Origin of the sequence: Streptomyces sp. NPDC088147 (assembly GCF_044741565.1) — a bacterium.
Classification (GTDB): domain Bacteria; phylum Actinomycetota; class Actinomycetes; order Streptomycetales; family Streptomycetaceae; genus Streptomyces.
In genome coordinates, this window is sequence record NZ_JBIUSY010000014.1 from 1 (window position 1) to 57,671 (window position 57,671).

Genomic DNA, 57,671 nt, shown 5'->3' on the forward strand with positions numbered 1-57,671 from the left:
AACCACCCCACCCAACAGAACACACACACCACCACACCCCAACCACACCACCACAACCCGACCCACACCCAGACACACACCCCAGACACCCCACCCCCCCCCCCCCCCCCCCCCCCCCCCCCCCCCCCCCCCCCCCCCCCACCACCGGCTTATCCGCTTACGGTCGTCCCGCTGCGAGTCGCCGGATCAACGGCGGCCGCTCACAGGGGAGATCGGGGGTGTGCTCGTGCGGCTCGTACCGCTTACGTACGGTGGCTGTTCGTGCGCGACAGGTGAGTCCGGGCGCTGGTGCGACCGGCGCCGGTTCGCGGCGCGCTTCACGGAACCGGCCTCGGCGGACCGCCGGCTGTCCCGCACGCGGAAGCCGCCTGCCGTACCCCCGGCGCACGCCGGAGTGTGCGCACCGTGGCCGTGCCTGATCCCGGCCGTGCCGCGTCCGGGGGCCCGGACCTGCTGCCCGGACTGTTGGCCAAACGCTTCTTCGGCGGATCGCCGCTGGTCGCGGCGGACGGCGCACGACGGCGCGCGCCCTGCCCCACGAACCCGGGCGCGCCGCGGGCGCACGGACCAGGGGGCGCGCACGATGCGCCGGTACGCGCCCCGCCCGGGGCCTTCCCCGGCCGGCCGGCCGCCCCGCTCTTCCCGGACGAGCCGGTCGGCGTCCACGCCATCGGTGACCACCCCGTCTCCGTGGGGGCGTACGCCGGAGCGGGGGAGCGTCATGTCCGAGCGAGGCGGCCCACGGGCGATAGGCATGGCGGTGGCCCCCGCACTCGACGGCCCGCCCTGCGCGTGCCCGCGCCGGGGACCGCTGCGCGCGCCGCTCGCCGCACCGGCCTTCGCCGTACGTACCGCCGCCCGGTGCGCCCACCTCCTCTCCGTACCGGCCCGGCGCGGAGAAGCCCGCAGATCCCCCGGGGCCGCCGTCGGCGGAGCCGCCACCGGGCGCACCACCGCCCGCGCCCCGGAGGCCCTGTCCCGCACGTCCGTACCGGCGGGCCGCCTGCCCGGCCGTGACGCCCTCGCCGTCCCCGCCCTCGCCGTCCCCGCCCTCGTCTCCGCTCGCGGAGACGCCGCGCCCGGACCCCTCGCCCCTGCCACCGTCGCCCCCTCGCGGGTGCCGGCGCACCCCTTGAGCCCTCAGCACCACCTCGTGAAGGAGAAGCCAGAGATGACTCCGCAATCCGCACCACGGGCCGCAGCGGCGGCCCCCGCACCGGCCCGCCGGCACAGAGGAGCCGCGCGATGAGGGTCCTGCTGCTCGGTGCCAACGGTTTCCTCGGCCGCTTCGTGGCCGACCGGCTGCTCGCCGACCCCGCCGTCCACCTCACCGCGCTCGGCCGGGGCGACGACGCCGACGTACGGTTCGATCTCGCGGGCGGCAGCCCGGGAGCGCTCACCCGCTTCCTGGACGCCGTCCACCCCGGGGTCATCATCAACTGCGCCGGAGCCACCCGGGGCGGCGCGCGCGAGCTGACCCGGCACAACACGGTCGCCGTCGCCACCGTCTGCGAGGCCCTGCGCCGCAGCCGCTGCGGTGCCCGGCTCGTCCAGCTCGGCTGCGCCTCCGAGTACGGCCCGTCCCAGCACGGTTCGTCCACCGCCGAGGACGCCGTACCGCGCCCCGGCGGCCCGTACGGCGTGAGCAAGCTCGCCGCGTCCGAGCTGGTGCTCGGGTCCGGGCTCGACGCGATCGTGCTCCGGGTCTTCTCGCCCGTGGGCCCCGGCACCCCCGCGGGCTCGCCGCTCGGCCGGCTCGCCGAGGCGATGCGCCGCGCCATGCAGTCGGGCGACGGTGAGCTGAAGCTCGGCGGCCTGGGGGTGCAGCGCGACTTCGTCGACGTACGCGACGTGGCGCGCGCCGTGCACGCCGCCTCGCTCTCCGCCGCCCAGGGCGTCGTCAACATCGGCACCGGACGCGCGGTCAGGCTGCGGGACGCCGCCGCCGTACTGGCGAGGGTCGCGGGGTACGCGGGCGCCCTGCACGAACTGGACCTGCCCCCCGGGCCGATGCGGGCCGGCCACGCCACCGTCGGCGCCCCCCGGGGCGAGACCGCGCCGGAACAGCTGGGCGCGGGCCCGTTCCCGTACCCCGACGGCTGCGGCAGCTGGCAGCAGGCCGACGTACGGACCGCACGTGACCGGCTCGGCTGGCGGCCCCGGATCAATCTGGAGGAGTCACTCGCCGATATCTGGATGGAGGCGGCGTGCCGTATCTGACCAGACCCGGCGGCCGGCTCTCCGCCACCGAGGAGGGCCGGCTCGGCATCGGCGTTCCCGGGTACGCGCACCCGCTGCTCGCGCCGGTCGAGTGGGCCGAACTGACCCGCCCGGGAACCCCGCTGCACTGGGCCGTCCTCAATGTCGCGGACGGCCCCGGCGACCGGCCCGACCCGCACTGTCTGGCGGCGGCGGGCCGGCTCACCAACGCGGGGTCCAGGGTGCTCGGCCATCTCGACCTGGCGTACGGCACCCGCCCCGCCGGGGAACTGGTCTCCGACGCCCGGCGGTTTCTCGACTGGTACCGCGTGGACGGCTTCTTTCTCGACCGGTGCCCGGCGGGCCGCGCCGACCTGCCGGCGCTACGCCGGACGACGGCGGACCTCGGGGCGGTGCTCGACGGCGGGTTCGTCGTGCTGGGCCAGGGGGTCCATCCGTACCCCGGATACGCGGAGGTCGCCGACCAGTTGGTGACCTTCCGCGGCCGGTGGGCGGATTACCGCTGGTCGCAGGCGGCGGCGTGGACGGCCGACCACCCGCCGGAGCGCTTCGCCCATCTCGTCCACGGGGTGCCGCGCGGTCATCTGGAGGAGGCGATACGGATCGCGCGCTGGCAGGGCGCCGGCACGATCTTCTTCACCGACCGCACGGACCTTACGGACGGCACCGACCGCACCGACCGCACCGACCGCGTCGACACGGGTGATGGCGTCGGCCCGAGCCCGCGCAACGGGGCACGCGGTGGATCACGTAACGGGTCATTCGAGACACTGCCCGGCTTCTGGGACGAAATCGTCTCGCGAGTCGGACCAGGTGTCTCGGAATGAGAAGGGCCGTGGCAGTGTTACAGGCAGAACAACCGTACTGATTGACCGACCAACCCCCTTGTTGAGGTCCCTGTGTCGCTGCCACCCCTGGTCGAGCCCGCTGCCGAGCTCACCGTCGACGAGGTCCGCAGGTACTCCCGTCACCTGATCATCCCGGACGTCGGGATGGACGGGCAGAAGCGGCTGAAGAACGCGAAGGTGCTGTGTGTGGGGGCCGGTGGCCTCGGCTCCCCGGCTCTGATGTACCTGGCCGCGGCCGGTGTCGGCACGCTCGGCATCGTGGAGTTCGACGAGGTCGACGAGTCGAACCTGCAGCGTCAGATCATCCACAGCCAGGCCGACATCGGCCGGTCCAAGGCCGCGTCCGCGCGTGACTCCGTCCTCGGAATCAACCCCTATGTGAATGTGATCCTTCACGAAGAGCGGCTCGAGGCCGAGAACGTGATGGACATCTTCTCGCAGTACGACCTGATCGTGGACGGCACGGACAACTTCGCCACCCGCTATCTGGTCAACGACGCCTGCGTGCTGCTGAACAAGCCGTACGTCTGGGGTTCGATCTACCGCTTCGACGGCCAGGCCAGCGTGTTCTGGTCCGAGCACGGCCCCTGCTACCGCTGCCTCTACCCGGAGCCGCCGCCCCCCGGCATGGTTCCCTCCTGCGCCGAGGGCGGCGTGCTGGGCGTTCTCTGCGCGTCCATCGGCTCCATCCAGGTCACCGAAGCGATCAAGGTGCTCACGGGCATCGGCGAGCCGCTGGTCGGCCGGCTGATGATCTATGACGCCCTGGAGATGCAGTACCGCCAGGTCAAGGTCCGCAAGGACCCCGACTGCGCGGTCTGCGGCGAGAACCCCACCGTCACCGAGCTGATCGACTACGAGGCCTTCTGCGGCGTCGTGTCCGAGGAGGCCCAGGAGGCGGCGGCCGGCTCGACGATCACTCCGAAGCAGCTCAAGGAGTGGATCGACGAGAAGGAGAACATCGAGATCATCGACGTGCGCGAGCCGAACGAGTACGAGATCGTCTCGATCCCCGGCGCCAAGCTGATCCCGAAGAACGAGTTCCTGATGGGCAGCGCCCTGGAGACCCTGCCGCAGGACAAGAAGATCGTCCTGCACTGCAAGACGGGTGTCCGCAGTGCGGAAGTCCTCGCGGTGCTGAAGTCCGCGGGCTTCTCGGACGCGGTGCACGTCGGCGGCGGAGTCATCGGCTGGGTCAACCAGATCGAGCCGGAGAAGCCGGTCTACTGAGACCCGGCGCACCGACCGGAACACCGATACGGGTGAAGGGGCCGACGTTCCTACGTCGGCCCCTTCGTCGTACGCGGCCGGGTCCCGAATCGAGCGGCCGGCCCCGGATCCCGCGACGGGCGGCCGGTCCCGGGTCCCGCCACGCGCGGCCGGTCCCGCCACGCGCGGCCGGTCCCGCCACGCGCGGCCGGTCCCGCCACGCGCGGCCGGTCCCGCCACGCGCGGCCGGTCCGGGTCTCGCTGCGCGTGGCCGGTCCCGCGACGAGCAGCGGGTCCTGCTTTACGAGCAGCTCTTCCCGGTGGCCGGGACCGTGCCGTGCAGGAAGTACTCGTCCACCGCGCCGGTGATACAGCGATTGCCCGTGATGTACGCGCCATGGCCCTCGCCCTCGAAGGTGAGCAGGACCCCGACCCCCTTGCCCAGCTCCTCCACCATCCGCCGCGCACCCTCGTACGGCGTCGCCGGATCGCCCTTGCCGCCGACCACCAGGATCGGCGCCGCGCCCGGCGCCGACACCTCCGGAGTCTCGTGCTCCCCGGCCACCGGCCAGTCGGCACACCAGCCGGCCAGATCCCAGGCCAGATACGGGCCGAACACCGGCGACACCCTCCGGAAGTCCGACAGCAGCCGGGACGTGACCTCCGCCGCGGTGACGCGTCCCTTGACGTCCGCGCAGGAGATGGCGCGCTGCGCGTGCTGGGCCGTGCCGTAGCGGCCCTGTGCGTCGCGGTCGTTGTACGCGTCGGCCAGCCGCAGCAGCCCGCTTCCGTCACCGCCCTCGGCCGCGTCCAGCGCGTCGGTCAGAGACGGCCAGCTGCTCTCGCTGTACAGCGGGCTGATGATGCCGGTGAGCGCGAGGCTCTCGGTGAGCCTGCGTCCCGTACCGGTCCGCAGGGGCTCGCGGTCGAGCCGGTCAAGCAGCCGCACCACCCGCGCGGTGCCCACCTGCGCGCTGACACCCCGACTCTTGTAGTAGTTCTCCAGGGCGCGCTGGAAGCCGACCGCCTGGTTGCGGGAGTGCCCCACATAGTCGGCCGTCGGATCGACGACCGCGTCCAGGGTGAACCGTCCGACCTTCGCCGGGAACAAGTGGGCGTAGACACCGCCCAGTTCGGTGCCGTACGAGAAGCCCAGATAGTTGAGCGTGTCGTCGCCGAGCACCTGGCGCATCAGATCCATGTCACGGGCCGCGCTGGTGGTGCCGACATGGGGCAGCAGCGGTCCGGAGCGGCGCGCGCAGTCCGCGCCGAACGCCGCGGAGTCCGCGAGGAAGGACCTCTCCTCGGCCGGGGTGTCGGGGGTCGCGTCGATACGGAGGGACTTCTCCGTCTGCCGGTCGTTCCGGCACACCACACCGGCGCTCTCCGCCACCCCGCGCGGGTCGAAGCCGACCAGGTCGTACCGGGTCCCGAGCGTGGTGAACGAGTCGGCGGCGGTGGGGAGCGCGGCCACGCCCGAGCCGCCGGGGCCGCCGAAGTTGAAGAGGAGCGAGCCGATCCGGCTGGCCTTGTCCTCGGCCTCGGAGCGGATCAGGGCGATCCCGATCGTGTCGCCGGAGGGCGCGGTGTAGTCGAGCGGCGCCCGCATCGTGGCGCACTTCCAGCCGGAACCGGGCGCCTTCGCCGCGCTGCCGCGCGCGGCGCGCGGTGCCTCGCAGCGCTTCCAGTCCAGCCGTTGTCCGGTGAGGGAGGCGGGCAGCGCGGGCACGGGGGCGGAATCCGGCGCGAAGCCGGCGGCCGGGGCGGACGCCGGGGCCGAGGAAGCAGCGGTCGCCTTGGCGTCGGGCGGGGGGTCCTCCGTACCGCTCCCGCACCCGGTGACGGTCAGCAGGAGTGACACCGTGAGCAGGGCGGATATCCGAGTACGGCGAGACATGGCGCAATTCAATCCGGTCCGGCGTGCGAGGACAACCGAGGGCGGCTCGCGCCCGGACGGGGCGGGAATGGCCGTTGTGGGGAGAGCCGTTGGGGCGTGGCCGCCGGCCGGCGTGTCAGCGGCAGACCGTACCCGCGGCCGGCACCTTTCCGTCCAGCAGATAGCCGTTCACCGCCCCCTGGACGCAGGGGTTTCCGCTGTCGTACGAGCCGTGCCCCTGCCCGTGGTACGTGATCTCCGTGCCGACGCCCTTGCCCAGCGCGTCGGCCATCGCCCGCGCACCCGCGTACGGGGTCGCCGGGTCACCGGTGTTGCCGACGATCAGGATCGGCGCCGAGCCCTTCGCGCTGACGTCGGGCGTGGACCACTGCCCCGGCACCGGCCACTTGGTGCAGCTCATCATCCCCCAGCCCAGGAACTCCCCGAAGACCGGCGACGCCTTGCGGAACTCCGGCAGTTTCGCCTCGGTCTGCGCCACCGTGTAACGCTCCTTGGAGTCGGCGCAGTTGATGGCCACGTTGGCGGCCTGGAGGTTGCTGTATCTGCCGTACTGGTCACGGCCGTTCATCGAGTCGGAGAGTGCGAGCAGCAGGGCGCCGCTGCCGCCGTCGGCCTCGTCGAGACCCTGCTCCAGATACGGCCAGAAGTCCTTCGAGTAGAGCGCCTGGGCGATGCCGTTGGTGGCCTGGGTCTGTGTCAGCTTGCGGTCGCCGATACCGGCGATCGGCCGCTTGTCCAGCCGCGCGAGCAGCTTGGTGATGAACCCCTCGATCTCCTTCGGCGTGGAGCCGGGCAGTACGCAGGCGTCGCCCCGCGCGATGCAGTCCTTCGCGAAGTTGTCCAGGGCGAGCTGGAAGCCCTTCGCCTGGCCGAGCGAGCCCTGTTCGGAGTTCTGGGTGGGGTCGACGACGGCGTCGAAGACGGCCCGGCCGACGGACTTCGGATAGAGATGGGCGTAGACACCGCCCAGTTCGGTGCCGTAGGAGATGCCGAAGTAGTACAGCTTGCTGTCGCCGAGGACCTTGCGCATCAGCTCCATGTCGCGGGCCGCGTTGGTCGTACCGACATACGGAAGCGAGCTGCCGGAGTGCTTCTCGCAGGCGGCGGCGAAGGTGGCGAGCCCGTTGGTGAAGGTCTTCACCTCGGCCGGGGTGTCGGGGGTGGAGTCCTGGGCGAAGTACGCGTCGAGCTGTCTGTCGTTCTCGCACTTCACGCCGTCGCTGTCACCGACCCCGCGCGGGTCGAAGCTGACCAGGTCGTAACGGGCGCGGAGCTTCTCGTAGTCCTGCGCGAAGGACGGCAGTCCGGTGATGCCGGACCCCCCGGGGCCGCCGAAGTTGAAGATCAGCGAGCCGATGCGCTGCTTCGTGTCGCGGGCCTTGGCCCGGATCAGTGCCAGATCGATCGTGTCGCCGTCCGGCTTGGCGTAGTCGAGCGGCGCCTTCATGAAGGAGCACTCCCACCGGGCGCCGCCGGGCAGCGGGGAGGGGGCCGTACCGCCGCCCTCCGCGACCGACGGGGCCTTGCACGCCTTCCACTCCAGCCGCTGCGTCGCCAGGTCCTTGGGTCTGTCCGTACTCCGGGTGTTCCCGCCGTGCGAGCTGCCCGGCGCGGAGGTCCCGCCGGTGCCCGAGCATCCCGTGGCGGCCAGCAGGGCGGCGGCGGTGACGGCGGCCAGGGCCGGGGCGCGCCGCGTGGAGAAAGCGGACAGGGCGGACGGGAGGGAGGCGGCGGGGGCGGGGGAGTGTGACATGGACCCATCGTGCGCCCCGGCGGCATGGGCCGCTCGGGGCCGCGGTCCATGCGGGTGGCGCGGCGGGCCGGGTGGGCGGCCGGGCGGCCGACGGCGTCCCCGCGGTGACGGACCGCCCGCTCCGCTCTGGCCAGCCAGCCAGCCAGCCAGCCGGCCCGCTCGCCCGCTCGTCTGTCTAGAGCGCTCCCTTGCGCGTGAGGTGACTGAAGCTCAGCCAGCCGGGCAGCACCGGCAGCCACAGTGTCAGCAGCCGGTAGAGCAGCACGGCGGGCGCGGCGACCTCCTTCGGCAGTCCGACCGCCAGCAGACCCAGCGTCAGCGCGCCCTCGACCGCGCCCACACCGCCCGGCGTCGGCGCCGCCGAGCCCAGCGCGTTGCCCGCCAGGAAGACCACCGCGATGCTCGCGTAGCTGAGCTGCTGGTTGCCGTTGTCGAACGCCCGGATCGAGGCGTCCAGGCACATCACGAACACACCCGTCAGCAGCAGCATCCCGCCGATGCCGGTGAGCAGCTTCATCGGCCGCTGGAGTACGTCGAGCATGCGGGGCACCACCCCGGCGAACAGCGAGCGCAGCCGCGTGACGAGGAACTTCCGCAGGAACGGGATCGCCGTCACGACCAGCACCAGCACGGCGACCGTCAGCAGACCCGCGATCACCGTCCTGGACGGGGTGAGCGACGCCGACTTCTCCGTACCGGTGAGATAGCCGAAGGACAGCAGCAGCAGGATGTGCGCCCCGAGCCCGAAGAGCTGCGACGCGCCGACACTGGCGACGGCGAGCCCCGGGCGCACCCCCGCGCGCTGGAGGAAGCGCGTGTTCAGCGCCACACCGCCGACCGCGGCGGGCGTGACGATCTTGACGAAGGAACCGGCGACCTGCGCGACGACCGTACGCCGGAAGGGCACCCGTTCCGGTACGAAGCCCAGCAGGCTCATCGCCGCCGCGACGTAGCTGAGCGCCGAGAACGCCACGGCCGCGGCCACCCAGCCCCAGTGCGCCTGGCTGATCACCGAGCCGAAGTCCACCTGCGTGATGGTGGTGAGCAGGAAGTACGCGGCGACGGCCCCGGCGATGAAACTGAGCAGCGTACGGGGCTTGATCCGCTCCAGCCGGACCGGCTCGACCGGCGCCTGCGGCCTGATCCGCAGCACCTGCTTGCGCATCTGGGAGAGCAGATCCTCCTCGCGCGCCTCGTCGAGAGCCTCGTCTATGGCCCGCTTCTCCGCCTGCTTCTCCGCGCGCAGGGATCTTCGTACGGCCTTGCGGTCACCGTCCACGGCGGCGGCCTCCGCCACCTTGGCGCGCTTGTTCGCCTCGGACGCCTCCAGCACCGCCTCGCGCTCGCGCTGCGACCGCTCGCGGGCGAGCCGGCGCAGCGTCGCGCGCGTGGAGCGGCTGAGCGCGATCGGCTGGAGCAGCGGCAGACAGTCGGCGATGGCGTCGGGGCCGAGGACCTCGACCGCCGCGGCCACCGAGCGCTCCGCGCCCACCCGCAGACCCATCGTGGTGAGCAGCTGGGCGGTGTCCATCCGCAGCACCAGATCGCCCGCGGCGATCTCGCCGCCGCGCAGCTCGGTGAGGATCACCTTGCCGGAGCGGTCCACCAGCAGCGCGTCGCCGGTGAGCCTGCGGTGCGCGATCCGGCGCGACTGGAGCGCCTTGACCTGCCGCCAGGCGCCCCGTACCAGCTCGTCGGTGATCTCCTCGTCCGGCAGCGAGTCCAGGGACCGGCCGCCCAGGTGCTCGTACACGAGCATGACCGCGTCGGGGCCCAGCTCCGAGGTGGCGATCAGCTTGGGGGCGTTGGCCCCGGCGGCGATGGCCGCGTAGGCGAGCAGCGCTTCCTGTTCGAGCGCCTGGCGCAGGGAGGGGATGGATCTGCGGGTGGTGATGGAGCGCAGCGTCAGCTGGCGCCAGACCCGGTAGAAGAAGCCCTGGGCCTGCTGTTCGCGGTCGACGACGGTGACATCGAGCGGCGGGCCGTCCTCCAGGGAGACCAGATAGCGACGGCCCCGGTCGCCCTGCTCGGCGGAGTCGGCGGCGTCCTCGGCGCGCATCGCGCTGACCGGACGGAAGCCGACATGGCGCAGACCCGCCATCAGGGTCTGCCCGGTGGGGCGTACGTTGGGCGAGCCGACCGTGTAGAGCGTGCCGTACGCCACGCTCCAGCCGATCAGTACGGTCAGGATGATCGAGAACGGTGTGGTGTAGCCCGCGACCAGCATCGCGAAGGCGTCGAGCAGCAGCACCACCCACAGCACGACCCGCCACCGGGGTCTGCGTGCCATCCCGACGGCCGTCATATACGCGATGACGGGCGCCAGATAGCCGTGGACGGGGTCGGTGAGCCCGGTGCCCGCCTGGGGACGGGTCAGCGCGTCCTGGATCGACTCCGGGGCGGCTCTGGCGACCCACAGGTCGATGGCGAGGGTGACGCCGTGTGCCAGGACGGCGGCGAGCACCCCGTCGGCGATCCGCAGTCCGTCGCGTTTGATCAGCCGTTCGATCGCGAAGGCGACCGGGACGAGCAGCACGGCGATGCTCGACACCAGACCGGCCACCTTGACCATCAGGTCGGGGGCCTGGCCCGTGCCCTTGCTGATGTCCTGTTCCAGACCGGAGGTCGTGCCGTGGGCGAAGGCGGAGAGCCCGAGGACGAGCGCGATGGCGAGGACGCCGATGAGCAGACGCAGCAGGTCGGAGGGGCGGTGGACACGGGCCGAGAGCAGCGGCTCGTCGCCTGAGACACGGTCGGCGCGGACGGCGCCCGTGCCGCCGTCATGGGGCTCGCCGGCGGGGCCGGTGCCCGGGGTGGAGCCGGTGTGGTCCACGTCCGGGCGCGACTCGGCGCCAGAGGTGGGCGTCGCCGCCGGAGGCCGCACGTCCCGCTCCTCTGCCGAATCCGTCTCTTCTTGATCTCGTATCACCAGTCACCGCCGGGATGATGGTGGCACGAGCCGCCGACAGACGGGGGCATCAGGGTGCATTGCGGGGACCTCGGGCGCGCGAGATGCGTCTCTTTGTGTGCGTACGTACATACGGTGACCGCGCGTACACGCTCCGATGAGCGGTCGCGGCCGGACCGCCGGGGCGGGTGGGGCTGTCGGTGGGGTGCGGCAGGATGGACGGGATGAGGAGCGAAGGCGAGGCGGCGGGTGGGACGGCCGACGAGATGGCGCGGCTGCCCGATTACGCCGAGCGCGTGCTGGACGTGGCCGAGCTGATCCCGCCCGGCCGGGTCATGACCTACGGCGATGTCGCGGAGTGGCTCGGCGAGGGCGGACCGCGCCAGGTCGGCCGGGCGATGGCGCTCTACGGCAGCGCCGTGCCGTGGTGGCGTGTGGTCAGGTCCGACGGAGTGCTGCTGCCGGGACACGAGCTGAGGGCGCTGGACCACTACCGCGAGGAGGGCACGCCCCTGCGCGAGGCCGCGCGGAGCGCGGAAGGGCATATGCCGCGCCTGGATATGAAGCGGGCGCGGTGGGACGGCGCGGACGGCGCGGACGAGGGCGAGGGGACTCACATATGACAGCTTCCGCCATTCGGGCGGGCGACGGGTGGTGCGCCGCCCCCGCGGCTGCCCGTGAGGGCGACGGAGCGGAGCGCGTCGCAGGACCGGCCGCCGCGGGCGGAACGGAGCGCATGCGTCCCGGTCGCCCGGCGGCGTAGCGTCACCGGCACGCGCCACCCGCGCCCCGGCCGGGGCACGGGTCACCGTCAGCGCCTCCGGCACCGTCACCACCAGCACCTTCTCCAGGACCGGCGAACCACGTGAGCTCCTCCTCTTCCACCGGACGTACCCCGCACCGTCGGGTACGGCAGCGGACCCCGGGCGCGTACCGGCTGGTGCGTACCCCGCCGGTCCCGGTGGATCCTCCTTGGCTGGACGCAGCGCAGCGCGGGGTGGTTGACCACGAGACCGGACCGTTGCTTGTGCTGGCCGGCCCCGGTACGGGCAAGACCACCACGCTCGTGGAGTCGGTCGCCGCACGGGTCGGCCGGGGCGCCGATCCCGAACGGATCCTGGTGCTGACCTTCAGCCGCAAAGCCGCCGTGGAACTGCGCGACCGGATGGCGGTCCGGCTCGGCGGCAGGCGAGGCCCGCAGGCGACCACCTTCCACTCCTTCTGTTACGCCCTGATCCGCGCCCACCAGGAGGCCGAACTCTTCACCGAACCTCTACGGCTGCTCTCCGGTCCCGAGCAGGACGTCGCCGTACGCGATCTCCTCGCGGGCCAGCTCGATCTGGAGCGGGCGGGGCGCGGGCGCGTCCGGTGGCCGGACGAGCTGCGGGCGTGCCTCACCACGCGCGGCTTCGCCGACGAGGTACGGGCCGTGCTCGCCCGCAGCCGGGAACTGGGCCTCGGCCCCGACGCGCTGGCCGCGTTCGCGCGGCGCACGGGCCGTCCCGACTGGTCGGCGGCGGCGGCCTTCCTCGCCGAGTATCTGGACAACCTGGACATGCAGGGGGTGCTCGACTACGCGGAGCTGGTCCACCGCGCGGTGCTGCTCGCGGGCCGCCCGGACGTCGGGGCGCGGTTGACGGAGCGGTACGACGCGGTGTTCGTCGACGAGTACCAGGACACCGACCCGGCGCAGGTCCGGCTGTTGCGCGCGCTCGCGGGCCGGGGGCGCACGCTGGTCGCGTTCGGCGATCCGGACCAGTCGATCTACGCCTTCCGGGGCGCCGATGTGAACGGCATCCTCGACTTCCCGTACGCCTTCCCCCGGCGGGACGGACGGCCGGCGCCGGTGGAGGTCCTCACCACCTCCCGGCGCTCCGGTGATCACCTGCTGACGGCGACCCGGTTGCTGACCCGCCGTATGCCGCTACCCCGGCTGCCCGCAGAGAAGGTACGGACGCACCGCGAGCCGGCGGCGGTGCGTACGGGCGGTTCCGTCGAGGCGTACACGTTCCCCACGCCGTCGACGGAGCTGGACAACATCGCGGACATCCTGCGCCGCGCGCATCTGGAGGACGGCGTTCCGTGGCGTGACATGGCGGTGCTGGTACGTGCGGGCGGCCGTACGATCCCGTCGATCAGGCGCGCTCTGACCTCGGCGGGCGTGCCTCTGGAGATCGACGGCGACGACCTTCCCCTGCGCCATGAACCGGCGGTGGCGCCGCTGCTGACGGCGCTGCGGGCGGTGGCGGAGGCGGCGATCCGCCGACCGTCGCGGGACGAGGAGGGCGAGGAGGTACGCGGGGAGGACGTACGCGGCGCGGAGATACGGGGGGAGGAGGTACGCGGCGCGGAGGTACGCGGCGAGGACGTACAGGGCGAGGAGGTACAGGGGGAGGGCGCGGCGGAGGAGGAGGCCGCGCCCGAGCCACGAGGCGACACCGGGGCGGATTCCGCCTCTGCCGGGCCCGTCTCCGGCGAGTCCGGCGCTGACTCCGCCGGTGATTCCGCCGATGCCGATCCCGCGTCTGCCGATCCCGCTTCTGCCGAGTCCGCGTCTGCCGAGCCCGCGTCTGCCGAGCCCGCCGCTCCCGTCACCTCCTGGCTCGACGTCGAGACCGCTCTCGTGCTCCTCACCTCTCCCCTCGGCGGCATGGACGCCGCCGATCTGCGCCGGCTCGGGCGGGCGCTGCGCGACGAGGAGCGGGCCGGCGGCAACCGGCTCCCCGCCGCGTCGGACGCGCTGCTCGCGCGGGCGCTCGCCGAGCCCGAGCGGCTGGTGGCGCACGACCCCGCGTACGCCCGGGGCGCACAGCGGCTCGGCGCGCTGCTGCGCAAGGCGCGCGAGCTGCTCGAAGGCGGCGGCACCGCCGAGGAAGCCCTCTGGGAGCTGTGGGACGGCACCCCTTGGCCGGGCAGGCTCGAACGCTCCGCGTTGCGCGGCGGCGCGGGCGGCCGTAACGCCGACCGCGATCTCGACGCCGTATGCGCCCTCTTCGACACCGCCGCGCGCGCGGAGGAGCGCACCGGCGGCAGGGGCGCGCTGAACTTCCTGGAGGAGCTCGACGCCCAGGACATCGCCGCCGACACCCTCAGCCGCCGGGCCGTGCGCCCCGACGCCGTACGGCTGATGACGGCGCACCGCTCGAAGGGGCTCGAATGGCGCCTCGTTGTCGTCGCCGGCGTGCAGGAGGGGCTCTGGCCCGACCTGCGGCGGCGCGGTTCCCTCCTGGAGGCGGACAGGATCGGCCGCGACGGACTGGCCGAGCCGCTGTCCCCCGGCGCGCTTCTCACGGAGGAGCGCAGGCTGTTCTACGTGGCCGCGACCCGCGCCCGCGACCGGCTGGTCGTGACCGCCGTCAAGGCCCCGGCCGACGACGGCGACCAGCCCTCGCGCTTCCTCACCGAACTCGGCGTGGAGCCCAGGGACATCACCGGCCGCCCCCGCCGCCCGCTCGCCGTCGCCCCGCTCGTCGCCGAACTGCGCGCCACCACCGTCGACCCGGAGGCGTCCCCGGCGCTCCGTGACGCCGCCGCCCGCCGGCTCGCCAGGCTCGCGGCGCTCAGCGACGAGGACGGCCAGGCGCTCGTGCCGGCCGCGCATCCGCACCGCTGGTGGGGCCTGTACGAGCCGACCCACAGCACGGTCCCGCTCCGCGACCGCGACCAGCCCGTCGCGCTCTCCGGCAGCGCCCTCGACCAACTGGCGAACACCTGCGCACTCCAGTGGTTCCTGGGGCGCGAGGTGAAGGCCGACGCGCCCGCCACGGCCGCCCAGGGGTTCGGCAACGTCGTCCATGTCCTGGCCGACGAGGTGGCCTCCGGCCGTACCCCCGCCGATCTCGACGTCCTGATGGAGCGGCTGGACTCCGTATGGGACGCGCTCGCCTTCGACGCCCCCTGGAAGTCCCAGCAGGAGAAGACACAGGCGCGGGTCGCGCTCGAACGCTTCCTGCGCTGGCACGTCATGGACCGCGGCCGTACGCCCGCCGCCACGGAGCACGGATTCGACGTCACCCTGGAAGCGGGCGCGTACGAGGTACGTATCCGGGGCTCCATGGACCGCGTCGAGAAGGACGCGGAAGGCCGCGCCTATGTCGTCGACTTCAAGACCGGCAAGCAGGCCCCGACCAAGGACGAGGTCGCCCACCACCCCCAGCTCGCCGTCTACCAGCTGGCGGTACGCGAAGGCGCGCTGGACGAGGTCTTCGACGGCCGCCGCCCGGAGCCGGGCGGCGCGGAACTCGTCCAGCTGCGCCAGGCCGCGCCCAAGAAGGAGGGCGGCGAGGATCTCCCCAAGGTCCAGGCCCAGGAGCCGCTGGGAGGGGAGTGGGTCGGTGAGCTCCTGACCACGGCGGCGGGCCGCGTACTCGACGAACGCTTCACCCCCACGACCGGCCAGCACTGCGCCCACTGCGCGTTCCGCGCGTCGTGCAGCGCGCAGCCGGAGGGGCAGCAGGTCGTGGAATGAGGATCGACCCGTGTCCTGAAGGGGCCCGGCAGTTGGACTCCGGACTCCTCGGGCCGCCGGTGACTGCCGGCCGGTGCCCGGCGCGTGCTCGACGAGTACGAGGTGGACGGCGAGACCATCGGCGTCGTCGTCATCAAGGCCGGCCGCGTCGCCTGGGGCCCTGCCCGCGACGTCGCGTCACCTGAGGCCGTGCCCGCGACGTCGCGTCGCCTGAGGCCCGTGCCCGCGAGGCCGCGTCGCCTGAGGCCCGTGCCCGCGAGGCCGCGTCGCCTGAGGCCCGTGCCTGCGAGGCCGCGTCGCGCTGAGGCCCGTGCCTGCGAGGCCGCGTCGCGCTGAGGCCCGTGCCCGCGACGTCGCGTCGCCTGAGGCCCGTGCCCGCGAGGCCGCGTCGCGCTGAGGCCCGTGCCTGCGAGGCCGCGTCGCGCTGAGGCCCGTGCCCGCGACGTCGCGTCGCCTGAGGCCCGTGCCCGCGAGGCCGCGTCACCTGAGGCCCGTGCCCGCGAGGCCACCCCATCCCGCTGTCAGTGGTGCCGGATAGCCTCCCTGAGGTGTCCGTACATCTCACCGATCCCGAGCAGCTCAAGGAGCTTCTCGGGATTCCCTTCACCCCGGAGCAGACGGCCTGCATCACGGCGCCGCCCGCTCCGCAGGTCATCGTGGCCGGAGCCGGTTCCGGCAAGACGACGGTGATGGCCGCCCGGGTGGTGTGGCTGGTGGGCAGCGGACAGGTCGCCCCCGAACAGGTCCTCGGGCTGACGTTCACGAACAAGGCGGCGGGCGAGCTGGCCGAGCGGGTGCGCACGGCGCTCGTACGGGCCGGAGTCACCGACCCCGACGCCATCGACCCCGAGAACCCTCCCGGCGAGCCCAGCATCTCCACGTACCACGCCTTCGCGGGGCGGCTGCTCACCGACCACGGCCTGCGCATCGGTCTGGAGCCGACCGCCCGGCTGCTCGCGGACGCCACCCGCTTCCAGCTCGCCGCACGGGTGCTGCGGGACGCGCCGGGACCGTATCCGGCGCTGACCAAGACACTTCCCGCGCTGGTCAGCGATCTGCTCGCGCTCGACGCCGAGCTGGCCGAACACCTGGTCGGGCCCGCGCGGCTCGGCGCGTACGACACCGACCTGCTGCGCACCCTGGAGGGCGCGCGCCTCAGCAACGCCGAGCTGCGCAAGGTCCCGGAGACCGCCGTCGCCCGTGGCGAACTCCTCGAACTGGTCGGGCGCTACCGCGCCGCCAAGAGCACCCGCGATCTCCTCGACTTCGGCGACCAGATCGCCCTCTCCGCCCAGCTCGCCACCACCAGACCCGAGGTCGGGGCCCTGCTCCGGGACGAGTTCCGGGTCGTCCTGCTCGACGAGTACCAGGACACGTCGGTCGCGCAGCGGCTCCTGCTCTCCGGGCTCTTCGGCGGCGGCACGGGACACGCGGTCACCGCCGTCGGCGACCCCTGCCAGGCGATCTACGGCTGGCGCGGCGCCTCCGTCGCCAACCTGGACGACTTCCCGGCCCACTTCCCGTACGCCGACGGCCGCCCGGCCGCCCGCTTCTCCCTCAGTGAGAACCGCCGCAGCGGCGGCCGTCTGCTGGACCTCGCCAACGGCCTCGCACGGCCGCTGCGCGCGATGCACGAGGGCGTGGAGGCGCTGCGCCCCGCGCCCGGCGCCGAGCGCGACGGCGGGGTGCGCTGCGCGCTGCTCCGTACGCACGCGGAGGAGATCGACTGGCTCGCGGACTCGATCGCCCATCTGGTGCGCACGGGCAAGGAACCCGCCGAGATCGCCGTGCTGTGCCGAACGGCCGGAGACTTCCCGGAGATCCAGGGCGCCCTGGTGGCCCGGGATGTGCCCGTCGAGGTCGTCGGCCTCTCGGGGCTGCTCCATCTCCCCGAGGTGGCCGACCTCGTGGCGATGTGCGAGGTCCTCCAGGATCCCGGCGCCAACGCCTCCCTCGTACGGCTGCTCACCGGCCCGCGCTGGCGCATCGGCCCGCGCGATCTGGCGCTGCTCGGCCGCCGGGCCCGGCTGCTGGTCCACCGGGGTACGGGCGCCGACGGGGACGACGACCCCGACGCGCGGCTCGCCGCGGCGGTCGAGGGCACCGACCCCGCGGAGGTGATCTCGCTCGCCGACGCCCTGGACACCTTCCTGGAGCAGGCGGGCGCGCCGGAGGACGGACTGCCCTTCTCCGCCGCCGCCCGGGTCCGGTTCGCCCGGCTCGCCACAGAACTGCGCGAGCTGCGCCGGTCGCTCGCGGACCCCCTGATGGACGTCCTGCACCGCGTCCTGGCCACGACCGGACTGGAGGTCGAGCTCTCCGCCTCCCCGCACGCGCTGGCCGCCCGCCGCCGCGAGACGCTGGGCAACTTCCTCGACATCGCCGCGTCGTTCGCGGCGCTCGACGGCGAGGCCGGGCTGCTGGCCTTCCTGGCGTTCCTGCGTACGGCCGCGCAGTACGAGAAGGGCCTGGACAACGCGCTGCCCGGCGGCGAGAACACGGTGAAGGTCCTCACCGCCCACAAGTCCAAGGGGCTGGAGTGGGATGTCGTCGCCGTGCCGGGGCTGGTCGCCGGACAGTTCCCCAACGGCAAGGCGCGCGAGTCCTGGACGTCCCAGCCCAAGGTCCTCCCGCACGCGCTGCGCGGGGACGCGCCGACCCTGCCGGAGATCACGTCCTGGGACGCGAAGGGCCTCAAGTCCTTCAAAGAGGCCATGAAGGCGCACCAGCACACCGAGGAGCTGCGCCTCGGCTATGTCACCTTCACCCGCCCGCGCTCGCTGCTGCTCGGCTCGGGCCACTGGTGGGGGCCCACGCAGAAGCGGCCGAGGGGCCCGTCCGATTTCCTGCACGCCCTGTACGACCACTGCGTGGCGGGCTTCGGCGAGATCGAGGCGTGGGCGGACGAACCGGAGGAGTCGGAGGACAACCCGGCCCTGCGGACGGAGGGCGTCTCCCACGCCTGGCCGCTGCCGCTGGACGGGCCGTCGCTGACCCGCAGGCGCGCGGCGGCGGACACGGTGCTGTCGTATCTGGAGGAGCTGGAGGATCTGGGGAGCGACGGAGGCGGGCGGGCCGAGTCGGCGGGTGCGGTGGGGGCGGCCGAGCGCGATGAGCCGGCCGACCTGAATGAGCCCGACAATGAGCCCGACGACGCGGAGCTGTACGCATACGAACCGGAGCCGGACGAACCGGATCTCGCCGAGCCGTTCGATGGTGAGTCGCCGGACGAGGACCCCTTCCGCGCTAACGCCGATGCCGACCCGTCGGGCGGGGATCTGTCCGACGGGGATCTGTCCGATGCCGACCTGTCCGCCGCCGATCTGTCCGACTGGGACGCCTGGACGACTGCCCCCGCCTCCGCTCCCGCCTCCGCTCCCGCCCCCGCTTCCGGCGCCCCCGGCGCCGACTCCACGGCCGCCGTTCCCGGTCCCCGGCAGGCCGGGCGGACCCCCTCCGGCCACCCGCGCCTCACCCCGGAAGAGAGCCGCACCCTCGCTTCCTGGGACCGCGATCTCGACGCCCTCGCCGGTGAGCTGAGCCGTGCCCGCGCGACCGTCCGCGACGTCCCCGTACCGCCGTCGCTCTCCGCCTCCCAGCTGCTGCGGCTCGCCGCCGACCCCGACGGCTTCGCCCAGGAGCTGGCCCGGCCCATGCCGCGTCCGCCACGGCCCGCCGCCCGCAGGGGCACGCGGTTCCACGCCTGGGTGGAGTCGCGGTTCGAGGAACTGCCGCTCCCGATGCTCGGCCCCGACGAGCTGCCCGGCGGCGAGGACGACGAGCCGGAGATCGTGGACGAACGTGATCTGGCCACGCTCAAGGAGGCGTTCGAGCTCACGCCGTACGCCCGGCGCACGCCGTACCGCGTGGAGGAACCGTTCCAGTTCACCCTCGCGGGCCGGGTGATCAGGGGCCGTATCGACGCCGTCTACCGCTATGCCCACACCGACCCCGCGACCGGCGCGGAGACCTTCACATACGAGATCGTCGACTGGAAGACCGGCCGTGCGGGGACGGCGGACCCCCTCCAGCTCGCCGTCTACCGGCTGGCCTGGGCCGAGCGGCACGGCCTCCCGACCGCCGCGGTCATGGCGACGTTCCTGTACGTGAGGACCGGGGAGGTCGTCCGTCCCGGCCGTCTCCCCGGCCGCCCGGAGCTGGAGCGGCTCCTCACCGAAGCCGAGGCCGAAACCGAGGCCGAAACCGGGGCAGAGGTCTCAAGCGGCCCGAGCGGGCCCGACCCGGGGCGCACGCGCGAGACCCGGGACACACCCACGGACGAGCGATCCTCACAACCGGCAGACGGGAGGGCAGTCTGAGCCCGTTAGGCTCGACATCATGAGCGACACCCCGGACAGCGTCGTCCGTACGTACATCCAGACCCACCGCGCCGCCTTCCTCGCCGACCTCGCCGACTGGCTGCGCATCCCCTCCGTGTCCGCCGACCCCGACCACGACGCTGACGTGCGGCGCAGTGCCGACTGGCTCGCCGCGAAGCTCAAGGAGACCGGGTTTCCGGTCACCGAGATCTGGGACACCCCGGGCGCCCCCGCCGTCTTCGCGGAGTGGCCCTCCGAGGACCCGGACGCCCCGACCGTGCTGGTCTACGGCCACCACGACGTCCAGCCCGCCGCCCCCGAGGACGGCTGGCACACCGACCCCTTCGAGCCGGTCGTACGGGACGGCCGTATGTACGCGCGCGGAGCCGCCGACGACAAGGGGCAGGTGTTCTTCCACACACTGGGCGTACGAGCGCATCTCGCCGCCACCGGCCGCACCACCCCCGCCGTCCACCTCAAGCTCCTCGTCGAGGGCGAGGAGGAATCGGGCTCCCCGCACTTCCGCGCGCTGGCCGAGGAGCGGGCCGGCCGCCTCGCCGCCGACGTCGTGATCGTCTCGGACACGGGCATGTGGTCGGCGGACGCCCCGACCGTCTGCACCGGCATGCGCGGGCTCGCCGACTGCGAGATCGAGCTGTACGGCCCGGACCAGGACGTCCACTCCGGTTCCTTCGGCGGAGCGGTCCCGAACCCGGCCACCGTCGCCGCCCGGCTCGTCGCAGCCCTGCACGACGAGCACGAGCGGGTCACGGTCCCCGGCTTCTACGACGGTGTGGCCGAACTCACCGAGGCCGAGCGCGCCCTGATCGCGGAGCTGCCCTTCGACGAGGAGGAGTGGCTGCGTACGGCGATGTCGCACGGCACCCTCGGCGAGGCGGGCTTCTCCACCCTGGAGCGGGTCTGGGCCCGCCCGACCGCCGAGGTCAACGGCATCGGCGGGGGCTACCAGGGGCCGGGCGGCAAGACGATCATCCCGTCCTCCGCCCAGCTGAAGCTCTCGTTCCGGCTGGTCGCGGGCCAGGACCCGGACCGTATCGAGCGGTCCGTACGCGACTGGGCCGAGGCCAGGATCCCGGCCGGCATCCGGCACAGGATCAGCTTCGGCGCGGCCACGCGCCCCTGTCTGACCCCGCTGGACCACCCCGCGCTCCAGTCGGTCGTACGGGCCATGGGCCGCGCCTTCGGGCAGAAGATCCGCTTCACCAGGGAGGGCGGATCAGGACCGGCCGCCGACCTCCAGGACGTGCTCGGTGCCCCGGTGCTGTTCCTGGGCATCTCCGTACCGTCGGACGGCTGGCACGCGCCGAACGAGAAGGTCGAGCTCGACCTGCTCCTCAAAGGTGCGGAGACGACCGCCCACCTCTGGAGCGAGCTCGCGGGCCCCGGGCCGGAGTCCGCCGGCACGGGGCCGGAGCTTGCCGGCCGCGGGCCCGAGCCTGCCGTCTCCGCGCCCGAGTTTGCCGCCCCGGGGTCCGGGACAGGACCCGCGCGTTGAGCGCCCCGCCCGGTCCCGTCGGCCCCGCCACATACTCCGCTGACCAGAAACCCAATCCATCCGGGGGAGTTGGAAGTACCTGTGAGCACCATCAACGGTGACGCCATCGCACACCGACCCATCGGCCTCACCGCCCCCAGCGGTATCGACCGCGCGGCACACCACCGTCTCGACGAGGCATGGCTGGCGGCGGCCTGGAGCCATCCGACGACCCGCGTCTTCGTGGTGTCGGGCGGCCAGGTGCTGATCGACGACACCCCTGACGGGCGTACCGAACTGGTCATGACCCCGACCTTCGAGGCGCCCCTCACCGAGACCCACCGCTACTTCCTCGGTACGGACGAGGACGGCGTCCGCTATTTCGCGCTCCAGAAGGACTCGCTCCCGGGACGCATGGACCAGTCGGCGCGGCCCGCGGGGCTGCGCGAGGCCGGGATGCTGCTCTCCGCGCGCGACGCGGGTCTGATGGTGCACGCCGTGGCACTGGAGAACTGGCAGCGGCTGCACCGCTTCTGCTCCCGCTGCGGCGAGCGCACCGTGATCGCGGCGGCCGGCCATATCCGCCGCTGCCAGGCCTGCGGCGCCGAGCACTACCCGCGTACCGACCCCGCGGTGATCATGCTCGTCACCGACGAGGAGGACCGCGCGCTGCTGGGCCGCCAGGTCCACTGGCCCGAGGGCCGCTTCTCCACGCTGGCCGGCTTCGTGGAGCCCGGCGAGTCGATCGAGACGTCCGTGGCCCGCGAGGTCTTCGAGGAGGCGGGCGTCACCGTCGGCGAGGTCGAGTACATCGCCAGCCAGCCGTGGCCGTTCCCGTCGAGCCTGATGCTGGGCTTCATGGCCCGTGCCACGTCCTCCGAGATCACGGTGGACGGCGAGGAGATCGAGGAGGCGCGCTGGTTCTCCCGGGAGGACCTGCGGACGGCGATCGAGACGGGCGAGATCCTTCCCCCGGCGGGCATCTCGATCGCCGCGCGCCTGGTGGAGCTCTGGTACGGCAAGCCCCTGCCGAAGCCGCTGCCCCGTCCCTGACCTGAACGGCCGTCCGTGCGGCGTACGGCGGAGCCCCCGCGGACGGCGGTCCGGCGGGGGCTCATCTCGCGTCGTGCGGGGCCGTGTCGTCAGACGCCGACCTTCTGCTTGACCTGGGCCAGCGAGGGGTTCGTCAGCGTGGAGCCGTCGGGGAACAGCACGGTCGGCACCGTCTGGTTGCCGCCGTTCGCCTTCTCGACGAAGGCCGCCGACTCCGGGTCCTGCTCGATGTTGATCTCGGTGTACGCGATGCCCTCGCGGTCCATCTGGCCCTTGAGCCGACGGCAGTATCCGCACCACGTGGTGCTGTACATCGTCACAGTGCCCGGCATGTCTCTCGGCTCCTCTGTCTCGATATCTCGGACATCTCGCTGATTGCGTCGCCCGCATTCTCTCGAACGCGCGCAACCCGGCCACCATTCCCCACTTCCCGACTCCCCGGCTCCCTCGGCTCCCCTGGCTCTCTCGGCTCCCTCGGCTCCCCGATCGTTGGGCATGGCGCACGGCCGTCCACCGGTCCGGTCCTACGAACGGATCGGTACGACCGGTGCGGCACCCCTGTGGACAACCGCCGCACCCGTCCCGGGAGACCTGGCAGCATGGCGGGGTGACAGCAGCAACGCACTCCCCACTGTTCCCGCGGGAATCCGACGCCGGCCAGATCGTGACCCCGCCGCGCGACGCCGACGCGGTGCTCGACGGGCTCGACCCCGAGCAGCGCGAGGTGGCCACGGCCCTGCACGGTCCGGTGTGCGTGCTGGCCGGGGCCGGCACGGGCAAGACGCGCGCGATCACCCACCGGATCGCGTACGGCGTGCGCGCGGGCATCCTCCAGCCCGGCAGCGTGCTGGCCGTCACGTTCACCAACCGCGCCGCGGGCGAGATGCGGGGCCGGCTGCGCCAGCTCGGCGCGGGCGGGGTGCAGGCGCGTACGTTCCACTCGGCCGCGCTGCGCCAGCTCCAGTTCTTCTGGCCCAAAGCGGTCGGCGGCGAGCTGCCCCGGCTGCTCGACCGCAAGGTGCAGCTGGTCGCCGAGTCCTCGGCCCGCTGCCGGATCCGGCTCGACCGCAATGAACTGCGCGATGTCACGGCCGAGATCGAGTGGGCGAAGGTCACCCAGACCGTGCCGGCCGACTATCCGGCCGCCGTGGCCAAGTCCTCCCGCGAAGCCCCGCGCGACGCGGCGGAGATCGGCCAGATCTACGGGATGTACGAGCAGCTGAAGCGCGACCGCTCGGTGATCGACTTCGAGGACGTCCTGCTGCTCACGGTCGGCATCCTCCAGGACCGCCACGACATCGCCGACCAGATCCGCCGTCAGTACCAGCACTTCGTGGTGGACGAGTACCAGGACGTCAGCCCGCTCCAGCAGCGCTTGCTCGATCTGTGGCTGGGGGACCGGGAGAGCCTCTGCGTGGTCGGTGACGCCAGCCAGACCATCTACTCCTTCACCGGCGCCACCCCCGACCATCTGCTGAACTTCCGCACCCGGCATCCGGGTGCCACCGTCGTGAAGCTCGTCCGTGACTACCGCTCCACCCCGCAGGTGGTCCATCTCGCCAACGGTCTGCTCAACCAGGCGCGCGGCCGGGCCGCCGAGCACCGGCTCGAACTGATCTCGCAGCGCGAGCCGGGCCCCGAGCCGGTCCGCACGGAGTACGCGGACGAACCCGCCGAGGCCGAGGGCACCGCCCGCCGGATCCGCGATCTGATCGCCGCGGGCGTGCCGGCCGGTGAGATCGCCGTGCTGTACCGGATCAACGCCCAGTCGGAGGTCTACGAACAGGCCCTCGCCGACGCGGGCGTGCCCTACCAACTCCGCGGCGCCGAGCGGTTCTTCGAGCGCCAGGAAGTACGCGAAGCGGGCGCCGCGCTGCGTGGCGCGGCCCGCTTCGGGGGCAACGACTCCCTGCTCGACGACGTGGTCGAGCTGCCGTCGCAGGTGCGGGCGGTGCTCTCCACGAAGGGCTGGACCACCGAACCCCCGGCGGGCTCGGGCGCCGTCCGTGACCGCTGGGAGTCGCTGGCCGCCCTCGTCCGGCTCGCCGAGGACTTCGTACGCGCCAAGCCGTCGGCGACGCTCGCCGATCTGGTGGCCGAGCTGGACGAGCGCGCCGCCGCGCAGCACGCGCCGACGGTGCAGGGCGTCACGCTCGCCTCGCTGCACGCGGCGAAGGGCCTGGAGTGGGACGCCGTGTTCCTGGTCGGTCTGACCGAGGGCATGATGCCGATCACCTACGCCAAGACCGACGAGCAGGTCGAGGAGGAGCGCAGGCTCCTCTATGTCGGTGTCACCCGGGCGCGGTCGCATCTCTCCCTCTCCTGGGCCCTCTCCCGCTCTCCCGGCGGCCGGGCCTCCCGGCGGCCCACCCGCTTCCTCAACGGGCTTCGTCCGGGCTCCGTGGCCCCCGGTGCCCGGGGCGCGGGAGCGGAGGCGGGCGGTCCCGTGGAGCGTGCGGGCGCGGCCCGGCGCAAGCGGCGCGGACCGGTGCTGTGCCGGGTGTGCGGCAAGACGCTGACGGACGCCGGCGAGATGAAGCTGATGCGCTGTGAGGACTGCCCCTCGGACATGGACGAGGCGCTCTACGAGCGGCTCCGCGACTGGCGTGCCGGCCAGGCACAGCGGCTGAGCCAGCCCGCCTACTGCGTGTTCACCGACAAGACGCTGATGGCCATCGCCGAGGCCGTGCCCGGGAGCGCGGGTGAACTGGCCGGGATCGCGGGTGTGGGCAGCCGCAAGCTGGACCGGTTCGGAGCCGATGTACTGGCCATCTGCGCAGGTGAAGAGTGCGCGGAAGCCGATCGGGACAGCTGAGGCAAACTCGACCCAAAAATAGTTTGCGCCCGCCCCGGGAATCCCCATAGGTTCTTAACCACGGAAACAACGGCTTCTCCGAAGCCCTGTTACCGTGCTCTACTTGTCCGCATACGTGTGACGGGCCTTCGGGCCGGTCCTTGAGACGCCGAGAGGAGGCGATTCCAGTGATCAGCATCTACGCAAGCTTCATCAGCACGGCCAAAATGACCGATCCCTCGGTCGTCTCCGTCTGCCCGCTCGGCTTCTCCCGTTCGGAACTCATCGCCAGTGGTCTGTCCGGCGCCTCCGCCGTTCGTCCCGCAGGTCTGTCGGCCCTTCCCGTCCGGGAGCGCGTCGGCAATGTCCTGGAGCGCAATGAGCGACCGAGCGAGGCACTGGAAGCAGGAGTAGCAGCGGCAGAGGCCAAGGCCTATGCCTTTGCGGCGACCGGTGCCGAAACGAAGAAGCAGACGCAGCACCACACGATGTGGGCCTTCCGTGGGCTCGAACCCTGGAGTGATCCAGCCTGATCCACCATCAGGCCGGCGCCTTCAGGGCCGCGGAACCCCACCCGGGATCCGCGGCCCTTCTGTTTGTCCCGAACGGGAGAGACAGAGCGAAGGGGCCTCGGGACACGCAACACCCGGTACCAGCCGACACCCGGCCAACAGGCCGGACCGACCAGACGAGGAACGACTCCCGTGCAACTCGAAGCGCACGCCCCGTCCGTACCGCCTTCCGAATCGATCGCCCCGCCCCGCTCCACGGAGGACTCCGCCTTGACCCCGCTCACCGCGCTCACCGCGCTCGACGACGCCATCGAGAACCTCGGCGTACCCGTTCCCTGCCGTGCCTACGACCCGGAGGTCTTCTTCGCCGAGTCCCCGGCCGATGTCGAGTACGCCAAGGCGCTCTGCCGCACCTGCCCGCTGATCGAGGCCTGCCTCGCCGGCGCCAAGGAGCGGCGCGAGCCGTGGGGTGTCTGGGGTGGGGAGCTCTTCGTCCAGGGCGTCGTGGTTGCCCGCAAGCGGCCTCGTGGCCGTCCGCGCAAGAACCCGGTCTCGGCATGAACGTCACCGGAACCATCGACCGCCCCCTCACGCACGATCCCCAGAAGCAGGCTCCGATGACCTCTTCCCCGAGCGAGCCATGCGGCTCCGCCACCCCAGTCGTCACCACCATGGGCGCGAACGACTCGCGTCAGAACAGGACCCGCGAGATGCAACTCATTCCAGAAGCCCTGGCACGCGCGCATATGAACGAGCGCATGCGGGAAGCCGACGCGGAACGCCGGGCCGTGCGCCTGGTCGCCGCTCGGCGGATGCAGCGCCGCGCCGAGCGCGTATCGATGCGCGCGCGCCGCGCGCTCGCCATGGCCGTCATGCAGTAGGCAACACCCTCAGTCGGCGGCAGTAGCTGTCACTGCGCGGGGGCCGGTCCCGACGGACCGGCCCCCGCGGTGCGTTGTTCGCCACCCGGAACCGGGCGGGGCCACCGTCCGGCACGACGGCCGCCGCTCCTTCCGCGGCGACCGCTCACATGTCCGACCGCTCACGCGTCCACATCAGAGTGATCGAGGGCAGGCTCGACGCCGACAGGTGACAGCACCTCTTCCCCGTCCTCCGGCTCCGGCAGGAACCCGGACAGCCACGCCTCCAGCTCGTCCCGGAGCCGCACCGTCGCACCCAGCTGGCAGAGCACGCCGATGGTGCTCAGCGTCACGCGGTGGATCAGCAGATACGACGGCGGCAGATTCAGCTGCTTGCCCAACTGATGGGCGGGCGAACGCGGGTCGGCGATCCGCGCCGCCTGGGTGCGCATCCAGCCGCGGGTGAAGGTGAACTCCTCCACCACCGCGGGCTCGATGATCGGCAGCAGATACTCCAGCACCCCGTCCGGGTCGAGATCGATGGACTCCTTGACGAACCCCTCGCCCCGCAGCAGGTCGTACACCCCCTGGGCATCGCCCTCCAGCGCCATCCACAGCGCCTCACCGATCGTGTCGGGCAGTCCGCCGGGCAGCCGGTCCACCGTGCCGAAGTCCAGCACCCCGAGCCGCGGTTCACCGCCCGAGCCGTCGTCGCCCTCCCCGGCGTCCGCCGCGGGCAGCAGCCGGAAGTTCCCCGGATGCGGATCCGCGTGCAGCAGGCCCGTACGCGCGGGGCCCGAGAAGAGGAACCGCGCCAGCAACTGCCCCGCCCGGTCGCGCTCCTCGGGCGTGCCGTCGGAGATCACCTCCGCCAGCGGTGTCCCGTCGATCCACTCCGTGACCAGCACCTGATCGCCCTGGTGCACCACATCGGGCACCACCACATCCGGATCGTCCGCGAACTCCGCGGCGTGCTCCCGCTGTGCCTCGGCCTCCAGGGCGTAGTCCAGCTCCTCGGACACCCGGTCGCGCAACTCGGTGATCAACGGCTTGATGTCCATCCCCGGGACGAGCGGCCCCAGCAGCCTGGCGAACCGGCTCAGCTGCGTCAGATCCGACAGCAGCGCCTCACCCGCCCCCGGGTACTGCACCTTGACCGCGACCTCGCGTCCGTCGTGCCACACCGCCCGGTGCACCTGTCCGATCGAGGCGGCGGCCGACGGCTTGTCCTCGAACTCCAGGAACAGCTCACGCCACTCCTCGCCCAGCCGCTCCGCCAGCACCGCGTGCACCGTACGGGTGGGCATGGGCGGCGCCGCTTCCTGGAGCTTGGTGAGCGCCGCCCGGTAGGGCCCCGCGATCTCCTCCGGCAGCGCGGACTCGAAGACGGACAGCGCCTGCCCGAACTTCATCGCCCCGCCCTTCAGCTCCCCGAGCACCTTGAAGAGCTGGTCGGCCGTGCGCTGCTGCAACTCCCGCGCGACGATCTCCGCGGACTTCCCGCCGATCCGTTTGCCGAGCCCCCATGTGGCCCGGCCCGCGAAGCCCAGCGGCAGCGTGGCCAGCTTCGCGGTACGGGTGACCGCCTTCCGGGGAAGATCAGACATTGAGCCCCTCCTAGGTCCTGTCCGGTCGATCTTCGTGGATCAACCCGGGACGTCTGGCGCGGTGGATCGCAAGGCGGAGGATCGGCCTCGTACTGGACGTACTTGGCCGACTCCGACAACGCGGCGAGGCGCCGTGCCAGGCGTTCCGGGCCCACGAAGATCGGCCGGACAGGGCCTAGTCCCAGACAGCCATGCCGCGTACGGCGGTTACCCCGCCATTGTGTCGTGCGAGGACCCCGTCCCGGCCATGTGCTCTTCCTCTCTTCGGCCCGCCGCCCCGCAGGGGCACTCCGGATGCGGCGTGATCCGCTCCGACCGCCAGTCGAGCAGCGGCAGTGACGCCTCCCACCGCGCACCCGTACTGGCCGGCAGCTCCCCGTCCAGGAACGACAGGGCATGGGCCGCCGCCAGACCCGCCACCGCGGTGGCCAGCCCCAGATCACAGGCCGGAACGGCACCGGCGCCGCGTCCGGAGCGCCACTGGGCCAGCATCCTCGGCCATCCCGGATCGCGGTCCGCGCGCTCCCCGGCGACACAGCCCGCGCAGGCTGTGCCGCCCGGCAGCACCAGCGGTCCGACCACCCCCGTGGCCTCGATCACTCCCGCATAGAGATGGGGAGTTCCGGTGGAGATCCAGGGCTCGGCCGGCGCCGGATCGGGGGCGTAGGCCGCGAGCCCGTCCCGCGGAGCGACGATCACCAGCGAGAGCCCCGGCTCGCCCTCGCCGCCCGACTCCGCGAACTCCGCCGCCCGCGGCGCGGGTCCGGGCGCGGACCTCCGTACCAACTGCCGGGCCGCCGTGTCCCTGCGCTCACCCACCGACCTCGGGGGCAGCCCGCCGGGTGACACATCCCACGCCTGGGCGCACCCGCCGTCCAGCACATCGACCCGCCCGATCCCGGAGCCCGCGAGCACCGCCGCGACGGCCGCGCCCACCCGCCCGGCGCCGCGGACCTGGACCCGCATCCTGCGGCGCGCCGCCAGTCGTTTCGCACCTGCCCCCGGCTCCGGATGGATGACGGAGAGCGAGGCCAGATCGGGCCGCATCCGGTCCAGCACCGCTGTCCGCTTCCGCAGCGCGTCGGCCGCGCCGCCGCCCGCGTCCGCATCGTCGATCAGCCCCGCCCTGGTCAGCCGCTTCACCAGCGAATCGGCCAGGCCGTCCGGCAGCCCCATGGCGCGGGCCTCCTCCCGCAGCAGCGGCAGCCCGCGTGTCCCGTCCAGCAACTCCAGAAAGCTGCCCGTGGCCGTATCGACCGGCCCCACCAGCACCGCGTGCGCGGGGGTGATCCCGAACTGCACGGTCTGCCGCTCCCGCCACGCGCGACGCAGCGCGGGCTTCACCGTCGGATGCATATCGGCCTCCCCGTTCGTCTTCCCTCGGTCTTGCTTCCCTCGGTCCTGCCCCGGTCTTCTCTCGTGCTCTGCTCTGCTCTGTGATCACTTCTGTGATCACTCCGGCTGTGATCACTCCGGAATGTCCCGGACCCCCGGATTTCGTGTTCTCAGAATGCAAGACGCCGCCCGACGGTGCGGAAAGTTATCCACAGCGGCCGGCATTAGTCGTTCAAATCCCGCCGCACCGGAAGTGGATCAAGGGAGAACGCTCGCGGAGGCGGGACTTCCTCCGCACACAGCGGGTAACGTCATGGGGTGTCCGCCGATCCCTCCCCTCGCCTCGCGGGGGAGACCCCATCGAACAGCGCCGGAAGTGACGAGCGGCGCGCGCCGGGTCGCCCGCTCCGCGCCCCGGGGACCAGCCCTGTCGAGGTGCGCAGGAGCACCCGCCGGAGCAGAACGGTCTCGGCCTACCGCGAGGGCGACCGGACCATCGTGCTCATCCCCGCCCGGATGTCGGAGGCGGAGGAGCGGCGCTGGGTGTCGGTGATGCTCGACAAGCTCGCCGCCCAGGAGAGCAAGCGTGTCCTCGGCGACAGCGAGCTGACGGAGCGGGCCGAGCGGCTGTCGGACCAGTACCTCGGCGGACGGGCCAGGCCCGCTTCGGTCCGATGGGTCACCAACCAGAACACCCGCTGGGGTTCCTGCACCCCCGCCGAGGGCAGCATCCGGCTGTCGCACCGGCTGAAGGGCATGCCGGAGTACGTCGTCGACTACGTACTCGTCCACGAGCTGGCGCATCTGCTCGTGCCGGGACACGGCCCGCGTTTCTGGCGTCTGCTGGAGGCCTACCCCCGTACCGAGCGGGCCAGGGGCTATCTCGAAGGCGTGGTCGCGGCGGAGCGGCTGCCCTATCTGCCCGTCGCGCGCGGGGAATGACGGCCGGAGGCCGCCGGGACTTCTGTCCCATTCGGCGATCCTGTACCGAGTGTGTACCGGCTTGGCCGATTGTCACCCCCAGCCGTTAGCCTGACGCGACGCAATCACCTTCCGGATGGGGGACGGTCGTTACGTATGGCCAGGGAATTCCAGCGCGGCCACAAGGCCAAGATCAGTGATCTCACGGCGGGGACGGATCTGTACGTAGGTGTGCAGATCGCCGGCCCCGGGCTGAGCTTCGACATCAGCTGCTTCGGCCTCGACGCCAATGAGCAGCTTTCGGACGACCGTTACTTCATCTTCTTCAATCAGCCGAAGTCCCCGGAAGAATCCCTTCAGTTGCTGGGCGCGCAGGCGGGCGACACGGAGTCGTTCCGGGTGACCCTGGACCGCATTCCGGCGAATATCCACAAGCTCTCGTTCACCGCCACCCTCGACGGTGCCGGACAGATGTCCCAGGTCGGCCCGGGATACATCCGTATCGTCGCGGGCGGTGAGGAAGTCGTCCGATACGCCTTCACCGGCTCGGAGTTCACCACCGAGCGCGCCGTGATGCTCGGCGACTTCTATCTCAAGGACGTATGGCGGTTCGCCGCCGTCGGCCAGGGCTTCGACGGCGGTCTCGACGCGCTGCTGAAGAACTTCGGCGGAGAGGTCGCCGAGGAGGAGCCGGCCGCGCCCGAGCCGGTCACCGGCGGCGCGCCGCCCGCCTTCGCCCCGCCCGCGCAGAGCACCCCGCCTCCCGCCTTCGGCGCTCCGGCAGGACCGCCCGCTCCGGCGCCCGCACCCGCTCCGGCGCCGCAGCCCGTGCATACGGCGCCGACCATCGTGGCGCCGGTGAACCCGCCGGGCGGCACGGTCCCTCCGCCCGCACCCGCGCCTGCCCCCTATGGCCAGCCCGCGTCCGCGCCGGCCCCCTACGGCCAGCCGGCTCCCGCGCCCGCCCCGTACGGCCAGCCGGCCCCGGCGCCCTTTGGCCAGGCCGCTCCCGCGCCCTACGGCCAGCAGCCGCCGGGACCGCCCCAGGGTGTCCCGCAAGGCGTCCCGCAGGGCGTGCCACCCGGCGGCGCCGGTCTCCAGGCGGCCCTTCAGCCGTACCGGGAGCTGCCCACGGGCCAGCGCTGGACCCCGCAGAACGGCCAGCTCATGCGCGTCGACCTCGGCGAGGGAGGCAGTCCGGTCCTCGCCCGCCAGGGCAGCATGGTGATGTACCAGGGCAAGGTCGACTTCGGCTACAAGGGCGCCGGTTTCGCCGGCCGTATCGTCGGCAACGCCACCGGCCAGGAGATGCAGCTGATGCGCTGCACCGGCAAGGGACAGGTCTTCCTCGCCGAAGAGGGCGCGCATCTGCACCCCGTCGAGCTCCAGGGCGACGGCATCTGCGTCTCCGCCGAGAACGTCCTCGCCTTCGACGAGAGCCTCCAGTACGAGGTCCGCCGTATCGAGGGCCACGGCATTCCCGGCGGCGCGCTGTTCACCATGCTGTTCCAGGGCACGGGCACCGTGGTCGTGAAGACCCATGGCACCCCGGTGGTCCTGCCCGTCACGCCCACCACCTTCGCCGACTGCAACGCCGTCGTCGCCTGGTCGGCCGCGTCCCAGGTGATCATCTCCAGCCAGGTCAGGCTGCGCCGCAACGCGTATCCCGGCCACAGCGGGGAGACCGTGAACCTCCAGTTCCGGGGAGCGCCCGGCAACTTCATCGTCGTCCAGCCGTACGAGGTCTGAGGGAGCCCGGACAATGAACCAGCAGCTCGCGGGCTATGCCCCCACCCCCGTCGCGGCCCGGATGGAGAACCACGGCCGCGCCATGCTCAAGGTCGCGATGGCCTCGGGCCAGGACCTGTTCGCACGCACCGGCTCGATGATCGCCTACGAAGGTTTCATCCAGTACGAGCCGAACTCTCCCGCCATCCGCCAGATCGCCTCCCAGTGGGCGACCGGTGAGGGCACGCCCCTGATGAAGTGCTCGGGTGACGGTCTGCTCTATCTCGCCGACTACGGCGCGGATGTCGTCGTCATCAACCTCGACAACGACGCGCTCTCGGTCAACGGCACCAATCTGCTCGCCTTCGACGCGCACCTCACGTGGGGCGTCGAGCGCGTGAAGGGACTGGCCAAGTTCGCAGGCCAGGGGCTGTGGAACGTACAGATCTCCGGGACCGGCTGGGTCGCCCTGACCTCGCGCGGCACCCCGATCGTCGTCGACTGCGGCCGTGGCGAGGACGAGACCTATGTGGACCCGGACGCCCTCGTCGCCTGGTCACCGGCCCTGAAGGTGAAGGGCAAGCGCAGCTTCAAGGCATCAGCGCTGATCGGGCGCGGCAGCGGGGAGGCCTACCAGATGGCCTTCTCCGGCACGGGAATCGTGGTCGTACAGCCCAGCGAGGACAGCACCGACCGCCTGCGGGTCCAGGGCTGAGGGGGGAGAACACACCATGCAGAGTCCGCTTTTCGCCTACACCGAGCAGCAGTCCCAGGACCGCTACGCGGTACAGAACCCGCAGCTGCTGCGGGTCGCGCTCACCGGCCAGGACGACGTCCTCGCCCGCAAGGGCGCGATGGTCGCCTACCAGGGGCTGATCGACTTCGACGGGGAGTACCAGTCGCAGAGCCAGCGCCGGTCCCGCGCGCGCACCGGTGAGGGACTGGAACTGATGCGCTGCTCCGGGCAGGGCACGGTCTATCTGGCCAATCTCGCCCAGTACATCCATGTCGTGGACATCGACCACGAGGGGATGACGGTGGACAGCGCCTATGTGCTGGCACTCGACTCCACGCTGCACACCGAAGTCATCGCGGTGGACAGCCAGTACGGGATCTCCGGCTCCGGCAAGTACCAGCTGAACATCTCCGGCCGGGGCAAGGTCGCGCTGATGACCTCGGGCCAGCCGCTGATGATGCAGGTCACGCCCGAGAAGTACGTGAACGCGGACGCCGACGCGGTCGTCGCCTGGTCCTCCGGGCTGCGGGTGCAGATGCAGGCGCAGACGCACTCCTCGGGGGTCCTGCGGCGGCGCGGCAACACCGGCGAGGGCTGGGAGCTGAGCTTCCTCGGCCAGGGCTACGCGCTGGTCCAGCCCAGCGAGGTCATGCCGCCGCAGCACGCGGCGATCGGGCAGGGACTCGGGGCTCAGTTCGGGGTCGGCCAGCAGGGCGCCCACGGCCAGAACCAGAACAACGTCTGGAGCCGTTGACCCGTTGCCCCGTGGCCCCGTTGCCCCGCCGGAGCGGGTGGCAGCGGGCCCGGGGCCGGGCCGGGACCTGAGCGGTCCTGACCCGGCCCGGCCCGGCGGAAGAGGGACGGGCCGCACCCGGCCGCCCCTTCTCAGCCGCCGGCCCGCTCTCGTCGGCGCAGCGCGGCACGGCCGCGCTCCACCAGTCGTACGACCGAGCCGTCGGCGACCGTCGCGGCCTCCTCGTAGGAGAACCACCGCAGATCCAGCGACTCCTCGCTGATCGCCTCGACCGCGCCGGAAGGCGCCAGCGCCGCGTACTGGACATCGAGATGCCAGTGGCACGGGGCCGGGATCGCGTGCCGGTCCAGCTGTACGGGGCCGCCCGCCAGCAGCGTCAGCCCCTCGATCCCGGACTCCTCCGTGGCCTCCCGCAGCGCCGCCCGCTCCAGCGAGGTGTCACCCGGTTCGCAGTGGCCGCCCATCTGGAGCCACATGCCGAGCTTCTTGTGCAGGGTCAGCAGCACCCGGCCGCGCTCCGGATCGATCACCAGCGCGCTGGCGGTCAGATGCCCGGCCCCGCAGGACTTCCACATCGCGTCGGGATGAGCGGCCAGATGGTCCAGATAGAGCCCGCCCAGCTCAGGCTGGTCCTCGTAACCCTTCAGTACGAGGACCGCGTCGTCGTGCAGGCTCACCTGTCGCCGTCACCCTTGCCGTCGTCGCCCTTGCCGTCGTCCGGCCCGGCCTTATCGCCGTCGTCCTTGCGGAGGTTCGGCTTGCCGTCCGCCGCCTCGCCGAGCATCTTGTCCAGCTCGGAGAAGTCCAGCTGCTCGTGGTGGACGAAGCCGTCCGGGTCATCGAGATCGGAGGCCGTCGGCAGCATGTCCGGGTGCTCCCACAGACGGTCGCGGCCGTCGACGCCCCGCGCGTCCGTGAGCGAGGCCCACAGCCGCGAGGCGTCCCGCAGCCGGCGCGGGCGCAGCTGGAGACCGATGAGGGTGGCGAAGGTCTGCTCCGCCGGACCACCGGAGGCGCGCCGCCTGCGCAGCGTCTCGCGCAGCGCGTCGGCGCCCGTGAGCCTGGACTTCGCGGCCTCGTGCACCACCGCGTCCACCCAGCCCTCGACCAGCGCGAGCGCCGTTTCGAGACGGGCCAGCGCGGCCTTCTGCTCGGGAGTGTCCTCGGGCTGGAACATGCCCTGCTGGAGCGCTTCCTGAAGCTCCTCGGGATGGGTCGGGTCGAACTGGCCGACCACGTCCTCCAGCTTGGTCGTGTCCACCTTGATCCCGCGGGCATAGCCCTCGACCGCGCCGAACATGTGCGAACGCAGCCAGGGCACATGGGCGAAGAGCCGCTGGTGGGCGGCCTCGCGCAGCGCCAGATACAGACGGATCTCGTCCTTGGGGACCCCGAGGTCCTCGCTGAACGCCGCGATGTTCAGCGGCAGCAGCGCGGCCCTGTTCGCCGGGCCGAGCGGGAGCCCGATGTCGGTGGAACCGACCACCTCTCCCGCCAGCACGCCCACGGCCTGTCCGATCTGCTGGCCGAACATGGCGCCGCCCATGGAGCGCATCATGCCGATCAGCGGACCCGCCACCGACTGCATCTCCTCGGGCAGCACCTCACCCATGGCCGTACCGACCCGCTCCGCCACCGGATCGACGAGCTGCTGCCACGCGGGCAGCGTCGCCTCGACCCACTCGGCGCGGCTCCACGCCACCGCCGTGTTCGACCCGGAGGGCAGGGACGTCACGCCGTCCAGCCAGATGTCGGCGAGCCGTACGGCCTCCTCGACCGCGGCGCGCTCGGAGGGCCCGACGCTCGCGTCCTTCGTGCCGTCCGGCGTGCCCTGGGCGACCGTCTGGCGGGCGATCTGCTTGGCCATGTCCCAGTTCACGGGACCGCCCTCGTAGCTCAGCATCTGGCCGAGCTGCTGGAAGGCCGCGCCCAGGTCGTTGGGGTTGAGCGAGCCGAACATCGCGGCGAACGGATTGTCCGCACCGCCCGCGCCGCCCGGCAGACCGAACCCCGCGAAGGGGTTCACGGGACCGCCACCGGCACCCTGACCACCTCCGGCGGGGTCCTTCTTCTTGCCGTCGCCGTCCTCCGGCTCCTCCGGCGGAAGGCCGAATCCGAATGGGGTGTCACTCACGGGGTTCCTCGGCTCGTAGGGCCACCGGCTTGCTGCCGGCGGCGGCTGCCCGGCTACACCACCCAGCCTAAGCGGCAGCGGGCGAGTGAGGCTGGCTCGGCGGGCCGCGGGCCGCGCCCGGCCGTACCGCCCCGGACCCTGCCTTCGACCTGCTGTGTCTCCCGCCTCCGAGAGCCCCATACCATTTCGACACCCGGGCGGCTTCCGGGCTCGGTGCTCCGCCGGACCAGGGCCTGCGGCAGGATGGACATCACCTGGTACGTACGCGTCATTCACGTACGTATTGAAGACAACCGCTGGAGACGCCCGGTGAGTTCCCCAGATCCGCAGGTTCGCGCAGCGCGAAACCGCTCAACCACGCCCCCGTCCCGAGGCCCCGTGGTCGCGGTCACGGGCGCCGCCTCCGGGGTGGGTGACCTGCTCACCCGCCGCCTGGCCGCGTCGGACGAGATCAAGCAGGTCATCGCCATCGACGAGCGCAGAGGTGAGGTCTCCGAGGCGCAGTGGCACGTCCTCGACGTCCGTGACCCGGCCATCGCGGAGAAGTTGCGCGGGGCGGATGTGGTGGTGCATCTGGCGCTCGATCTCGACCTGGAGACCGACGCGACCGCCCGTACGGCGTACAACGTGCGCGGCACGCAGACCGTGCTCACGGCCGCCGCCGCCGCGGGGGTGCACCGGGTCGTGCTCTGCACCTCGGCCATGGTCTACGGCGCGCTGCCCGACAACGACATCCCGCTCTCCGAGGACGCGGAGCTGCGCGCGACCGCCGAGGCGACCGGCGTCGGGGATCTGCTGGAGATCGAGCGTCTCGGCCGCCGCGCGCCCCGCGCGCACCCCGGCCTCAACGTGACGGTCGTACGCCCCGCCGTCCTGGTCGGCGGTACGGACACGGCCCTCACCCGCTACTTCGAGTCGCCGCGGCTGCTCGTCGTCGCGGGATCCCGTCCCACCTGGCAGTTCTGCCATGTCGACGATCTGGTCAGCGCGCTGGAGTACGCCGCGCTGGAGAAGGCCGACGGCGAGTTCGCGGTCGGCTGTGACGGCTGGCTGGAGCAGGAGGAGGTCGAGGAACTCAGCGGTATCCGCCGGATGGAACTGCCGTCGGCGGTCGCCCTGGGGGCCGCGGCCCGGCTGCACAGGATCGGCCTGACCCCCTCGCCCGCCGGCGACCTCGCCTACACCATGCATCCCTGGGTGGTCAGCGTCAGCAGGCTGCACGACGCGGGCTGGCGGCCCCGCTGGACCAACGAGGAGGTCCTCGCCGCGCTCCTGGAGGAGGTGGAGGGCCGCCACACGGTGGCGGGCCGCCGGCTCGGCCGCAAGGACGCCACCGCGGCGGGCGCGGCGGGCGCGACGGTGGCGCTGCTCGGTACGGCCGCGCTGGTACGACGGGCCCGCAAGGCGCGGCGCAGGCTCTAGCACCGTTCCGCGCCGTCCCTGCCGCGCCGCGTTTCCACGCCGTCCGTTCCGCGCCGTCGTTTCCACGCCGTCCGTTCCGCGATGTCGGTGCCGTACGGCACGATGGGTTCATGGCGAGCACGCATTCCCACCCGGGCGAGCAGGCGGCGCGGCACCCGATCCGGCTGCTGGCGATACGCGACACCCCGCTGACCGTCGACGAGGTCTTCCGCGCGGTCGGCGACGACGCGGCCGGCGGCACCGCGCTCTTCGTCGGCACGGTCCGCGACCACGACGGCGGCGCCGACGTGGACAGCCTCGGCTATTCCAGCCATCCCACGGCCGAGGCGGAGCTGCGACGCGTCGCGGAGAAGGTCGTCGCCGAATATCCCGTGCGCGCGCTGGCCGCTGTCCACCGTGTGGGTGATCTGGCGGTCGGAGATCTGGCGGTCGTCGTGGCGGTCTCCTGCCCGCACCGGGGGGAGGCGTTCGAGGCCTGCCGGAAGCTGATCGACGACCTGAAACACGAGGTCCCGATCTGGAAGCACCAGAAATTCTCGGACGGCACGGAGGAGTGGGTCGGCGCCTGAGGCAGGACCGCACGCGCGCTTTGCTCGACCGGCGTCGTCTGAAACCCGGTCAGTACCCCTAGGGCCCGATTTGCGTAACCGCACCCCGACCAGCAGCGTTGAATCAGCAGATGGTTATCTGCTGATCGGTCAGTCACAGACGCTCACTTGAGGTCGGGAGAACGAAATGGCCGCACTTGCCTGGCTCTTGATTCCACTCTTCGCCGCCATAGGCGCGGGTATATGGGGAAGCTGGGTCTCCAGGGACCGCACGATCGGGGACATAGCCGAGCTCAACGGCTACGCCCGGTTCCGTGACGCGATGGAGAAGGCACCCTCCGGCTCGGTTTCCGCCGGGTCCGACGCTGTCTGACGTCGTCGCGGTCCGTACGTCGTCGTCGCGCGGCCCCGCCGCCCGCCGCCCCGTACGGACCGGCCCCAGGGCCCCGCCCCGGACGGACCGGCCCCAGGGGTGCACTGACAGACCCTTCCCGTACTGTCGTTCCATGCCACGCCGCACCGCGACGATGCTCGCCTCCACCCTCGTCCTCATCGCGCTGCTCTGCGCAGGCGTGCTGATCAAAGTCCCGTATTCGGAGATGAGCCCCGGGCCGACGGTGAACACACTCGGCGACGCGGGCGGTGAGCCCGTACTCCAGATCCCCGGCCGCAAGACGTATCCGACCTCGGGTCATCTCAATATGACGACGGTCAGGGTCACCGGCGCGGATTACAACATGAACATCGTCGAAGCGGTCTACGGCTGGCTGGCCCACGACAACGTGGTGGTGCCGCACGACACCCTGTATCCGGACGGCAAGACGGAAGAGCAGTCCACACAGGAGAACGCCGAAGAGTTCAGCCAGTCCCAGGAGAGCGCCAAGGTCGCCGCCCTGCGTCAGCTGAACATCCCGGTGTCGTCGCGGATCATCGTCTCCTCCGTGGTCAAGGGCAGCCCCTCCGAGGGCACACTGCACGCCGGTGATGTGATCAAGGCCGTGGACGGTACGGCGGTCAAGGAGCCGCAGGACGTCGCGAAGCTCGTCACCAAGCACCAGCCGGGCGAGGACGTCTCCTTCACCATCGTCCCCGCCGACGAGGCGAAGGCGGCCGAGAAGGCGCGCAAGGAGCCCGAGGGCGGCGAGAAGGTCACGATCACCACGGCGAAGTCCCCGGACGGCGGCCGGGCGATCGTCGGCATCCAGGCCGGGACCGACCACACGTTCCCGTTCACGATGGACATCAAGCTGGCCGACGTGGGTGGACCGAGCGCCGGGCTGATGTTCTCCCTCGGCCTCGTCGACAAGCTCACCCCCGGCTCACTGACGGGCGGCAAGTTCGTCGCCGGTACGGGCACGATCGACGACAAGGGCGCGGTCGGCCCGATCGGTGGTATCGAGATGAAGCTCGTCGGCGCGCGCGCCGCGGGCGCCGAGTACTTCCTCACACCGGACCAGAACTGCGCGGCGGCGGTCTCCGACATCCCCAGCGGCCTGACGCTGGTCAGGGTGAAGACCATCGCGGACGCCACGAAGTCCCTGGACAAGATCCGCGCCGGGGACACGGCCGGCCTGCCGAGCTGTTCGGCGAGCTGACCGGCCGCGCCCCGGGGACGAGAGCCGAAAAGGCGAGAGCCCGGATGAAAGGGCGAGAGTCCGGATGAGAAGAAGAGAGTCCGGATGAGAAGGCGGGAGTCCCGGACAAGGACTCGGTTACGACAAGAGTCGGTTACGACTCGAACGTGGCGGCGAGGGCCTCGGCCAGCCCCGGGACCAGCCCCGAGCCGGTGAGGACCTCGTTCGGAGAGTCCTTCTCGCGCAGCCGCAGCGCCGACTCCCTGGCACCGTCACGCAGCACGGCGACGGTCATCCGTACCTCCTGGCGCTCCGGGTGGGCCGCGACCCACGAGGCGAGTCCCGCCTCGTCGAGGCCCTCCGGGACGGACGCCTCCGCGGACGGCGGCAGCATCAGCCGCTCGACCGTCATCGCGCAGCCCGCCACCGCCCCGGGCCACGCGATGGTGCCGAGGAACTCGTCCAGCGGGGTGCCGGACGGGATCTCGTCCTGCTCGACAGGGGTGAGGGGCGCGACGGACCCGGCGTCGTCGAGACCCAGCTGAGCCGCGAGCTCCGGTTCGTCGGTGCGCAGCCGCGCGGTGTCGACGAGCGCGAAGAGCCGGGCCGGCTGGTCCCAGCCGAGCCCGGAGGCGTACTCGTCGATTTCGAGCACCGCGCGGGTCAGCGGGCTCGCGGCCATGGGTGTACCTGAGGGAGAGACGTTGGACATGACCAACATCCTGCCTCCTTCGGACCCGGGTACGGGAACTAGGTAAAGCCTCAGTAAGTTGCATGAGTGGGCTCTACGATCGCGGGGCCCGCTTTTTCACACGCTGAATCACACGACCGCGAACTTAGAGGTGCGCACGTTGGCTTTCCAGATGCCGGACCGCGGCGGAGGCCCAGCCGGGCCACGGATGAGAGTGGGCCGGCCCTCTCGGCGGGTCCGGACCCTGCTCATGACCTTGGGCGTGCTGGCCGTACTGGCCATGCTCTTCGTCATGTTCGCCGGGTTCTGGACCGACTGGCTCTGGTACCGCTCGGTGAAGTACTCCTCGGTGTTCACCACCACGCTCTGGACCAAGATCGGCCTGTTCGCGGTCTTCGGGCTGCTGATGGCCGGCGCCGTCGGCCTCAATATCTGGCTGGCGCACCGGCTGCGGCCGCCGCTCAGCGCGATGTCGATGGAGCAGCAGAACCTCGACCGGTACCGGATGGGGATCGCCCCGTACAAGAAGTGGGTGCTCCTCGCGATCACCGCGCTCGTCGGGCTGATCTCCGGGGCCTCCGCCGCGGGACAGTGGCGTACGTGGCTGATGTGGGTGAACGGGGTGGCCTTCGGCCAGAAGGATCCCCAGTTCAAGATGGACGTGTCGTTCTACGCGTTCGATCTTCCCTGGTACCGCTTCATGCTGGCGTTCGGCTTCGCGGCCACGGTGCTGTCGCTGATCGCCGCCGCGCTGACCCACTACCTGTACGGCGGGCTGCGGATCACCAGCCCCGGCGCGCGGGCCACCGCCGCCGCCACCGGCCATCTGTCGGTGCTGCTCGGTGTCTTCGTCTCGCTGAAGGCCGTGGCGTACTGGCTCGACCGGTACGGGCTCGCCGTGAAGTCCAGCGACTTCAAGGCGGCGGGCAACTGGACGGGCCTGCGGTTCGTCGACGCCAACGCCTACCTGCCGGCGAAGACGATCCTCTTCTGCATCGCCGTCATCTGCGCCCTGCTGTTCTTCGCGACGCTCTGGCGCCGTACGTGGCAGCTGCCGGTGATCGGTTTCGGTCTGATGGTGCTGTCGGCGATCCTCATCGGCGGCCTCTACCCGGCGATCGTGCAGAAGTTCCAGGTCCAGCCGAACGAGCAGGCCAAGGAATCGCCGTACATCAAGAAGAACATCGACGCCACGCGTCAGGCGTACGGCATCGACAGCGCCGATGTGCAGGACTACGGAGGCAAGGGCGACCCGGACAAGAAGGCCGAGCAGCGCAAGGCGGCGGACACCGCCGCCAGTTACCGGCTGGTCGACCCCAATGTGGTCTCGCCCGCGTTCCAGCAGCTCCAGCAGGAGCGTAAGTACTACCAGTTCCCCGCCACGCTGGACGTCGACCGGTACACCGGCCCCGACGGAAAGCCGCAGGACACGGTCGTCGGTCTGCGCGAGCTGAACATCACCGGTATCCCCAAGCGCAACTGGATCAACGATCACTTCACGTACACCCATGGGTACGGCGTGATCGCGTCCAAGGGCACGAACACGGTGACGGACGAGAACGACGGCACCATCGGTGCCCCGGACTTCACCGAGTCCGGCCTGCCGACGACCGGCCAGCTCGGCACGTACGAGCAGCGCGTCTACTACGGCGAGAAGACCGAGCAGTACTCGATCGTGGGCGGCCCCCAGAAGGAGCTGGACTACGAGAAGAACGGCGAGCGGACGACGAGCTACAAGGGCAAGAGCGGAGTTGATCTCTCCAACCCGCTGAACCGCGCGGCGTACGCCGTGGCCTTCAGCGAGCCCCAGATGCTCTACTCCGGTGCCATCGGCGACGGCTCGCGGATTCTCTACAACCGCACGCCCAAGGAGCGCGTCGAGGCCGTCGCGCCCTGGCTGACCATTGACGGGGACGCCTATCCCGCCGTGGTCGGCGGCCGTATCCAGTGGATCGTCGACGCGTACACCACGACGAACGGCTATCCGTACGCGTCCCGTACGACGCTCGGCGACACCACGGCCGACTCGCTGACCGACAGCCAGCGCGCGGTGGTCGCGCAGCAGAACCAGGTCAACTACATCCGGAACTCGGTGAAGGCCACCGTCGACGCCTACGACGGCACGGTCAAGCTGTACGAGTGGGACACCAAGGACCCGGTGCTCAAGACCTGGATGAAGGCCTTCCCCGGCACGGTGCAGCCGAAGGCCGACATCAAGCCCGACCTGCTGTCCCATCTGCGCTACCCGCAGGACATGTTCAAGGTGCAGCGCGAGCTGCTCACCCGCTACCACGTCACGGACCCCGCGCAGTTCTACAGCGGCAGTGACGCGTGGCAGGTGCCGGACGATCCGACCAACAAGGACAGCAACTCCGTCCCGCCGTACTACCTGAGCCTGAAGATGCCCGGCGAGAACCAGCAGAAGTTCTCGCTGACCACCACCTTCACGCCCAACGGACGTCCCAACCTGGGGGCGTTCATGGCGGTGGACGCGGATGCGACCAGCGCGGACTTCGGCAAGATCAGAGTCCTGAGAGTGACGTCCACCGTGCAGGGCCCGCAGCAGGTACAGAGCGAGCTGAACGGTGTGCCGGAAGTCGCCGAGTTCGTCAGGAACCTGAGAGGCACCGACTCGGACATCGAGTACGGCAACCTCCTGACGGTCCCGCTCGACGGAGGCTTCCTGTACATCGAGCCGGTGTACGCGCGCGGTGGCAGCGCGAACTATCCGCTGCTGAAGAAGGTGGCGGTCTCCTACGGCGGCAAGCCCGTCTTCAAGGACAGCCTGCCCGAGGCGCTCAACGCGGTGTTCGGGGCGGAGAGTTCACCTCCGTCCACGACCCCGCCGCCACCGGGCGAGCCCACCAAGCCGCCGGCCACCGGTGACAAGGCGCTGCAACAGGCCATCGCGGACGCCCAGAAGGCGTACGAGGACGGTGAGGCGGCGCTGGCGAAGCAGGACTGGACGGCGTACGGCAAGGCCCAGGAGGCGCTCCAGGACGCTCTGCAACGGGCTGCCGACGCCGACGCCGGGTCCGGCTCGACCAGCGGAAACGGCGGCGACAGCGGCAGCGGCGGTGACAACGGCGGCTGAGCGGAAGGCACTCCACCCCGTGGTACGGTTGGAACACAACGACGCGGGGTGGAGCAGCTCGGTAGCTCGCTGGGCTCATAACCCAGAGGTCGCAGGTTCAAATCCTGTCCCCGCTACGCGAAGTCGAGGGCCCGGATCCTTACAAGGATCCGGGCCCTCGCCATGCGCGCCGCGCCACGAGTGCCAACTGTGTCTCAGGTCCCGCGAGTTGACCGTGAGCGTGTTTGACTTGTCTCTCTGTGGGCATGTCGACAAAACGCTGAAGTGACCACCGGCCGCCGTATACCGGCTGTACGCGGGTGGTCAGTGGTGCGACGATGGAAAATATGGGGGATAGGACAACTCTGTTGGAGACAGGGCGGTATGTGCAGCGACACGTAGAGGATGACGTCCGGGCCGGGAGCGGCGCGGCGGGATCCGCCGAGTCCGCTGTCGACGCCGAGACCGAGCAGCGCCACCGGCGCGCCGCCGACGCGGGGGACACCGCGTCGATGAGCGTCCTCGGCGCCATGCTGCTGCGCCGCGGTGAACTCGACGCCGCCGAGCCCTATCTGCGTGCCGCGACCGCCGAGGGCGAACGCGCCGCCGCCAACAACCTGGGCGTCCTGCTCCACCAGCGGGGCTATGTCGACGAGGCGGCCGGCTGGTGGCGGGTCGCCGCCGTCGCCGGATCCGCCGCCGCCGCCCACGCGCTGGGACGGCACTACCGCGAGCTGGGCGACGAGCCCGCCGCCGAGTACTGGCTGCGCCAGTCCGCCGAGCAGGGCCACGCGCTGGGCGCGTACGCCCTCGCCGATCTGCTGGAGCACCGCAGCGACGTCGGGGCCGAGCGCTGGCTGCGCGCCGCCGCCGAGCAGGGGCACCGCGAGGCGGCGTACCGTCTCGCCCGCGCCCTGGAGGTGCGGGCGGGCGAAGCGGGTCACCCGGGCGCCGACGCGGTCTACCGCAGCGGTACAGGCCCCCCGACCGCGGGCGGCCGACGCCGCCCGGACACCGACGCGGGCCCGCGCGAGGACACCCGCACCGGCGGGGGAGCCACCCGCACCGGCGGGGGAGCTGTCGACGGGCCGTCGCTCATCACCGAGGCCGCGCAGTGGTACCGGCAGGCCGCCGCCCGCGGCCACCGCCGCGCCGCGCTGTACCTCGGCGCGATCCTGGAGAAGCGGGGCGAGCTGAAAGAGGCCGGCCGCTGGTATCTGACCTCCGCCAAGGACGGCGAGGCGCGGGCCGCCTGCGCCCTCGGCTTCCTGCTGCGCGACGCGGGCGACGAGGAGAGCGCCGCCATCTGGTGGCTGCGCGCCGCGCAGGAGGGCGACGGGAACGCGGCCAACGCCCTCGGCGCGCTGCACGCCGCGCGCGGCGAACAGCAGACCGCCGAGCGCTGGTACCGCGCCGCCATGGACGCGGGCGATGTCAACGGGGCATACAACCTGGGGCTGCTCTGCGCCGCCCAGGACCGTACCGTCCAGGCCGAGCAGTGGTACCGCCGCGCCGCCTACGCGGGCCATCGCGAGGCCGCCAACGCCCTCGCCGTCCTGCTGCTCCAGGCCGACGACCCGACCGGCGCCGAACCCTGGTTCTCCAAGGCCGCCGAGGCGGGCAGCGTGGACGCCGCGTTCAACCTCGGCATCCTCCACGCGGGACGCGACGAGGACGGCGCGGCCCTGCGCTGGTACGAGCGCGCGGCGGCGGCCGGTCATACGGAAGCGGCTCTCCAGGTCGGTATCGCCTGCCTCAGGGACGGCGACGAGCGGTCGGCCGAGCGCCATCTGCGCTGCGCCGCCGGCGGCGGCAGCGCCGAGGCGGCCTTCCGGCTGGCCACGGTCCTCGACTCGCGCCGGCCGCCGCCGGGGCCGCCCGCGCTCGGTGAGCCGCACGGCGTGAAGACCGAGTGCGAGCAGTGGTACGAGCGCGCCGCCGAGCAGGGGCACCGACGGGCCCAGGTGCGGGTCGGCATGCTCGCCGCCGGCCGCGGGGACATCGCCGACGCGGCCCGCTGGTACCGGGAGGCGGCGGAGGCGGGCAGCCGCAACGGCGCCTTCAACCTCGGGCTGCTGCTCGCCCGCGAGGGCGGCGAGCGGGAGGCGGCGCTGTGGTGGACCAGGGCCGCGCAGGCCGGGCACGGCCGGGCCGCCCTGCGCCTGGCGCTGCTCGCCGCGCGCCGGGGCGAGCTGACCGAGGGCCAGCGGTGGTGCGCGCGCGCCGTCGAACTGGGCCCCGCCGAGGTCGCGGAGCGCGCGGCCCGGCTGCGCGAGGCGCTCCACCAGGAACTCACCGCGTGAGGACGCGGGGCGCGCGGAAGGGATTTGCTCTGGTCGGTGGCGTGACGTAATGTTGCGTTCATCGCCGCGGGGTGGAGCAGCTCGGTAGCTCGCTGGGCTCATAACCCAGAGGTCGCAGGTTCAAATCCTGTCCCCGCTACTGAAACCGGAGGCCCGGATCTCGAAAGAGATCCGGGCCTCCGGCGTTTGTGCTTCGGCCGCGACAGAAGATACGGCGGCGGGCGATACGACGAAGGGCCCGGCGGCGGTCAGCCGCCGGGCCCTTCGTGAAGCGACGACGTGAGGAAAGACGGCGAAAGGGCGAAAGAGCGACGGGCGTAAGGAAAGACGACGTAAGGAAAGGCGTCCGGGGGTTACGCGGACGCGCAGTTCGGGCAGGTGCCCCGGTACGTCACTTCGACACCCGAGATCGTGAACCCGAAGCGCTCCCCGTCCGGCAGATCGGCCAGCGGATCGCCCGACGGATGGACATCGCGTATGGCGCCGCAGTGCGCGCAGACCAGGTGGTGGTGCGGCCGGTGCGCGTTCGGGTCGTACCGCTTGGCCCGGCGGTCCGTGGACACCTCGATCACTTCACCGAGCGTCACCATCTCACCCAAGGTGTTGTAGACGGTGGCCCGGGAGATCTCCGGAAGTCTGGCGACGGCGCGCGCGTGCACCTCGTCGGCGGTCAGATGCACATGGTCCCCGTCGAGGACCTCGGCCACCACGCGCCGCTGGGCCGTCATGCGCCAGCCGCGTTCGCGAAGTCGTTCCAACAGGTCACTCATGGGACCAGCCTAACAGTGAAGGGACCCAGGTCCCGAACGTGTGTGACTTTGGATAGCTGCTTGACTTAGACAAAGTCCATCGTAGGATCGGAATCGGCACCCGCCAAGGGACAGGAACACGCAGTAATGACGCAGGAGGCGCACGTGACGCAGGGACCGCTCACCACGGAGGCCGGGGCTCCGGTCGCCGACAACCAGAACAGCGAGACCGCGGGCGTCGGTGGTCCCGTTCTGGTCCAGGACCAGGCTCTGCTGGAGAAGCTCGCGCACTTCAACCGCGAGCGCATCCCGGAGCGCATCGTGCACGCGCGCGGCGCCGGCGCGTACGGCACGTTCACGCTGACCCGCGACGTCTCGCAGTGGACGCGGGCGAAGTTCCTCTCCGAGGTCGGCAAGCAGACGGAGACGTTCCTGCGCTTCTCCACCGTCGCCGGCAACCTGGGCTCGGCGGACGCGGTGCGCGACCCGCGCGGCTTCGCGCTCAAGTTCTACACCGAAGAGGGCAATTACGACCTCGTCGGCAACAACACCCCGGTGTTCTTCATCAAGGACGCCATCAAGTTCCCCGACTTCATCCACACCCAGAAGCGCGACCCGTACACCGGTTCGCAGGAGGCGGACAACGTCTGGGACTTCTGGGGTCTGTCGCCCGAGTCCACCCACCAGGTGACCTGGCTGTTCGGTGACCGCGGTATCCCGGCCACGCTCCGTCACATGAACGGGTACGGCTCGCACACGTACCAGTGGAACAACGAGGCCGGCGAGGTCTTCTGGGTCAAGTACCACTTCAAGACCGACCAGGGCATCAAGAACCTCACCTCGGAAGAGGCCGCGGTGCTCGCGGGCCAGGACCCGGACAGCCACCAGCGCGACCTGCGCGAGGCCATCGAGCGCGGTGACTTCCCGTCCTGGACGGTGCAGATCCAGGTCATGCCGGCCGCCGAGGCCGCCGCGTACCGCTTCAACCCGTTCGACCTGACCAAGGTCTGGCCGCACGAGGACTACCCGCCGATCGAGATCGGCAAGCTGGAGCTCAACCGCAACCCGGAGAACATCTTCGCGGAGGTCGAGCAGTCCATCTTCTCGCCGGCCCACTTCGTGCCGGGCATCGGTCCCTCCCCGGACAAGATGCTCCAGGGCCGTCTGTTCGCGTACGGCGACGCCCACCGCTACCGCGTCGGCATCAACGCCGACCACCTGCCGGTGAACCGTCCGCACGCCACCGAGGCGCGGACGAACAGCCGTGACGGCTTCCTGTACGACGGCCGTCACAAGGGCGCCAAGAACTACGAGCCGAACAGCTTCGGCGGCCCCTTCCAGACGGACAAGCCGCTGTGGCAGTCCGTCCCGGTCGCCGGTGGCACCGGTAACCACGAGGCCCCGAGCCACGCCGAGGACACCGACTTCGTGCAGGCGGGCAACCTGTACCGGCTGATGTCCGAGGACGAGAAGGGCCGGCTGATCGACAACCTCGCCGGCTTCATCTCCCAGGTCTCGCGCGACGACATCGCCGAGCGCGCGGTGAACAACTTCCGCCAGGCGGACGGTGACTTCGGCAAGCGACTGGAGGCCGCGGTCCAGGCCCTTCGCGGCTGACAGCCTCTCGCGCCGAGACGTCAGGGGCCGGGTCCCGCGGGATCCGGCCCCTGACGCCGTCCCAGGACCTCAGGCCCCGGCCAGTACCGCCGCGTCCCGCCGGGCCGGGGCCCAGCAGCGGATGATGTCGCGTACGGAGACGATGCCGACCGGTTCGTGCTCATCGAGCACGATCAGATGGCGGAACCCGCCGCTGGACATGGCGGCAGCCGCTTCCTCCAGCGTCCAGGCGGGCGACGCGAAGACGACGGACGTCGTGGTGTGGGTGCAGGCGGTCTCGGAATCGGGGCTCTCGCCCGCACCGAGCGAGTTGAGGATGTCACGCTCGGTGAGGATGCCGATGCCGCAGTGGTCGGGATCGAGGACGACTGCGGCGCCGACGCGGCGTGCCGACATCAGCCGGGCCGCCTGGCGGAGCGTATGTGTGGGCCCGATGGTCAGGACCACCGAACTCATGGCGTCACGGACAAGCATGGGATGGAGTCACCTCCTCGGTGAACCGTTTTCCCAGGTCCCCTGGGGGCTGAGCGGACCGGGAAGACCCTGGAGAAACGATTCACAAGTTCACAAGTGGGGGAACTCTTAGAGTGACACTGTTGCGCGGAGTGAACAAGGGGGCGCCCGGCGCGGAGCCCGGGGCGCGCGAAAAAATCAATAGCGCTGGTTGAGATAGCCCAGGAGTTCTTCGTGGAGGATTCCGTTCGACGCCGCCGCGTTGCCGCTGTGGGGGCCGGGGCTGCCGTCGAGGCCGGTGAAGTGGCCGCCCGCCTCCTGCACGACGATCGCCGGCGCCGCCATGTCCCAGAGGGACAGCTCGGGCTCCGCGCAGATGTCCACCGAGCCCTCGGCGACCATCATGTACGGCCAGAAGTCGCCATAACCGCGGGTGCGCCAGCACGCCCGGGTCAGGTCGAGGAAGCCGTCCAGCCGCCCCTGCTCCTCCCAGCCGGTCAGTGACGAGTACGCGAACGACGCGTCCTGGACGCGGGAGACGTCCGAGACCCGCAGCCGCGTCGCGGACGAGAGGCTCCGGCCCGTATACGCGCCGCCGCCCTTCGCCGCCCACCAGCGCCGGGCGAGCGCGGGCGCGGACACCACGCCGACGACCGGTTCGTAACCGCCCTCGGCGGCCACCATCAGGGAGATCAGCGTGGCCCAGACGGGCACCCCGCGGACATAGTTCTTGGTGCCGTCGATGGGGTCGATGACCCAGCGGCGCGGGCCCGTGCCCTCGACGCCGTACTCCTCGCCCAGGATCGCGTCACGCGGCCTCGCCCGCTGGAGATTGCCACGGATCAGCTCCTCGGCCGCCTTGTCGGCCTCACTCACCGGAGTCATGTCCGGTTTGGTCTCGACCTTGAGGTCCAGAGCCTTGAACCGGTCCATCGTCGCGGCGTCGGCGGCGTCCGCGAGTACATGGGCGAGACGCAGGTCATCGTGGTAATCGGGCATGGTCGTCACAGTATCCATCGTGCGGGACGGCCGGCCACGGGGCCCGGTCGGCGAGAAGGCCGCGAGCGGCCTTGACAGTGGGCGAGGGCCCGTCAACTCTGTGCACAGAGCCGCACGGCCCCGGAGGCGACGATGCCTACAGCGCGTGAAGCCCTGCTCCGCTCCGCTCTCGCGGCGCTCGCCGAGCGGCCCTGGTCCGCGATCAGAATGGTCGATGTGGCGTCGGGTGCCGGGGTGTCCCGGCAGACCCTCTACAACGAGTTCGGCGGCAAGGACGGTCTCGCCCGCGCGCTGATGCGGCGGGAGACCGATCGCTATCTGCGCGGCGTGGAGCGGCTGTTGGGCGAGCGCGCCGCCGCCGCGGACCGGCTGGTGGCCGTCGCCGAGTGGACGGTCGTCGAGGCGCGCGCCAGACCGCTGCTGCGCGCGCTGCTCACCGGCTGCTGGGGGGAGTGGTTCCCCGCTCCGCCGGCCGTGCGCGAGACCACCGCCGCGTCCGGCGTTCCGGCACAGCGCCGCGCGGACGCCGGGCCGCCGGGGACCGCGGATCTGGTGGCGCTGGTACGGGACAGATCGGCGGCGGCGCTGCGCCAGGACCAGCGTGATCAGGGACAGCGTGATCAGGGACAGCGCGATCCGGCACAGCGCGATCCGAGCCGAGGCGGCCCGAGCCGAAGCGATCCTGGCCGGCGTGATCAGGCCCGCCATGATCAGGGCCGACGCGATCCGGATCAGCGCGATCACGGGCAACGCGCTTACGACCGCGACGAGTTGCTCTACCGCTGTGAGCTGGCCGTACGCCTCGCGCTCGCCCATCTCATCGCGCCCGGCGCCGAGTCCGTGGGCCCGCTGGTCCGCACGGCCGTCACCGCACCGCTCCGCGTCCCCCCGCGCGCACCGCTCAGTGCGCCGAGCCCGAGAGCTGGAGCCCGATGACCCCGATGACCACCAGCGAGATCGAGACAAGCTTCAGTACGGACACCACATCGCCGAGGAAGACCATCCCGTAGATCGCGGTGCCCGCCGCGCCGATGCCCGTCCACACCGCGTACGCCGGTCCGACGTCGAGCTTCTTCAGAGAGAGCGTCAGCAGACCGAAGCTGCCGAGCGCGAAGGCCGCGAACGCGATGGTCGGCCAGAGCCTGGTGAATCCGTGGGAGAGCTTCAGACAGACGGCAAAGCCGGTTTCCAGAATCCCGGCGACCACAACCAGCAGCCACGCCATGGTGTAAGAGCCTCCCCGCGTCGGTGACCGCCCGGTACCGCCTGGTGTCTGGCGTGATTATGCCCCTTACCGGGGTCGACGGGCGGCAAACGTGTGCGCGTCAGTCACCTTCGCGCCGCTCCCGCGTGGCGAGAAGACGGCGGAGCGAGTAGAGCCGGGACGGGTCGGCGTGGCCCTCGGCCACCCAGGCGTCCAGCGCGCAGTCCGGTTCGTCGTGGCTGCACGCGCGCGGGCAGCCCTCCGTCCCCGGCACCAGATCGGGGAAGGCGAGGATGACCCGGGACGGATCAACATGATGGAGTCCGAAGGACCGGATACCGGGGGTGTCGATCACCCAGCCGTCCCCCTTCGCCAGCGGCAGCGCCAGCGCCGAGGTGGTGGTGTGTCGGCCGCGCCCGGTGACCGCGTTGACGTCTCCGGTGATCCGGTGACGGTCGTCCGGGACCAGCGCGTTGACCAGCGTCGTCTTGCCGACGCCCGAGTGGCCCACGAAGGCGGTGACCCGGCCGTCGAGATATTCGCGTACGAGGTCCGCCGCGTGGCCGCTCGCCAGTTCGTCCCGTCGTGTGACGACATGACGGATGCCCAGCGCCCGGTAGGTCTCCAGGAGTTCGTCCGGTGAGGCCAGATCGGACTTCGTCAGCACGAGCAGCGGTTCGAGCCCGCCGTCGTACGCGGCGACCAGACAGCGGTCGATCAGCCGGGGGCGCGGCTCGGGGTCGGCGAGCGCGGTGACCACGGCCAGCTGGTCGGCGTTGGCGACGACCACGCGCTCGTACGGATCGTCGTCGTCCGCCGTCCGCCGGAGCACCGAGCGGCGCTTCTCGATCCGTACGATGCGCGCCAGCGTGTCCTTCCTGCCCGACAGATCGCCCACCAGGAAGACCTGGTCGCCCACCACGGCGGCCTTGCGGCCCAGTTCGCGCGCCTTCATCGCCAGGACGACACGGTCCTCGACGAGACAGGTCAGCCGGCCCCGGTCGACGGTCAGGACCATGCCCTCCGACGCGTCCTCGTGCTTGGGCCGGATGTTCGTACGCGGCCGGTTGCCCTTGGGGTTGGGGCGGTGGCGGATGTCGTCCTCGTCGGGGTTCTTGCCGTAGCGGCGCATCGCGTCAGGCTCCCGCTCCCGCGAGCATGTCCGTCCACATCCGAGGGAAGTCCGGCAGGGTCTTGGCGGTCGTCGCGACGTTCTCGATCTCCACGCCGCGGACGGCGAGGCCGATGATCGAACCCGCCGTGGCCATGCGGTGGTCGTCGTACGTGTGGAACACCCCGCCGTGCAGCGGGCGCGGGCGGATGTGCAGCCCGTCCGCGGTCTCCGTGACGTCACCGCCCAGTTCGTTGATCTCCTTGGTGAGCGCGGCCAGCCGGTCCGTCTCATGGAGCCGCAGATGGGCCACGCCGCGCAGGGTGGAGGGCGAGTCGGCGAGCGCGGCGACCGCCGCGATGCCGGGGGTCAGCTCCCCGACCTCGCTCAGATCGAGATCGACTCCATGGATCCGGCCGGTGCCCGTGAAGGTGAGGCTGGTGCCCTCGGCCGTCTCGGCGAACTCGCAGGAACCGCCCATCCCGGTGAAGATCTCGCGCAGCGCGTCACCCGGCTGGGTGGTCCGCTCGGGCCAGTCGGGGACGGTCACCCGGCCGCCGGTGACCAGCGCGGCGGCCAGGAACGGCTGGGCGTTGGAGAGATCGGGCTCCACGGTCAGATCGCGGCCGAGCAGCGCGCCCGCCGAGACCCGCCAGACATTCGGCTCACCGCCGGTCTCGGGCTCGTCGACCTGGGCGCCGACCCCGCGCAGCATGTCGACCGTCATCCTGATGTGCGGCAGCGAGGGCAGTACGGAGCCGACGTGCCGTACCTCCACGCCCTGGTTGAAGCGCGCTCCCGAGAGCAGCAGCGCCGAGACGAACTGGGAGGACGCGGAGGCGTCGATCTCCACCGCGCCGCCCTCCAGGGCGCCGCCGCCGTGCACGGTGAGCGGGAGCGAGCCGCGTCCGTCGTCGTCGATACGGGCGCCCAGCGCGCGCAGGGCGTTGATGACGCTGTGCAGCGGACGCTGGTAGGAGCGGGGGTCGCCGTCGAAGCGGACGGCGCCGTCGGCGAGCGTCGCGACGGGCGGCAGGAAGCGCATCACCGTACCGGCGTTGCCGACGTCGACGGTGGCCGGGCCGTGCAGCCCCGAGGGGATCACCCGCCACGCCTCGCCGCTCGGACCAGGCACGGCAGCGGCGGCGGAACTGGACGACGACACGGTCTCCTCGATGCCGACGCCCATGGCCCGCAGCGCGTCGGCCATCAGGAGGGTGTCGCGGGAGCGCAGCGGGCGGCGCAGCCAGCCGGGCTCGGCGGCCAGCGCGGCGAGGACCAGACCGCGGTTGGTGACCGATTTGGATCCGGGCACGGTGACCGTCGCTTCGACGGCCCCGTTTGCGTAGGGGGCGGGCCAGAGGGCGGGCTGCACGGAGCTTTCGGTCATGGCCAATACTTTAGTGGTTCTTGAGGGACCTCGATCCTGATCAAATACGGAGAAACCAGGGCGTAATCAGCGGGTGATAAGAGGGCTGGAGGATGAGAGGCCGAATTGTCGGTCTCACAGGCCCAACAGCCAGCGCCCGCCGCCGATCAGGGAGCAGAGCGAGACGGCGTGGAAGAGGAACAGCCACATCGCGGGCGCGGTGTGCGTCAGCCGGCCCAGCTGGTCCGCGTCGGAGTCCCCGGCGCCGCCGTACCGGCGCTTCGACTGGAGCTCGAAGGCGGGGCGTACGCCCCCGAGGAGCAGGAACCAGACCGCGGTGTACGCGAACGCCGCCTGGACGTCCGGTTCGGTCAGCCAGGAGATGAGCAGGAAGGCCGCCCCGGTGACGATCACCGTGAGCGCGCCGTACGCGTTGCGGATCATCACCAGCATCGCGAGCAGAAGGGCCGTCGCCAGCCACAGCAGCAGCGTGATGTGGTGCGCGGAGAGCAGCCAGGCGCCGCCGAGACCGAGCAGCGGCGGGGCGGTGTAGCCGGCGGCCGCGGTGAGGATCATGCCGGGGCCGGTCGGCCTGCCCCGGCTGACGGTCAGGCCCGAGGTGTCCGAGTGCAGCCGGATGCCGTCGAGCCGGCGTCCGGTGACCAGGGCTATCAGTCCGTGGCCGCCCTCGTGCGCGATGGTTATCGCGTTACGGGAGAGCCGCCAGAGCGGACGCGGTACGACGGCGGCGAGCGCGACGACCGCCGTCACGATCACCAGCCACTCCTCCGGGGCGGGTTGGGTACCGAAGACGCGATCCCACAGATCGCCGATGGAGGCGGAGTCGATGCTGGCCATTGCTCGGGCGGCTCCTCAGCTCGGTGGCGTCGTGCGCGGGGCGGGGCGGTGCGGTGGTGGTCGTGGCAGTGTGGCACCGAGGTGTCCTACGGAGGAAAACGCCGCCGTGCCTCACACCGGTTCCGCCGGAAAGCTGTGAACCGGGAAGCCGTGAGCCGGAAACGGTGAGTCGTCCCCGGGGCCACGGGTCCGCCGAGGCGCCCGCGAAGCCCCACCTGTTCGGCGTAACCTGGCGCCATCGCAGGCCAGAGGAGCGGTTGAGGATGTGCGGCAGGTACGCGGCGAGCCGTCGGCCCGAGGACCTTCAGGGAGTCTTCGGCATCGAGAAGTGGGAGCCCGAGGAAACCCTCGCCCCCGACTGGAACGTGGCCCCGACCAAAGAGGTCTACGCGGTCCTGGAACGCCCCGTGAAGGAGGCGGCGGACCCCGGTCCTGTCCGTCAGCTGCGGAAACTCAAGTGGGGGCTCGTACCGTCCTGGGCCAAGACGCCCGAGGGCGGGGCTCGGATGATCAACGCGCGTGCCGAGACCGTCCACGAGAAGCCGTCGTTCCGGCGGCCCTTCGTCTCACGGCGCTGCATCCTCCCGGCCGACGGCTACTACGAGTGGGTCACCGGATCCGATGAGCGGCAGCTGGAGGAGCAGGGCAGGAAGAAGCGGCCCCGCAAGCAGCCGTACTTCGTCACCCCGGCCGACGGCTCGGTCATGGCGATGGCCGGACTGTACGAGTTCTGGCGGGACCGCACACTGCCGGACGACCATCCCTCGGCCTGGTGGGTGACCTGCTCGGTGATCACCACCGAGGCGGAGACGACCCCGCTGGCGGTGGCCCCGGCCGAGGGCCCCGGATCGCTGGCGGAGATCCACCCCCGGATGCCGCTGATGCTGACGCCGGACCGCTGGGACGCCTGGCTCGACCCGGCCCGTACGGACCCCGAGGAGCTGCGGGGGCTGCTCGCCCCGCCGCCGGCCGGGCTGATGCGGGCGTACCCGGTCACGACGGCCGTCAGCAACGTCCGCAACAACGGTCCCGAGCTGCTGGAGGAGCTTCCCGCGCCGGAGGAGAGCACGCTCTTCTGACTTCTGCTGCCTCCCGGCTCCTGACGTCCGGCCTCTGACGCGCTGACGCGACCGCCTTCGTGGCGGCAGGCGCACAAGCCTCCGCGCGCCGGGGTGGCCGGGTGACGGAGGATGGCTGTGTGACAAGCGACACGGCAGCCGAGCCGGACCAGCAGACCGTCGAGACCCCCGCCGGGGACGCCCGTATCACCTGGCATCCCGCGAAGCGGCCCCGCCGCGTCCTCGCCCTCGGACATGGCGCGGGCGGCGGGATCGAGGCGCGCGATCTCCGGGCCCTGGCCGCCGCGCTGCCCCCGCTCGGGATCACCGTCGCCCTGGTGGAGCAGCCCTGGCGGGTGGCGGGCAAGAAGCTGGCGCCCGCGCCGAAGACCCTCGACACCGGCTGGCGCGCGCTCTGGCCCGCGCTGGAGAAGCCGGGCCTGCCGGTCGTCGCGGGCGGGCGCAGCGCCGGGGCGCGCGTGGCCTGCCGCACGGCGCGTGAGCTGGGCGCGCACGCCGTACTGGCGCTGAGCTTCCCGCTGCACCCGCCGGGCAGGCCGGAGAAGTCCCGCGCCGCCGAGCTGCTGGAAGCGGGCGTGCCCACCCTGGTCGTCCAGGGCGGGAACGACCCCTTCGGCAGGCCCGACGAGTACGCCGGACTGCCGGGGGGCGCCCCGGGGAGCGCGTACGAGCTGCTGGAGGTGCCGTACGGCGACCATGGGTTCGCCGTGCCCAAGCGGGCGCCCCTCTCCCAGGACGAGGCCCTGGACATCCTCACCGAGGGCGTCGCCGCCTGGCTCGCTGTCCCGGCCGCGGCCCGTTGAAACCTCCGGGGAATGCCCGGCGCGAGGTCGCTGTTGTCAAGAGCATCGGTAGACAGAGCACGAAAGGGAGTCCGTCGTATGGGTTCGACCATCTGCCCGCGCCGCTCAGACGCCACTGACCTGGAGTGGACGGTGCTTTCCGCGGCCAAGACCGCTTCCGTTCGGGCGGCCGGTGGGACGGACCGGCAGGCCCCGGCACATCAAGGTCGACTATTCTCCGATTCGAGTGGGTCCGCATTCGGTCCCGCCACATCGTTGGAGGAGGTGGGTCCGGTCACTGGGACCGACGGAGCGACCGACGACGGCCACATCGAAGAGACCACCGCCGAGCGCAATGCCCGTTTCGAGCGGGATGCTCTGGGCTACCTGGACCAGATGTACTCGGCCGCCCTGCGTATGACGCGCAATCCGGCCGATGCCGAGGACCTGGTGCAGGAGACCTATGCCAAGGCGTACGGCTCCTTCCACCAGTTCCGTGAGGGAACCAACCTCAAGGCGTGGATGTACCGCATCCTCACGAACACATTCATCAACTCGTACCGGAAGAAGCAGCGCGAGCCCCAGCGCAGTGCCGCCGAGGAGATCGAGGACTGGCAGCTGGCGCGCGCGGAGTCGCACATGTCGACCGGACTGCGCTCCGCGGAGTCGCAGGCGCTCGACCATCTTCCGGACTCCGACGTGAAAGCCGCGCTCCAGGCGATTCCCGAGGAGTTCCGCATCGCCGTGTATCTCGCGGACGTAGAGGGCTTTGCGTACAAGGAGATCGCGGACATCATGGGAACCCCCATCGGTACGGTCATGTCACGACTGCACCGGGGCCGCCGCCAGCTGCGCGGCATGCTGGAGGACTACGCCCGTGACCGTGGGCTCGTCCCGGCGGGTGTCGGAGAGTCGTTGGACGATCGGAAAGGTTCGGACTCATGAGCTGCGGAGAGCCGCATGAGACGGATTGCGCCGAGGTCCTCGATCATCTCTACGAGTTCCTCGACCGCGAGATGCCCGACAGCGACTGCACCAAGTTCGAGGTGCACTTCGAGGAGTGCTCTCCGTGCCTGGAGAAGTACGGGCTCGAACAGGCCGTGAAGAAGCTGGTCAAGCGGTGCTGCGGGCAGGACGACGTACCGGCCGATCTGCGCTCCAAGGTGATGGGGCGGATCGATCTGATCAGGTCGGGCCAGGCCGTGCCCGAGCACGACGTGTCGACGGCCGGAGCGGATCTTCCGGGCGTCGCCAAGGAATAGATCCAAGGATCCAAGAATCCAAGGAAGAGAACAGGCGGACCGACGAGAGGGCGTATCGCGCACGGCGCGGTGCGCCTTCACGCGTGTTCGAGCCCATCCGCGCGCGTTTCCCGCCCCGCGCAGCTCGCGTGCCTTCGCGCACCCCGCGTGCCCTCGCGCACCCCGCGCATGACTCTCGCGCGCGCGTACCCACCGTTTGTCCGTGTATAGCACTGCTGTCACCCGAAGGTGCTAATCCGCGGCAAACGCCGGATGATCGCCCCCCAACTCGCTAACCTGACCCTCTGTTTGGGCCGGGCCGAGAAGAGGGGACTACGCCGTGAGGGCCATTCCGGTGGCGGCGCGCGTCTACATCCTGGGTATCGCGCTCTGCGCGGCCCTCTGCGTCCATGCCGCGCTGCGCCCGGACATGCCCTGGAGAGCGATGGCGCTGCTGGCGGCGGTGTACGCCTTCTGCGAGCTGCCCGCCCGCTGCCGCCGCCCGGGACACTCGGTGAACGGTTCGGCACCGGTCGTCGCCGGATCGTTCTTCCCCGTGCTGCTCGCCGCCGCCCTCCTGCTCCCGCCCGCCGCCGCCGCGCTGGTCGCCGTACCGGGCGCGCTGCTCGGCCGGATCGAGCGGCGCCCGCGGAGCCCGCGGCGGATCTGGCGCGCGGCCCAGCTCACCGTCGCGACCTGGGCGGCGGCGTGGGCGCAGGTGTTCTTCGGCGGTCCCGTCGCGCTCGGCGGCGGCGGGTACGGGCTGACGACGCCCGACTTCCCGTACGTGCTGCTGCCCGCCGGAGCCGCGGCCCTCGCCTTCTGCCTGGTGCTCTCCGCGCTGGACGGTGGCATCCTGGTCACCGCCGAGCGGCTGCCGCTGCGCACCGCCTGGCGCGGGCTGCTGCCGCGCTCGCTGGCGCCGCTCGGCGCGCACGGGCTCGCCGGGCTGATGATGGCCGTCCTGTGGCGCAGCCCCTTCGGGCCGCTCTCCGCGCTCTTCGTGCTGCTGCCGATGTACATCTCCTGCTGGGTCTTCGCCCAGTA

At 71.6% G+C, this 57,671-nt stretch carries 46 protein-coding genes and 2 tRNA genes (1 of these 48 running past the window's edge); 32 read left to right on the plus strand and 16 right to left on the minus strand.

Annotated features, from left to right (window positions below; all coding sequences use genetic code 11):
- The first annotated feature begins 721 nt into the window (after window positions 1-721).
- From ACIOGX_RS35730 to moeZ, 4 genes are all read left to right on the plus strand, one after another.
- Window positions 722-1,249 (plus strand): hypothetical protein, encoded by a 528-nt coding sequence (locus ACIOGX_RS35730; protein WP_401918895.1) that lies wholly within the window; start codon window positions 722-724, stop codon window positions 1,247-1,249.
- On the plus strand, window positions 1,246-2,220 hold the full coding sequence (locus tag ACIOGX_RS35735) for an NAD(P)-dependent oxidoreductase (RefSeq protein WP_129770466.1): 975 nt from the start codon (window positions 1,246-1,248) through the stop codon (window positions 2,218-2,220). The genes ACIOGX_RS35730 and ACIOGX_RS35735 overlap by 4 nt, the downstream gene beginning before the upstream one ends.
- A complete protein-coding gene (locus ACIOGX_RS35740) occupies window positions 2,208-3,047 on the plus strand; it encodes a spherulation-specific family 4 protein (RefSeq protein WP_356512390.1) in 840 nt (279 codons plus the stop codon). The genes ACIOGX_RS35735 and ACIOGX_RS35740 overlap by 13 nt, the downstream gene beginning before the upstream one ends.
- 72 nt (window positions 3,048-3,119) lie before the next feature.
- Window positions 3,120-4,298, plus strand: a complete 1,179-nt coding sequence (gene moeZ / locus ACIOGX_RS35745; protein ID WP_129770464.1) for an adenylyltransferase/sulfurtransferase MoeZ — start codon at window positions 3,120-3,122, stop codon at window positions 4,296-4,298.
- Between the two features lie 280 nt (window positions 4,299-4,578).
- Here moeZ and ACIOGX_RS35750 read toward each other — a convergent pair whose 3' ends face one another.
- From ACIOGX_RS35750 to ACIOGX_RS35760, 3 genes are all read right to left on the minus strand, one after another.
- A complete protein-coding gene (locus tag ACIOGX_RS35750; RefSeq protein ID WP_401918897.1) occupies window positions 4,579-6,174 on the minus strand; it encodes an alpha/beta hydrolase in 1,596 nt (531 codons plus the stop codon).
- 115 nt (window positions 6,175-6,289) lie between these two features.
- On the minus strand, window positions 6,290-7,927 hold the full coding sequence (locus tag ACIOGX_RS35755) for an alpha/beta hydrolase (protein ID WP_356512386.1): 1,638 nt from the start codon (window positions 7,925-7,927) through the stop codon (window positions 6,290-6,292).
- A gap of 175 nt (window positions 7,928-8,102) precedes the next feature.
- Entirely contained in the window at window positions 8,103-10,811 is a 2,709-nt protein-coding gene (locus ACIOGX_RS35760; RefSeq protein ID WP_401918900.1) for a lysylphosphatidylglycerol synthase domain-containing protein, read from the minus strand.
- Between the two features lie 248 nt (window positions 10,812-11,059).
- Here ACIOGX_RS35760 and ACIOGX_RS35765 point away from each other — a divergent pair, with 248 nt between their 5' ends.
- The 5 genes from ACIOGX_RS35765 (at window position 11,060) to nudC (ending at window position 22,170) form a co-directional block, all read left to right on the plus strand.
- Window positions 11,060-11,458: an MGMT family protein gene (locus ACIOGX_RS35765; protein ID WP_356512382.1), complete on the plus strand. Its 399-nt coding sequence runs from the start codon at window positions 11,060-11,062 to the stop codon at window positions 11,456-11,458.
- Between the two features lie 242 nt (window positions 11,459-11,700).
- Window positions 11,701-15,303, plus strand: coding sequence for an ATP-dependent helicase (locus ACIOGX_RS35770; RefSeq protein ID WP_401918902.1), 3,603 nt, complete (start codon window positions 11,701-11,703; stop codon window positions 15,301-15,303).
- 548 nt (window positions 15,304-15,851) lie between these two features.
- Window positions 15,852-19,622 (plus strand): UvrD-helicase domain-containing protein, encoded by a 3,771-nt coding sequence (locus tag ACIOGX_RS35775; protein ID WP_401918904.1) that lies wholly within the window; start codon window positions 15,852-15,854, stop codon window positions 19,620-19,622.
- Window positions 19,623-19,641: 19 nt separating this feature from the next.
- Entirely contained in the window at window positions 19,642-21,138 is a 1,497-nt protein-coding gene (locus ACIOGX_RS35780; protein ID WP_401918906.1) for a dipeptidase, read from the plus strand.
- Between the two features lie 90 nt (window positions 21,139-21,228).
- Window positions 21,229-22,170: an NAD(+) diphosphatase gene (gene nudC / locus ACIOGX_RS35785; protein ID WP_383971342.1), complete on the plus strand. Its 942-nt coding sequence runs from the start codon at window positions 21,229-21,231 to the stop codon at window positions 22,168-22,170.
- Window positions 22,171-22,259: 89 nt separating this feature from the next.
- Here nudC and ACIOGX_RS35790 read toward each other — a convergent pair whose 3' ends face one another.
- On the minus strand, window positions 22,260-22,502 hold the full coding sequence (locus ACIOGX_RS35790; protein ID WP_249954276.1) for a mycoredoxin: 243 nt from the start codon (window positions 22,500-22,502) through the stop codon (window positions 22,260-22,262).
- Window positions 22,503-22,717: 215 nt separating this feature from the next.
- On the opposite strand from ACIOGX_RS35790, the gene ACIOGX_RS35795 reads away from it, so the two are divergent.
- The 4 genes from ACIOGX_RS35795 to ACIOGX_RS35810 all read left to right on the plus strand — a co-directional run bounded on the left by ACIOGX_RS35795 (window position 22,718) and on the right by ACIOGX_RS35810 (window position 26,357).
- Window positions 22,718-24,985: an ATP-dependent DNA helicase UvrD2 gene (locus ACIOGX_RS35795; protein WP_356512372.1), complete on the plus strand. Its 2,268-nt coding sequence runs from the start codon at window positions 22,718-22,720 to the stop codon at window positions 24,983-24,985.
- 167 nt (window positions 24,986-25,152) lie between these two features.
- Complete coding sequence (locus ACIOGX_RS35800; protein WP_356512370.1) at window positions 25,153-25,497, plus strand: hypothetical protein; 345 nt, start codon at window positions 25,153-25,155, stop codon at window positions 25,495-25,497.
- Between the two features lie 171 nt (window positions 25,498-25,668).
- Window positions 25,669-26,037, plus strand: a complete 369-nt coding sequence (locus ACIOGX_RS35805; protein WP_356512368.1) for a WhiB family transcriptional regulator — start codon at window positions 25,669-25,671, stop codon at window positions 26,035-26,037.
- A complete protein-coding gene (locus ACIOGX_RS35810) occupies window positions 26,034-26,357 on the plus strand; it encodes a hypothetical protein (RefSeq protein ID WP_129770449.1) in 324 nt (107 codons plus the stop codon). The genes ACIOGX_RS35805 and ACIOGX_RS35810 overlap by 4 nt, the downstream gene beginning before the upstream one ends.
- 161 nt (window positions 26,358-26,518) lie before the next feature.
- Here the strand turns inward: ACIOGX_RS35810 and ACIOGX_RS35815 are convergent, their stop codons facing one another.
- Window positions 26,519-27,943 (minus strand): AarF/ABC1/UbiB kinase family protein, encoded by a 1,425-nt coding sequence (locus ACIOGX_RS35815; protein ID WP_356512366.1) that lies wholly within the window; start codon window positions 27,941-27,943, stop codon window positions 26,519-26,521.
- Between the two features lie 207 nt (window positions 27,944-28,150).
- Window positions 28,151-29,299, minus strand: a complete 1,149-nt coding sequence (locus ACIOGX_RS35820) for a TOMM precursor leader peptide-binding protein (protein ID WP_401918909.1) — start codon at window positions 29,297-29,299, stop codon at window positions 28,151-28,153.
- 297 nt (window positions 29,300-29,596) lie between these two features.
- Here ACIOGX_RS35820 and ACIOGX_RS35825 point away from each other — a divergent pair, with 297 nt between their 5' ends.
- The 4 genes from ACIOGX_RS35825 (at window position 29,597) to ACIOGX_RS35840 (ending at window position 33,417) form a co-directional block, all read left to right on the plus strand.
- Window positions 29,597-30,220, plus strand: a complete 624-nt coding sequence (locus ACIOGX_RS35825; RefSeq protein WP_356512362.1) for a M48 family metallopeptidase — start codon at window positions 29,597-29,599, stop codon at window positions 30,218-30,220.
- A 135-nt stretch (window positions 30,221-30,355) separates the two neighbouring features.
- Window positions 30,356-31,948 (plus strand): TerD family protein, encoded by a 1,593-nt coding sequence (locus ACIOGX_RS35830; protein WP_401760908.1) that lies wholly within the window; start codon window positions 30,356-30,358, stop codon window positions 31,946-31,948.
- 13 nt (window positions 31,949-31,961) lie between these two features.
- Window positions 31,962-32,642, plus strand: a complete 681-nt coding sequence (locus ACIOGX_RS35835; protein WP_356512358.1) for an AIM24 family protein — start codon at window positions 31,962-31,964, stop codon at window positions 32,640-32,642.
- 16 nt (window positions 32,643-32,658) lie between these two features.
- Entirely contained in the window at window positions 32,659-33,417 is a 759-nt protein-coding gene (locus ACIOGX_RS35840; RefSeq protein ID WP_356512356.1) for an AIM24 family protein, read from the plus strand.
- 131 nt (window positions 33,418-33,548) lie between these two features.
- Here the strand turns inward: ACIOGX_RS35840 and ACIOGX_RS35845 are convergent, their stop codons facing one another.
- Window positions 33,549-34,094 (minus strand): NUDIX hydrolase, encoded by a 546-nt coding sequence (locus tag ACIOGX_RS35845; RefSeq protein ID WP_356512354.1) that lies wholly within the window; start codon window positions 34,092-34,094, stop codon window positions 33,549-33,551.
- Complete coding sequence (locus ACIOGX_RS35850; protein WP_356512352.1) at window positions 34,091-35,551, minus strand: zinc-dependent metalloprotease; 1,461 nt, start codon at window positions 35,549-35,551, stop codon at window positions 34,091-34,093. The genes ACIOGX_RS35845 and ACIOGX_RS35850 overlap by 4 nt, the downstream gene beginning before the upstream one ends.
- A gap of 309 nt (window positions 35,552-35,860) precedes the next feature.
- Between ACIOGX_RS35850 and ACIOGX_RS35855 the strand changes: the two genes are divergently transcribed.
- The 4 genes from ACIOGX_RS35855 to ACIOGX_RS35870 all read left to right on the plus strand — a co-directional run bounded on the left by ACIOGX_RS35855 (window position 35,861) and on the right by ACIOGX_RS35870 (window position 39,116).
- Window positions 35,861-36,973 (plus strand): SDR family oxidoreductase, encoded by a 1,113-nt coding sequence (locus ACIOGX_RS35855; protein WP_129770441.1) that lies wholly within the window; start codon window positions 35,861-35,863, stop codon window positions 36,971-36,973.
- A gap of 110 nt (window positions 36,974-37,083) precedes the next feature.
- Window positions 37,084-37,542: a molybdenum cofactor biosynthesis protein MoaE gene (locus ACIOGX_RS35860; RefSeq protein ID WP_401918913.1), complete on the plus strand. Its 459-nt coding sequence runs from the start codon at window positions 37,084-37,086 to the stop codon at window positions 37,540-37,542.
- Between the two features lie 166 nt (window positions 37,543-37,708).
- Complete coding sequence (locus ACIOGX_RS35865; protein WP_383971221.1) at window positions 37,709-37,894, plus strand: hypothetical protein; 186 nt, start codon at window positions 37,709-37,711, stop codon at window positions 37,892-37,894.
- A 133-nt stretch (window positions 37,895-38,027) separates the two neighbouring features.
- On the plus strand, window positions 38,028-39,116 hold the full coding sequence (locus ACIOGX_RS35870; RefSeq protein ID WP_401918915.1) for a PDZ domain-containing protein: 1,089 nt from the start codon (window positions 38,028-38,030) through the stop codon (window positions 39,114-39,116).
- 133 nt (window positions 39,117-39,249) lie between these two features.
- Here the strand turns inward: ACIOGX_RS35870 and ACIOGX_RS35875 are convergent, their stop codons facing one another.
- Complete coding sequence (locus tag ACIOGX_RS35875) at window positions 39,250-39,816, minus strand: PPA1309 family protein (RefSeq protein ID WP_401760915.1); 567 nt, start codon at window positions 39,814-39,816, stop codon at window positions 39,250-39,252.
- A gap of 142 nt (window positions 39,817-39,958) precedes the next feature.
- Here ACIOGX_RS35875 and ACIOGX_RS35880 point away from each other — a divergent pair, with 142 nt between their 5' ends.
- The 4 genes from ACIOGX_RS35880 to ACIOGX_RS35895 all read left to right on the plus strand — a co-directional run bounded on the left by ACIOGX_RS35880 (window position 39,959) and on the right by ACIOGX_RS35895 (window position 45,301).
- Window positions 39,959-42,880, plus strand: a complete 2,922-nt coding sequence (locus ACIOGX_RS35880) for a UPF0182 family protein (protein ID WP_356512427.1) — start codon at window positions 39,959-39,961, stop codon at window positions 42,878-42,880.
- A 42-nt stretch (window positions 42,881-42,922) separates the two neighbouring features.
- Window positions 42,923-42,996: transfer RNA gene (locus ACIOGX_RS35885), tRNA-Met, on the plus strand.
- A 201-nt stretch (window positions 42,997-43,197) separates the two neighbouring features.
- Window positions 43,198-45,162 (plus strand): tetratricopeptide repeat protein, encoded by a 1,965-nt coding sequence (locus ACIOGX_RS35890; RefSeq protein ID WP_401918917.1) that lies wholly within the window; start codon window positions 43,198-43,200, stop codon window positions 45,160-45,162.
- Between the two features lie 65 nt (window positions 45,163-45,227).
- Window positions 45,228-45,301: transfer RNA gene (locus ACIOGX_RS35895), tRNA-Met, on the plus strand.
- A 214-nt stretch (window positions 45,302-45,515) separates the two neighbouring features.
- Here the strand turns inward: ACIOGX_RS35895 and ACIOGX_RS35900 are convergent.
- Window positions 45,516-45,932, minus strand: a complete 417-nt coding sequence (locus ACIOGX_RS35900) for a Fur family transcriptional regulator (RefSeq protein WP_129770434.1) — start codon at window positions 45,930-45,932, stop codon at window positions 45,516-45,518.
- A gap of 144 nt (window positions 45,933-46,076) precedes the next feature.
- On the opposite strand from ACIOGX_RS35900, the gene ACIOGX_RS35905 reads away from it, so the two are divergent.
- Complete coding sequence (locus ACIOGX_RS35905) at window positions 46,077-47,528, plus strand: catalase (protein WP_356512341.1); 1,452 nt, start codon at window positions 46,077-46,079, stop codon at window positions 47,526-47,528.
- A 69-nt stretch (window positions 47,529-47,597) separates the two neighbouring features.
- Here the strand turns inward: ACIOGX_RS35905 and ACIOGX_RS35910 are convergent, their stop codons facing one another.
- Entirely contained in the window at window positions 47,598-48,002 is a 405-nt protein-coding gene (locus tag ACIOGX_RS35910) for a cyclic nucleotide-binding/CBS domain-containing protein (protein WP_129770432.1), read from the minus strand.
- 177 nt (window positions 48,003-48,179) lie between these two features.
- The gene (gene hisN, locus ACIOGX_RS35915) at window positions 48,180-48,980 is read right to left on the minus strand and encodes a histidinol-phosphatase (RefSeq protein WP_129770431.1); all 801 of its coding nucleotides are present in this window, start codon (window positions 48,978-48,980) and stop codon (window positions 48,180-48,182) included.
- 132 nt (window positions 48,981-49,112) lie between these two features.
- On the opposite strand from hisN, the gene ACIOGX_RS35920 reads away from it, so the two are divergent.
- Window positions 49,113-49,916 (plus strand): TetR family transcriptional regulator, encoded by an 804-nt coding sequence (locus tag ACIOGX_RS35920; RefSeq protein WP_401918920.1) that lies wholly within the window; start codon window positions 49,113-49,115, stop codon window positions 49,914-49,916.
- On the opposite strand, the gene ACIOGX_RS35925 is transcribed toward ACIOGX_RS35920, so the two are convergent.
- The 4 genes from ACIOGX_RS35925 to ACIOGX_RS35940 all read right to left on the minus strand — a co-directional run bounded on the left by ACIOGX_RS35925 (window position 49,882) and on the right by ACIOGX_RS35940 (window position 53,522).
- A complete protein-coding gene (locus tag ACIOGX_RS35925; RefSeq protein ID WP_129770429.1) occupies window positions 49,882-50,205 on the minus strand; it encodes a multidrug efflux SMR transporter in 324 nt (107 codons plus the stop codon). The two genes, ACIOGX_RS35920 and ACIOGX_RS35925, sit on opposite strands and share 35 nt — an antisense overlap.
- A gap of 100 nt (window positions 50,206-50,305) precedes the next feature.
- Window positions 50,306-51,316 carry a ribosome small subunit-dependent GTPase A gene (rsgA, locus tag ACIOGX_RS35930; RefSeq protein WP_356512338.1) on the minus strand — a complete coding sequence of 337 codons (1,011 nt, stop codon included), beginning with the start codon at window positions 51,314-51,316 and terminating at the stop codon, window positions 50,306-50,308.
- Between the two features lie 4 nt (window positions 51,317-51,320).
- On the minus strand, window positions 51,321-52,685 hold the full coding sequence (gene aroA / locus ACIOGX_RS35935) for a 3-phosphoshikimate 1-carboxyvinyltransferase (RefSeq protein WP_356512336.1): 1,365 nt from the start codon (window positions 52,683-52,685) through the stop codon (window positions 51,321-51,323).
- A gap of 114 nt (window positions 52,686-52,799) precedes the next feature.
- Window positions 52,800-53,522: a M50 family metallopeptidase gene (locus tag ACIOGX_RS35940; RefSeq protein ID WP_384764339.1), complete on the minus strand. Its 723-nt coding sequence runs from the start codon at window positions 53,520-53,522 to the stop codon at window positions 52,800-52,802.
- Window positions 53,523-53,785: 263 nt separating this feature from the next.
- Here ACIOGX_RS35940 and ACIOGX_RS35945 point away from each other — a divergent pair, with 263 nt between their 5' ends.
- The 5 genes from ACIOGX_RS35945 to ACIOGX_RS35965 form a co-directional block, all read left to right on the plus strand.
- A complete protein-coding gene (locus ACIOGX_RS35945; protein WP_356512334.1) occupies window positions 53,786-54,601 on the plus strand; it encodes an SOS response-associated peptidase in 816 nt (271 codons plus the stop codon).
- Window positions 54,602-54,720: 119 nt separating this feature from the next.
- Window positions 54,721-55,404: an alpha/beta family hydrolase gene (locus tag ACIOGX_RS35950; protein ID WP_401918924.1), complete on the plus strand. Its 684-nt coding sequence runs from the start codon at window positions 54,721-54,723 to the stop codon at window positions 55,402-55,404.
- 264 nt (window positions 55,405-55,668) lie between these two features.
- Complete coding sequence (locus ACIOGX_RS35955; protein WP_193564036.1) at window positions 55,669-56,328, plus strand: sigma-70 family RNA polymerase sigma factor; 660 nt, start codon at window positions 55,669-55,671, stop codon at window positions 56,326-56,328.
- Complete coding sequence (gene rsrA, locus ACIOGX_RS35960) at window positions 56,325-56,645, plus strand: mycothiol system anti-sigma-R factor (RefSeq protein WP_129770423.1); 321 nt, start codon at window positions 56,325-56,327, stop codon at window positions 56,643-56,645. Before ACIOGX_RS35955 ends, rsrA begins: the two co-directional genes overlap by 4 nt.
- Window positions 56,646-56,964: 319 nt before the next feature.
- Window positions 56,965-57,671: the beginning of an HD-GYP domain-containing protein gene (locus ACIOGX_RS35965; RefSeq protein ID WP_401918927.1), read on the plus strand. 808 nt of this gene lie beyond the right edge of the window; the window shows 707 of its 1,515 coding nt (coding positions 1-707); the start codon lies at window positions 56,965-56,967; the stop codon falls past the right edge of the window.

What these genes read in the sequence shown, in the direction of transcription:
- ACIOGX_RS35735 (WP_129770466.1), top strand. Translation starts at nt 1,246, where the DNA reads ATGAGGGTCCTGCTGCTCGGTGCCAACGGTTTCCTCGGCCGCTTCGTG.
- ACIOGX_RS35875 (WP_401760915.1), bottom strand. Translation starts at nt 39,816, where the DNA reads ATGTTGGTCATGTCCAACGTCTCTCCCTCAGGTACACCCATGGCCGCG.
- ACIOGX_RS35890 (WP_401918917.1), top strand. Translation starts at nt 43,198, where the DNA reads ATGGAAAATATGGGGGATAGGACAACTCTGTTGGAGACAGGGCGGTAT.
- ACIOGX_RS35840 (WP_356512356.1), top strand. Translation starts at nt 32,659, where the DNA reads ATGCAGAGTCCGCTTTTCGCCTACACCGAGCAGCAGTCCCAGGACCGC.
- ACIOGX_RS35820 (WP_401918909.1), bottom strand. Translation starts at nt 29,299, where the DNA reads ATGCATCCGACGGTGAAGCCCGCGCTGCGTCGCGCGTGGCGGGAGCGG.
- ACIOGX_RS35860 (WP_401918913.1), top strand. Translation starts at nt 37,084, where the DNA reads ATGGCGAGCACGCATTCCCACCCGGGCGAGCAGGCGGCGCGGCACCCG.
- rsrA (WP_129770423.1), top strand. Translation starts at nt 56,325, where the DNA reads ATGAGCTGCGGAGAGCCGCATGAGACGGATTGCGCCGAGGTCCTCGAT.
- ACIOGX_RS35815 (WP_356512366.1), bottom strand. Translation starts at nt 27,943, where the DNA reads ATGTCTGATCTTCCCCGGAAGGCGGTCACCCGTACCGCGAAGCTGGCC.
- ACIOGX_RS35790 (WP_249954276.1), bottom strand. Translation starts at nt 22,502, where the DNA reads ATGCCGGGCACTGTGACGATGTACAGCACCACGTGGTGCGGATACTGC.
- ACIOGX_RS35910 (WP_129770432.1), bottom strand. Translation starts at nt 48,002, where the DNA reads ATGCTTGTCCGTGACGCCATGAGTTCGGTGGTCCTGACCATCGGGCCC.
- ACIOGX_RS35925 (WP_129770429.1), bottom strand. Translation starts at nt 50,205, where the DNA reads ATGGCGTGGCTGCTGGTTGTGGTCGCCGGGATTCTGGAAACCGGCTTT.
- ACIOGX_RS35830 (WP_401760908.1), top strand. Translation starts at nt 30,356, where the DNA reads ATGGCCAGGGAATTCCAGCGCGGCCACAAGGCCAAGATCAGTGATCTC.
- aroA (WP_356512336.1), bottom strand. Translation starts at nt 52,685, where the DNA reads ATGACCGAAAGCTCCGTGCAGCCCGCCCTCTGGCCCGCCCCCTACGCA.
- ACIOGX_RS35920 (WP_401918920.1), top strand. Translation starts at nt 49,113, where the DNA reads ATGCCTACAGCGCGTGAAGCCCTGCTCCGCTCCGCTCTCGCGGCGCTC.
- ACIOGX_RS35945 (WP_356512334.1), top strand. Translation starts at nt 53,786, where the DNA reads ATGTGCGGCAGGTACGCGGCGAGCCGTCGGCCCGAGGACCTTCAGGGA.
- hisN (WP_129770431.1), bottom strand. Translation starts at nt 48,980, where the DNA reads ATGCCCGATTACCACGATGACCTGCGTCTCGCCCATGTACTCGCGGAC.
- ACIOGX_RS35940 (WP_384764339.1), bottom strand. Translation starts at nt 53,522, where the DNA reads ATGGCCAGCATCGACTCCGCCTCCATCGGCGATCTGTGGGATCGCGTC.
- ACIOGX_RS35765 (WP_356512382.1), top strand. Translation starts at nt 11,060, where the DNA reads ATGAGGAGCGAAGGCGAGGCGGCGGGTGGGACGGCCGACGAGATGGCG.
- rsgA (WP_356512338.1), bottom strand. Translation starts at nt 51,316, where the DNA reads ATGCGCCGCTACGGCAAGAACCCCGACGAGGACGACATCCGCCACCGC.
- ACIOGX_RS35810 (WP_129770449.1), top strand. Translation starts at nt 26,034, where the DNA reads ATGAACGTCACCGGAACCATCGACCGCCCCCTCACGCACGATCCCCAG.
- ACIOGX_RS35900 (WP_129770434.1), bottom strand. Translation starts at nt 45,932, where the DNA reads ATGAGTGACCTGTTGGAACGACTTCGCGAACGCGGCTGGCGCATGACG.
- ACIOGX_RS35755 (WP_356512386.1), bottom strand. Translation starts at nt 7,927, where the DNA reads ATGTCACACTCCCCCGCCCCCGCCGCCTCCCTCCCGTCCGCCCTGTCC.
- ACIOGX_RS35880 (WP_356512427.1), top strand. Translation starts at nt 39,959, where the DNA reads ATGCCGGACCGCGGCGGAGGCCCAGCCGGGCCACGGATGAGAGTGGGC.
- ACIOGX_RS35750 (WP_401918897.1), bottom strand. Translation starts at nt 6,174, where the DNA reads ATGTCTCGCCGTACTCGGATATCCGCCCTGCTCACGGTGTCACTCCTG.
- ACIOGX_RS35835 (WP_356512358.1), top strand. Translation starts at nt 31,962, where the DNA reads ATGAACCAGCAGCTCGCGGGCTATGCCCCCACCCCCGTCGCGGCCCGG.
- ACIOGX_RS35730 (WP_401918895.1), top strand. Translation starts at nt 722, where the DNA reads ATGTCCGAGCGAGGCGGCCCACGGGCGATAGGCATGGCGGTGGCCCCC.
- ACIOGX_RS35865 (WP_383971221.1), top strand. Translation starts at nt 37,709, where the DNA reads ATGGCCGCACTTGCCTGGCTCTTGATTCCACTCTTCGCCGCCATAGGC.
- ACIOGX_RS35870 (WP_401918915.1), top strand. Translation starts at nt 38,028, where the DNA reads ATGCCACGCCGCACCGCGACGATGCTCGCCTCCACCCTCGTCCTCATC.
- ACIOGX_RS35780 (WP_401918906.1), top strand. Translation starts at nt 19,642, where the DNA reads ATGAGCGACACCCCGGACAGCGTCGTCCGTACGTACATCCAGACCCAC.